Below are 45,576 nucleotides of genomic sequence, written 5' to 3'. Positions count from 1 at the left end.
AACATGCCTGGCGGCGATAGCGCGGTGGTCCCACCTGACCCCATGCCGAACTCAGAAGTGAAACGCCGTAGCGCCGATGGTAGTGTGGGGTCTCCCCATGCGAGAGTAGGACACTGCCAGGCACCTACAGAAGCGCCCCCGTGTACTGATGTACACGGGGGTTTTGCTTTTTGGCTGATTGTCAGCAGTGATTGGTAGGTCAGCACTTCTGTGCTGGATGTCATCTCATCGATGCCGAATTCAAGTGGTCTGAGTGTCGTGCTATTGTAAGTAAATGATTTAAAAAATAAAAAAACCGTCGCAAGCTGTGCGACGGTTTCATCTGGCTGGCTTTTACACTGCTACTCTCTACTGTTGGGTGAGGGGGTTATTGTTCACCTCTCATCCTTATCTTCCTGTGCGAGTCGCCGGTTATGCCACTTTATTGGTCAGCTTGATCGGCTGGTTCAACTTCGATCAACTCGATATCGAATACCAAAGTCGAATTGACTGGAATACCAGGAACATTCGCTTTACCGTAAGCCAGTTCAGGTGGAATAACCAACTGGATTTTTCCGCCCTTCTTGATGTACTTCAATCCTTCGGTCCAGCCAGGGATGACGCTATCCATACGGAATCTGAGTGGTTCACCACGCTCATAAGAGCTGTCAAATACGGTACCGTCGATAAGGCTGCCTTTGTAGTTAACAGTGATAGTATCGGCTTCTTGTGGTGCTACGCCACTACCCTCTTTCTCAACTTTGTACAACAGACCAGACTCCGTCTTTTTAACGCCCTTTTCTTTGGCGAAATTTTCTGCATACTTAGCACCCTTGGTCTCGTTCTCTTTTGCTTCGAGATCCATTTTCGCCTGAGCCGCAGTTCTTACGCGAGTTTCAAAAGACTGTAGTGCGCTTTCGATCTCTTCATTAGTCAGTTTGTTTTTGCCACCGAACACATCTTGCACACCAGCGAGTAACTGATTTTTACTCAGTTTGATGCCGAGCTTTTCCTGCTCTTTCAGCGAGTTTTCCATGTACAGACCAAGTGATGCACCGAGTGCGTAAGCAGCTTGTTCATCTTCACTTTTGAACTTGCTTGCCGCAGCAGGTTTGCTTGGTTTTGCTGCATCGGCTGCCATAACTTGGGCTGTATTCAGAGCCAAAGCCATAGTGCTTGTCAGAAGTGCGACTTTAAACAAAGATTTCATTTAGTTCTCCAGTATCTGAAGCAGTGCCTCAAACAGTCGTTATGTAGATAGGTTAGAATACTATAGCTGCCTTGAATAAAACAATCATCCAGCAAGTTAATTGGCTAGCATGTTACCTCGGTATAGGTGGTAGAGCGTGATATTTTTCCCGCTAGCCAGTGGGAAAATGCAATGCAAAGCAGCTGATGGCTGTTAACATACGGCGCTCATGTTTTGTTAATGGTGTGATGGAGTAACGTGATGTGTGATGCTAGCGAACAGGCGCTGCTACAGCGGTTAGAGGATTTAGAAAGCCGTTTGGCTTTTCAAGAAGTGGCGATTGAAGAGCTGAATCAGACGGTGGTCAAACAGCAGTTTGATCTGCTTAAGCTTCATGAGCAGTTACGCTTACTCACTGACAAGCTTCGTGCCACTCAACCAACACTGATAGCTGCACAATCAGAAGAGACCCCCCCGCCACATTATTGATATGCTGGCAAGGCAGTGAGTGACAACAGCGGCACAGCGTTGTAACGCTACCCCAGCAATGGGGCAGCATCTTTATGTACTGCGTGAAATGATCAGTGACAGCCACAACCGCCGTTGCCATTACAACCACTTTTCTTGGCTTGTCCATGACCACCACAGCAACCCCCGCTATGTTCATGATGATGATCATCTTCACCGTGTACATGGCCGTGAGCTAGCTCCTCTGGAGTGGCATCGCGGACCGCGACCACGTGGACACTGAAGTTCAGGTTCTGCCCTGCCAGCATGTGGTTGCCATCAACCACGACCTGGTCACCGTCGATTTCGGTGATTTCAACTGGCACTGGACCTTGATCCGTATCGGCCAGGAAGCGCATACCCACCTCTAGCTCGTCAACGCCCATAAATACATCTTTTGAGACGCGTTGAACCAGGTTCTCATCGTAGCTACCGTAAGCATCGTTTGCGCCAACATGAACATCAAACTCTTCCCCGACACTGCGGCCTTCCAGCGCATTTTCTAGGCCACTGATCAGTGAACCGTGACCATGTAGATAGTCCAACGGTGCACTCACCGGAGACTCATCAACTAAAACACCATCTTCTGTACGTACTTGGTAAGCCAAGCTGACGACCAAGTCTTTTGCTACTTTCATGATATCTCCTACCGTTGGGTACCCTTGCATAAGAAGTGACAAGGAGTATATGCCTTAAAATCTATCAGCTTAGGTTTTCTGTATGATCTGGCCTTTATACGCTTATACACCGCAAGTTGTTTTGGTGTTGGCTGGGCCAATTTCGCGTATCGAGATTGGCGGTTAGCCAGAACAGAGCACCTATGCACACGCTCTGTCGGCAAATCAGTGCAGATTGTAGCGGAAATCTGTGCTGCTGTACTCTATGGGATAAAAAAATCAGCACAATAACTATGACTTCAACGGGAACAGTGCAACCAGTTGTTCCTGCGGGCGAATATGTTGTTTGAGTTCCACTTCGGACTGTGACTGTTGATAGCCACATTTAATGCACTGGCATTGTTCAATCTGGTTCTCGATCCAGATCGCCAACGTATCAACCTGTTGACAGTGCGGACAAACTGCTGCTGCAATAAATCTTTTACGTATCGTGCTCATAGGCTCTCTCAAGTTACTCTTCTTCATCCCAGTCATAAAACTGACGTTTATCTTTTTGCATTTCGCGCTGGAACAACTCTTCTAGTTCGCGTCTTGCCTCTTTCACACGCGAAATCTCAGCGACATCACCTTGGTGAGAAGGCATCAATTCACGTAGCATACGCATATCTAGGCGGCGAAAATGTTGTTGTGCACGATAGGCTTGATGAGGATGCATCCCCAGCACGATTAACGCTTTTCTGCCCAACTCAAGCGCACTGGAAAAGGTTTCGCGAGTGAACAGTGTCACCCCTGCCTGTAGCAACTCATGCGCCTCAACACGGCCTCGGGCACGAGCCAAAATGGTGAGATTAGGGAAATATTGTTGGCACAAATGCACAATAGTCATCGCTCTCTCTGGCTCATTGCAGGTGATCACAATCGATTGTGCTTTATCTGCGCCGGCGGCACGCAGTAGCTCCAGCTCTGTACCATCGCCATAGTAAACGGTATAACCGTAGCGGCGCAGCATACTCAGCGCACTGACATCACGCTCAAAAATCGTGATGCGAATTTTGTTTGCCATCAGCAAGCGGCCAACAATTTGGCCAAAGCGACCAAAACCGACGATGATCACCTGTGGATCATCATCGGCGACCGCAGGTGCTTCCTCGTCATGTTCGCTTCTATCGTTATAGCGATGCGCCAAAATACGATCGATGATCTGCATTAATAGCGGAGTGGTCATCATTGAGAGCGTCACCACCACCAGCAGTAGTGCTAATTGTTCTGAATTTAACAACTGTTGTGCGGCAGCGGCGGAAAACAGCACAAAGGCAAACTCGCCACCTTGGCTGAGCACCCCGGCAAACTGCAAACGGACAAAACGACGTAAGCCGAATAGATACGCCAGCAGATAGAGCACCAGTGCCTTAATCACCACCAGCATCAACACGCCAATCAGCACTGCCAGCAAATGGGTATATAACACTCCCATATTGAGTGCCATACCGACCGAGATGAAGAACAGTCCAAGCAACAACCCTTTAAAAGGTTCGATAGAAATTTCCAGTTCATGGCGGTACTCACTTTCTGCCAGTAGCACTCCGGCAATAAAAGTACCTAATGCCATTGAGAGACCGAGTAGATCCATGAACAGTGCTGCACCCAGCACGAGCAGCAGTGCTGCGGCGGTGAAAATCTCACGAATACCTGAGGCGGCGATATAGCGAAATAGTGGGCGTAGCAACAGACGGCCACCGATCAACATACCAGCCAATGCCAGCACTTTGGTGGCGACTTTTAGCCAATCATCTTGGTTACCGCCAGAATCGGCCAGAATAGGGATTAGTGCTAATGCCGGGATCACCGCCATATCTTGGAACAGCAGCACCGCAAAACCGAGTTGCCCACCTTCGCTTTGATGCATTCGCTTTTCTCGCATCACCTGCAGGGCCATTGCGGTAGAGGACATTGCCAGACCAATACCACCGATAATGGCTGCCGGCCAAGCAAAGTGGCTAAGATACAGTAAACAGGCTAATAACGCGGTGGTTATCAGTAGCTGAGCGGCACCGACACCAAAAATGGAACGTCTTAATTCCCAAAGCTTGGCTGGTTTTAACTCTAATCCAATGATAAACATTAAAAAAACAACGCCAAGCTCGGAAAAGTGCAGGATCTGATCAACATCGCGGATCAACCCCAACCCCCAAGGGCCAATCGCGATACCGGCGATCAGATAACCCAACACGGTGCCGATGCCTAACCGGCCTGCGATGGGTACAGCAACCACTGCGGCGAACAGAAACAGTAACACAGCAGTCAACAGTGTTGAACTTTCCATCAATTATCCTCCTTTTCTGCCAATGGGTTAGAGAGCCAATCCATATAGCTGCTGGCGTGGTCAAGCAGTATTTCTGTGCGTTGGCGACGTGCCCAATAGACAATCAGTGGTGGTAGCCAGTGCATATGACACATTGCGGCGGTTAACTCAAAAGGACGCAACAGCTCTTCCAGTGGATAGCGATTGTAGCCGCCAATGCGATAACTCATTTCTGGCTCACCGGTAGTGATCACAGAACGCCAATATTTACCCGCCAGAGCACGGCCACCAAACGCACGGGCAAGGTCACGCGACAACACGCGATCGAGCCACTCCTTCAGCAGTGCCGGGCAACTATAGGTATACAGGGGGTGTTGAAACACAATGATCTGATGTTCACGCAACAATTGTTGTTCATACTGAATATCAATAAAAAAATCGGGATACTCAGCGTATAAATCACGCACCGTGACATGCTGCAACGGCTGTGCTGCCTGTAACAAAACTTGGTTAGCCACTGAATCTTGTGACTCCGGGTGAGCATATAACAGTAAAATTTTAGTGGGTTGTGACATTAATTCCCCCTGTAAAGCGTCGTCAGGCGCGCGGATTTCCGTTACCATGCAACGTAACAGCGACAGATCAGTCGGTATAGCTAACATTTTATCAACAAACGGCGTTTTATGATTGTCTTCTCTTCACTACAAATTCAGCGCGGCAGCCACGTACTGCTGGAACATGCCACCGCAACGGTGAATCCACGACAAAAAGTAGGCTTGGTCGGAAAAAACGGTTGTGGTAAATCAACGTTATTCGCGTTGCTAAAAGGAGAGATAACGCCAGATGGAGGCAGCTACACCTTTCCACAAAACTGGCAGTTAACCTGGGTCAATCAGGAAACGCCGGCACTAGCGACGGCTGCTATCGAGTATGTTATCGATGGTGATCGCGAATTTCGCCAACTGGAAGCACAACTACAGCAGGCCAACCAACATAATGATGGTCATGCGATTGCATTGCTGCACGGCAAACTGGATGCTATCGATGCTTGGGCTATTCGTTCCCGTGCAGCGGGTTTATTACATGGACTGGGGTTTTCCAGCCAACAGTTCACCACACCAGTACGCGAATTTTCCGGTGGTTGGCGTATGCGCCTTAATCTGGCACAGGCACTGCTTTGCCGTTCTGATCTGCTGCTACTGGATGAACCCACCAACCACCTTGATCTGGATGCGGTCATCTGGCTAGAGCGCTGGCTGAAAAGTTATCAGGGCACGCTGCTATTGATTTCACACGACCGCGATTTTCTTGACCCAATCGTTGATAAAATCCTGCACATTGAAAATCAGAGTCTCAACGAGTACAGCGGTAACTACTCCTCATTTGAACGCCAGCGCGCCACCAAACTGGCACAACAGCAGGCGCTGTATCAGAGCCAGCAGGAGAAAGTGGCACACCTGCAGAGCTACATTGATCGCTTTCGTGCCAAAGCGACAAAAGCGAAGCAGGCACAGAGCCGCATCAAGATGTTGGAGCGAATGGAACTCATCGCGCCAGCGCATATCGACAATCCATTCCGCTTTCAGTTCCGGCCGCCAGAGAGCCTGCCTAGCCCACTGCTAAGAATGGAGAAGGTGAGCGCCGGGTATGATGGCCAGCCAATTTTGGCCTCGATCAAGCTCAACCTCGTGCCGGGTTCACGCATTGGTTTATTGGGGCGTAATGGAGCGGGCAAATCGACTTTGATCAAGATGCTGGCGGGAACACTAGCACCGCTCACTGGCGAAATAGGATTAGCGAAAGGGGTCAAACTGGGTTACTTCGCTCAGCATCAGTTAGAGTTTTTACGTGCCGAGGAGTCGCCATTACAACACCTCAGCCGTATTGCTGCGCAGCTACCGGAACAGCAACTGCGTGACTATCTTGGCGGCTTTGGTTTTCAAGCGGACAAAGTGAACGAAGCGACCGCGCGTTTCTCCGGTGGTGAGAAAGCACGGCTGGTACTGGCACTGATTGTCTGGCAACGGCCGAATCTCCTGCTGCTTGATGAACCAACTAACCACCTTGATCTGGATATGCGCCAAGCATTAACCGAAGCATTGATTGATTTTGAAGGCGCGCTGGTCGTGGTATCACACGATCGTCATTTACTGCGCTCAACCACCGATGAACTCTACCTGGTGCATGATGGACAAGTAGAGCCATTTGCCGGTGATCTGGATGATTATCAGCTGTGGTTAAATGAACAGCAAAAACTGACCACGCCTGATCGGGAGTTAAAGCAGGAGAATGACAACAGCGCACAGGCACGCAAAGAGCAAAAACGGCGCGATGCGCAACTACGCACACAAACACAACCGCTGCGCCAGCAGATTGGCAAACTGGAACAGCAGTTGGAAAAGCAGGCAGCAAAATTGGCACTGATTGAGCAACAACTGGCTGATCCCGCAATCTATGATGGCAGTCGCAAGGCGCAGTTGAGTGAAGCGTTACAACAACAGAATCAGTTGCGTAGCGCACTGGAACAGACTGAGAGTGATTGGCTGGCGGCACAAGAGCAACTGGAACTGCTCATCAACGCTGCCAGCTCAATGCCTTGAATAAGTCGACAGGCTGCATCGGCGGTTCACTATCGCTCTGGCAGACTAACGGCTACCGTGTGCAACCCAATGTCGATGTACCCACAGCGAGGCAATCATCACCAGGCTACCGGCAAGGAAACTGAACCAGTGGATCTGTTGCTGCCAAATCAGCAGATTCACCAGCAGACCCGCCGGAACATGCATATTATTCATGATGCCGAGCGTACCAGCATCAACCTGAGTAGCGCCGTAGTTCCACATAAAATAGCCAAGGCCAGAAGCCACCACCCCCAACCAAATCAAGATCCCCCACTGTAACGAAGTGGTAGGGAGTTGTGCCGGATTACCCCATATCCCCCAAGCAAACAGCGCGACCAACAGAGCACCGAGATAGAACCAGGAAAACGCGGTATGTTGCGGCAATGGATGAAGCTCCATTAAACGTTTATAACCGACCATACCAATGGCAAAAATGATATTGGCAGCTTGCACCAGCATCAGCCCCCACCAGAAATGGTCACTCAATTGGTGATAGCGAATAATTGCCGCCCCGATCACCGCCAGCAGAGCACTCAAAGCATAAGACCAACGCAACCGACGTCGACTAAGCAAGTCATAAATCAAAGTGATGTACAGCGGCGTCAATACCGTGAACAACAGTAGCTCCGGCACACTGAGATAGAGATAGGCACGAAATATCAGCAGATACATAATCCCTAACTGACAGGCTCCCACCGCCATATAGAGCAAAATCACAGACCAACGGATGTGACGCCAACGTAGAAATGGCAGAAACATCACTGTAGCCAAAGCAATACGCACCAATACCGAGAACCAACTATCCACCTGGCCAGCCAGATATTCGCCAATTAAACTAAAAGAGAACGCCCACAAAATAGTAGTAACAATTAATAGAAACAAGATAACTTCACTCTAACAAACCGAAGGCCAAATGCGGATTGTAGCGAAAATCAGTGAACCATGCAGCAATCAAAAAGTTTACTAGTGGTGTTAAAATGTTCGCATTGGCGCAACGCAGCAGCAAAGCACATTTGATACAGTGACATCCCGCTTACCTGTATTGGAAAGGAGGTGAGTTGGTTGCAGAGACAGCATCGGCACTCTTTCACACTCAGTTTAGTTCACACTAAGTTTAGCCAATCTCACGCTCAGCTTAGCGAACGCTAAATTTGTACCCCCAGCATCGTCAGGATCAGCGGGGTGGTGAATGCAGACAGTGCGGTAGACATCACCATGCTGGTGGCAGTGGCAGCCGTCAGCGCATTAAACTGACGTGACATCAGATAGACATTCACCCCGACCGCCATCGAACCAAGCAACACAACCACTTGTGTCTCTAACGGTGGCAGATCAAGCAGCCGAGCCAGCAACCACACCACCAGAGGTTGAATAATCAACTTCAGCACACAGATGGCACTGCTCAACTGCCAGCCACGGCGTAACGAGTAAGTGGCTAACCCCATGCCAAGTACAATCAGTGACATAGGTGCAGCAATTTGGCCAAGCATACTGAGCGGTTGATCGACGAACTGTGGTAAAGGCACATTGCTTAACCCAAGCAGGGTACCGGATAAAATACCGATGATCAGTGGATTGGTGAATACTGCACGCACGGTTTTGATAAAGCCGTGTAGCGTTGGCGAACCATTACGTGCCCACTCAACCGAGACAGTAACTAACGTCCACAGTGTTAATCCATTGAACACCAACACCAGCGCCACAGCCGGGATCGCCTCTTCTCCAAGCATCAGCGTTGCCAGTGGTAAGCCAAGCATCACATTATTGGAAAAGATGCCACCGAGCGCGAACACTGAACCGGAGACACCGTCCAGCTTAAACAGATAGCGCGCCAGTAAGCGACCGATGATAAACACCAGCAGACAACTGCCGAAAAATGCAATCAGTAGCCTGGCATCAACAGTTGGGCGTTTGGCGAACTGCCACATCATGCGAAACAGCATTGCAGGCAACGCCAGTGAGAAGACAAAACGACTAAGGGCATCAGTGATGGTGGTTGGCCATTTTCCCCAGCGGATCAGGCCAAAGCCAAGCATAATTAACACAAAAAGCGGCAGAGAGAGCACAAGTTGGTGCCATAACGAAATGACAAAGGCAGGCATCACAATCCTTCCTAGCGAGTGGCGCTAACACCAAACAGCCTTGCGAAAGTCGCCGAATTAAAAATCTGCACCGATTAAATCTATCTGGTCGGTACAAATCGAGTCAACGCCCCAGTGCAACAACAAACGCGCACGTTCTGGCTGGTTAACGGTATAGGCCAGAATATATAGCCCAGCCTGTTTTAGCTCAGAGACCCGTTCGGCATTCAACGCTAGATGGTCAATATGCAGCGACAGGCACCCCAACTTGCTGGTAAGTGCTTGCCAACCGTTATCCCACTGTTCTAACAGTAAGCCACGCGGCAGTTCTGGGGCGTAATATTGTGCCGCTGCCAGAGCAGTGATTGAGAAGGAAGAGAGTAGCGGAGCGGTTTGCTGCTGCCACAAGCGACTTGCCGCGAGCGCGATCACTTGCCCACTTCTCTGTTCACAACCTGCTGTTGGTTTGATCTCAATATTGGCTAACATGCCATGCTGTCGACAGCGCTCAGCAACCTGTGCCAGTAGTGGCAAACGTTCGCCACGGAAACCGGCACCATACCAACTGCCCGCATCCAGAGTCGCCAACATCTGCCAAGGCAGCTCACCGGCGATACCATGGCCATTGCTGGTGCGTTCCAGTGTATCGTCGTGTAACAAAAACGGCTGATCATCACTGCTCAGTTTGACATCAAACTCGATCATCTTATGGCGGTAGGATGCAGCAACATCAATCCCTGCCAAGGTATTTTCTGGTGCCAGAGATCCGCCACCACGGTGGGCAACAATTCGTGGATAGGGCCAGAGAGACATTGTCATTGAGTCCACCTTTGCAGCCACACAGTGGTTGTTAAATCAAGAGAGTTACCGCGTTTGCGGATTTATCCGGACAACGATGTGCTGCCCGGAAACTGACGTTACAGTGCACGCCGCAACCGTGCTACGGCTTCTTGCATTTGTGCCTCGCTAGCCGTGGCGAACGACAACCGGAACGTTGAGCGATCAGGTTGTTCAGCAAAGAAGTACTCGCCAGGCACGAACACCACGCCCTGCTTGAGTGTCTCCTGTAACCATTCGGTAGCATTGAATGGTTGGCGAAAACGAACCCAGAGAAACATACCGCCTTTCGGCATATCAAAACTGATCACATCGCCAAGTTGCTGTTGCAACAAATCGGCAAGTATCTGACATTTTTGTCGATAGACAGCGCGGATTTTCTCGATCTGCGCTGGCAGGCGATCGAGACCCAAATAGCATTCGACGATACTTTGCGACAAAGCACTGGCATGGAGATCTGCGGCTTGCTTAATGATGGCGACTTTCTGCAACAAGAAAGGTGGCAGGATCGCCCAGCCCAATCGCAGACCCGGTGCCAGAATTTTGGAAAAACTGGAGGTATAGATAATATTTTCACAGTGACCGAATAGCTGCTGCGAAACTTGATACAGCGTAGTGTGGCGTTCATCGCTGAAGCGCAATTCGCCATAAGGATCATCTTCAATAATCAGGAAATTGTGCTCTACTGCTAGTTTCACCAACTGCTCGCGACGTTCGAGGCTCAGCGTCAGCCCACTCGGATTGCCAAAATTAGGCACCACATAGACGCCTTTAATCTTATGGGTTTTTAGCAGTTGTTCTAGCTCATCGACGCGCATTCCATCACTATCAGAACCCACCGAGAGAATGTTGGCTTCTGCCAACTCCAACGTCTGCAATGCTGCCAGATAGGTTGGGCGTTCCACCACAAACAGATCGCCTGGATTAACCAGCGCACGCATCACCAGATCAAGAGCTTGCTGCGATCCAGCAGTAATCAACACATCATCAGGCTGAGCAAAGACACCACGCTGCTGGCAGAGCGCACAGATGCGTTCACGTAGCAGTGGGCTACCCTCAGTCAGGCCATACTGGAATGCGCTCTTTGGTTGTTCGCTAATCGCCTGCTGTGTGGCAATGCTCAATCCTTCGAAATCAAACAGCGCATCAGAAGGGATACCACCGGCTAACGAAATGACCTGCTCCATTTTGCTGTGTTTGAGCAATTCGCGAATAGCTGAGCTTTTGATGTTGACGATGCGCTGAGCAAGTAATCCTTCGGTATTCATGACATATTCTCGTTAAAAAATGGGTAACAACCCTGATGACTTAAAAAATTCAACCACCGGGAGCGGCGGCGCAAACAGACGATCCTGACAGTGAGTGATCTCTGCCGCAAACGTGTTTCAACATCATGAAGGTGGCAAAGAGAAGAAACAAGAGATCGCTACTAATTATATACCTGTCGATATTAGTGCAAGTGATGAGGTCAGTGAGTTGCCAGCATATAGGGTGATCAGTAACCAGATGAAATGGTCAAGCAAAATTGGCCACGGTTTTAGCATCTTCCCAATCTAATCGTGCTGATCCCTTCGGCGAGAGGTTAAGCTAACCGGTAGTCTGGTTTACAGTGGAGTAGTTAGCGGTAGTAAGAAAAAAAATCACCGCTTGCTAAAAGGTTGCACGCAAGCGGTGGTTGGGGCAGTTTACCGAGCTGCCCCAAAGGGGATATTGGTTTATCTCTGCACGAGAAACACTGTCGCCTGAGCCGTGTACTCATCGGCAGTCAGGTTATTTGCGCTGAGCTTACAAAGGGTAAAGTGCATATAGCGTTTGAATGTTTTATTTGTGTCATAGACTGTTTTTTGGATCAGCTGATAGCCATTCCTCCCGGAGAAATCCATAATATTGTTCACCTGATTGGTATTGATTGCACACCCGATCTCCCCCGAGGGGGCAATGTTATCTCCCCATTGACCACGAATGACCATCTGCTCGGAGACTTTGCCATCTGTTCCTACCAGCGCTAAATCGCTGCTTGAACTGCTGCGTCCTGTTGAAATACCAGAGGCAGTCACATAGAGCCAAGGAGTGAACTCTGTGCTGGCTGCATTGCACTCAACGGTGATGTCAGAACTCCTGCGCAACAACACAACATAACTTGTCGGTGTTTCCTGATAATTAACTCCGGAGAATGTCACTGTTGACGGTGTATTGAGTGAGCAGGAGTTATTGGCAACAGTGATTTGGATCGGATCTAACTCTGCCCTTGTCGATTTGGCACCTGCATAGTCGAGATGGAACAGTTGCGGGGCAGTATAGACACCAGGTTGTAAGCCACCTTTTGGCGCGTCAATTAAAAAACGCACGTTTAGGGATGAGCTACTTGGTTCGCTGCTTTTCCAGCTATGTGGAGAATACTCGGTAGCATTGACGATAGAGCTGCAACTGATCCCTTTATAAGCGTCGCTGACTGTTGGCTGGCTATCTCCATCAGATTGACTCTCGGCACGGGTATAATTGAGAGTACTGGGTGAAAAAACGCTAGACCAACGCCCCATAGTGAAAGTGGTAGTCCCTTGCAGAGGCGTAACGACAAGTGGAGCTCCCCCTTGTATCACTTTTTTCCATGATGCATGTCCTTCGGTCAGTAGCACCGCGCCTGGGGTAGGTCCGGTTAACTTAAAACCGTACACCTTGCTTTTCCAACCGAGCGCAACATCGCTATCAGTGATTTTGGCACATCGAACACCGGCGGCGGCAGTGGTCACAGCCACTTCAACCGCCAAAGTGGGTAATCCTAAAGAACTGGTAGTAGAAATTGTTGAATTGGGTAAAAACGGTGTACTACCGATAATACCCTCTTGGCCGGCTGGAACGACCACAGTGGTGATTGCGTAACTCGGCATCGTTGCGATCAGAGCACTACTCAGTAACAGCGTCAGCAATCGATCACGACGAGCCATCAGGGTACCTAATGCATTAGTCTGCACTGAGGTAAGTACCGAAGTCGCGTGTTTGCTGATAACGTGATTTTCGTTCATTTAAATCTCCCTGTAAGACGGTAAGAAACATTAATTGTTTTTAAAATGTTTAAGATTGGTTGGTTATAATTGGACAAATGTTGCCAACTTTTTTGCTCTATGCTCGTCTTTTTTTCTGTCGAAAAAGGCGGGCTAGTCTGCTCCCCACTCCATCTAAACCTCTTAAAATGCTGATTTTATTGTCAAATTTAAATTTATTACTCAGCAGGCCACTAGTGTAAAAAAAAGTTAAACTAAGATCAATGAAAACGATCAGATTAATATTGTTAATAGTTTTTGGTTATTGATTGCACTTATTTGTTCGATCTTGATTTTCTTCGTTCTAAATCCGTAGCGAATTTCCGATTACATCAACAGATTTTTGCTGCGGCGAGATACTGCAAAGCCAGGTGATCGCTGTTTGGTGTCATGAAAGCTAATTCATCACGTTATTTTCATTCGTTCGTTGGCGATCGCTGGTGGCTAAATCGGTAGCTGTCAGGATTGTTGACTGCCGGTGGATGGAGTATGAAAGAGGCGGTGAATACCGTGATGAATGCGCGGCCATGCCGAGATAATAAAGCGGATTTGCTAATGATAATTTGGTGAGGGCTGAGACTATTTAACCATTTCAAATCATAAAATAAAAATAAACTTAGATCAGCAGGGGCGATCTAATATCTGAATTTGATAGAAATTAACAATCAAAATTTATTTATTGATCATTATTGGCTTTTATTGGTTGCTTTTTGCACTTTGGTGACTTATGAATCAGAAATTGAGTGGACAAGTTACAGACCGCATGACGGATTCATGGGATCGCTGGAGCGATTAAAGAGTAACAATTCTTTCCTAATAGGTAGTTGCTATCTCTGTAAGCTAACTCAGAAAGTTAGCGATAATGGCTAACAGAAAAATGGGTATCGATAGCAAGCTTACTGTTGTTGTTACAGTATAGTCTGGTCAAAATACGTGGATATCTGTTCAATCAGTAGGAAAAACGACCAAACCTCTCAAGTTTAACCGATTAAAAAACTTAGAATTTTAATCTTTATTGCGCCATGAAAATAATTTTTAATTTCGATTTTATTTATTTTTATAGTTTTTAGTTCTGCATCTCACAGGATAAACCCTCTTTTATTATGGCTAAATTTGTGGTGAAGCGGATCAGGTGAGGTTGACGATAACCAAAACAGTTGGCAACTTGTGAAGTTCTGGGTGTGCATGAGGAGGAGGAAAGCGGCTGTAGGCGGGATTTCCGTTTGCTGTCGTGATGGTCCTTTGACTTGTGCGCTGCAGTTTGGTGGTTATCTCTCTATTTATTACCACTAGCTAATTTTCTGCCTTCTGGTACTGCGTGCTCGCCTAGATAACTAAAAAATAGGGGTGGGCATTAATCTACACCACATTAATCACGGAGCCTAAATAATGAAAAGTTCCTTTGGTAAGTCAGGGATCGTAAAGTTCAGTGTCGGGCTCATGGCACTGGCAGTCGTTGCCAGTGTGCAGGCTAAAACGCTGGTTTATTGCTCTGAGGGTTCTCCGGAAGGGTTCAACCCGCAACTATTCACTTCGGGTATTACACTGGATGCCAGTGCAGTACCGATCTACAACCGGCTGTTGGAGTTTAAGCTAGGTACTACAGAACTGGGGCCAGGGCTGGCAGAGCGCTGGCAGATCAGCGACGATGGCAAAACTTACACCTTTTACCTGCGTAAAGGGGTGCAGTGGCAAAGCAGTAAGAATTTTAAACCGACACGCACGCTGAATGCGGATGATGTGCTGTTCTCTTTCCTGCGCCAATTGGATGTCAATCACCCTTACCATAAGGTCTCTGGCGGTACTTACGAGTATTTCCAAGGCATGGGGATGGATGCGTTGATTGAGCGAATCGAGAAACTGGATGATTACACCGTGCGTTTCCATCTGAATCGCCCTGAATCGCCGCTGCTCGCTAACTTGGCGATGGGTTTTTCCTCGATCCTGTCAGCTGAGTATGCCGACAAGATGATGCAGGCAGGCACGCCAGAGAAGGTTGATCTTAATCCAATTGGAACCGGGCCATTCCAGTTACAGCAATATCAGAAAGATGCGCGTATTCTTTACAAAGCGTTTGACGGCTATTGGGGTAATCAGCCGAAGATCGACCGCCTGGTGTTTACCATCACACCGGATGCGTCAGTTCGCTACGCTAAAATGCAGAAAAAAGAGTGCCATGTGATGGTTGCGCCCAATCCGGCGGATCTAGCACGTATTAGACAGGATAAGTCGATTACCCTGATGGAGCAGCCAGGTCTGAACATTGGCTACCTGGCATTTAATATGGAGAAAAAACCGTTAGATAACTTAAAAGTGCGTCAAGCGCTGATAATGGCGGTTAACAAATCGGCGATTATCGATGCGGTTTATCAAGCTTCTGGTGTGGCAGCAAAAAACCTGCTACCCCCCACCATATGGAGCTACAACGATCAAGTCAGCGATTACCCCTACGATCCTGTCAAAGCAAAAGCACTGCTTAATCAGGCTGGTTTAGCAGAGGGTTTCTCGATTGAACTGTGGGCGATGCCGGTACAACGTCCTTATAACCCGAATGCACGTCGCATGGCAGAGATGATCCAGGCGGATTGGGCAAAAATTGGTGTGAAAGCCAAGATTGTCAGCTACGAGTGGGGCGAATATCTGAAGCGCGCTAGGAATGGTGAACATCAGGCGATGATGACGGGCTGGATGGGAGACAACGGCGACCCGGACAATTTCTTTAATACCCTGTTTAGCTGTTCTGCAGCCAAAGATGCATCAAATTATTCGCGTTGGTGTTATCAGCCGTTTGAAGAGCTGATCCAGCTAGCGCGTTCAGAACCCGATCAACATAAGCGCAGCGAACTTTACCAACAGGCACAGGTGGTGATGCAACAACAGGCACCAGCCATGATGATTGCTCACTCAACGGTGTATGAGCCAGTGCGTAAAGAGGTAAAAAATTATGTTGTTGACCCATTGAGTTTGCATCATTTTGAGCAGGTGTCTCTCGATTAACTCGGCGATAACTGGCCTGCTGCGCGTTACTCGATAACTGCTGAATCAACAGACCAGGACAAGCGATTGCTCCTGGTCTTTGTTCGTTACTTGAGCAAGAGATCGCGGTTAACCCGCCTGGTAGCTACCTGAGCTAGTGGGCACTTCCTAATAGAGAGTTCGGCTATGTTGCAGTTTATACTCCGCCGCTTGGCGTTGGTGATCCCAACATTTATTGGTATCACTTTGCTCACTTTTGCCTTTGTTCACATGATCCCAGGTGATCCGGTAACCATCATGGCCGGTGAGCGAGGGATCTCGGCAGAACGCCATGCACAACTGATGGCAGAGATGGGATTGGACAAACCGCTTTATCAACAATATTTCATCTACATTGGCAACGTGTTACAGGGTGATCTCGGTCTATCACTGAAAAGCCGCATACCGGTTTGGCTGGAGTTTGTACCGCGTTTTCAAGCCACACTGGAGCTTGGCTTGTTTGCGATGCTGTTTGCGGTCATGGTTGGCATACCGATTGGTGTCTTGGCGGCGGTGAAGCGCGGATCACTGTTTGATCACACCGCAGTTGGCATCTCGCTCACGGGTTACTCAATGCCGATCTTCTGGTGGGGCATGATGCTGATCATGCTGGTTTCAGTACAGCTCAACTTAACCCCAGTATCAGGGCGAGTCAGCGATACGGTATTTCTGGATGAGAGTTTACCGCTGACTGGCTTTATGCTGATCGATACCCTGTTCTGGGGTGAAAGCGGTGATTTTGTTGATGCAGTCATGCACTTGATCTTGCCAGCGGTGGTCTTGGGGACAATTCCACTGGCGGTGATTGTGCGCATGACCCGTTCGTCAATGCTGGAAGTGCTGGCGGAAGATTACATCCGTACTGCACGCGCCAAGGGGCTGAGCCGGATGCGGGTGATTGTGGTACATGCATTGCGCAACGCTTTGCTGCCCGTAGTGACGGTGATTGGTCTACAGGTTGGTTCTCTGCTCTCTGGCGCGATCCTGACCGAAACCATCTTCTCTTGGCCAGGTATTGGTCGCTGGTTGATGGATGCCTTGCAGCGCCGCGACTATCCGGTAGTACAGGGCGGAGTGCTATTAGTTGCCTGTACGATCATTCTGGTTAACTTGCTGGTGGATCTGCTCTACGGTGTTGTTAATCCACGTATTCGTCATAAGAAATAGGGGGCGCATTTATGTCTCAAATTACTGAGTCGGCTATCACTCACCCACCCGCGCCGCTGACACCCAGGCAGGAGTTTTGGCACTACTTCAAACGCAATAAAGGGGCGGTGGTTGGCCTGGTTTATATTGTTGTAATGCTGGTGGTGGCGGTCGCGGCAGACTACTTGGCCCCACATCTGCCTGGTGAGCAGTTTCGTGACGCATTACTGAGGCCGCCAGCCTGGCTGGATGGTGGCAGTTGGCTGTTTCCTCTTGGTACTGATGATGTTGGGCGCGATATCCTTTCACGTCTGATGCATGGTGCTCGCCTATCGTTGCTGGTCGGCTGTCTGGTGGTGTTACTGTCGCTGATGCTGGGGGTGATTTTTGGTCTACTGGCCGGCTATTTCGGCGGTGTGGTTGATGCACTGCTCATGCGCCTGGTCGACATCATGCTGGCACTGCCAAGCCTGCTGTTGGCGCTTGTGCTGGTGGCGATCTTTGGCCCCTCGATTGTTAATGCGTCGTTGGCACTCACTTTTGTGGCATTGCCGCATTACATTCGCTTGACTCGCGCTGCGGTGCTGGTTGAGGTGAATCGTGATTATGTCACCGCTTCGCGTGTTGCAGGTGCCGGATCAATGCGTCAGATGTTCGTCAACATCTTGCCTAACTGCTTGGCACCGCTGATTGTGCAGGCTTCACTCGGTTTTTCCAACGCTATTCTTGACATGGCTGCACTCGGCTTTCTCGGTATGGGTGCTCAGCCACCAACGCCAGAGTGGGGCACTATGCTCTCGGATGTATTGCAGTTTGCACAAACTGCCTGGTGGGTTGTCACCTTTCCTGGCGTGGCGATCCTGCTCACCGTATTGGCATTCAACTTGATGGGTGATGGTTTGCGCGATGCCCTTGACCCCAAGCTTAAGCAGTAACGAGGAATAGAGCATGGCACTATTAGAAGTTGAACAACTGTCAGTACATTTCGGTGATGAAACCGCGCCGTTTCGCGCGGTAGATCGCATTAGCTACACCATCGAGCAGGGGCAGGTAGTCGGTATCGTTGGTGAGTCAGGTTCTGGTAAATCAGTCAGCTCACTGGCGATCATGGGCTTGATTGATTACCCAGGGCGGGTAATGGCTGAAAAGCTGCAATTTAACGGACATGATCTGCGTAGCATCTCGGAAAAGCAACGCAGCCAACTGGTTGGTGCTGAAGTGGCGATGATTTTCCAGGATCCAATGACTAGCCTGAACCCCTGCTACAGCGTCGGCTATCAGATTATGGAAGCGTTGAAAGTGCATCAGGGTGGTAGCCGCCGTAGCCGACGCCAGCGGGCGATTGAGCTGTTGACTCAAGTGGGCATTCCTGATCCGGCCTCTCGGCTCGATGTTTACCCGCACCAACTCTCTGGTGGCATGAGTCAGCGGGTGATGATCGCGATGGCGATCGCCTGCCAACCGAAACTGCTGATTGCCGATGAGCCGACCACGGCTCTCGATGTGACGATCCAAGCGCAAATTATTGAACTACTTCTAGAGTTACAGCAGCGTGAAAATATGGCGCTGCTGCTGATCACGCACGACTTGGCACTGGTCGCCGAGGCGGCACAACACATCATTGTGATGTATGCCGGGCAAGTGGTCGAAGCAGGCAGCGCGGCAGAAATATTTCAGGCTCCACGCCACCCTTACACTCAGGCTCTTTTGCGTGCGTTACCCGAGTTCGCCACAGATAAGAGTCGTCTTGCCTCATTACCCGGAGTGGTGCCAGGTAAGTATGATCGCCCACAGGGATGTCTGTTAAACCCGCGCTGTCCCTACGCTGGGCAACGTTGTCGTGTTGAAGAGCCTGCACTGATCAACCTTTCTGGTCGGCTAGTGAAGTGCCATACCCCATTGGATGATGCCGGGAGACCGAGTGAATGAACCAGATAGCCCCTCCGTTATTACAGGCGATCGACCTGAAAAAGCACTATTCAGTCAAGAAAGGCATGTTTGCCGGTATGCAGCAGGTCAAAGCGCTGGATGGTGTTTCGTTCACGCTAGAGCGAGGCAAAACGCTGGCAGTGGTCGGCGAATCAGGTTGTGGTAAGTCGACATTGGGTCGGCTGTTAACCATGATCGAACAACCGACATCAGGCCAGCTCTATTTCCAGGGGCAGGATCTGCTTACGCCAGATGTGACCGCAGAAAAATTGCGGCGGCAAAAAATTCAGATTGTGTTTCAAAACCCTTACGCTTCGCTCAATCCACGTAAGAAGGTAGGGCAAATCCTTGAAGAGCCGCTGTTGATCAACAGTAGACTCAGCAGTGCTGAGCGGCGCGAAAAAGCACTGGAGATGATGGCGAAGGTAGGGCTAAAAACGGAACATTACCTGCGTTATCCACATATGTTCTCTGGTGGTCAGCGCCAGCGCATCGCCATTGCCCGTGGTCTGATGCTTAACCCTGATGTAGTGATCGCGGATGAGCCTGTGTCGGCACTGGATGTCTCGGTGCGTGCGCAGGTGCTGAATCTGATGATGGATCTACAGCAGGAGCTTGGGCTCTCCTACGTGTTCATCTCGCATGATCTGTCGGTGGTGGAACATATCGCGGATGAAGTGATGGTGATGTACCTGGGGCGTTGCGTTGAGCAGGGCAGCAAACAGGCGGTCTTTAACCACCCGCGTCATCCTTATACCCAAGCGTTGTTATCGGCAACACCACGTTTGGATCACGCAATGCGCCGTGAACGCATCAGACTGACCGGTGAATTGCCAAGCCCGATCAATCCACCACCCGGTTGTGCCTTTAATGCCCGTTGCCGCTATGCGTTTAGCCGCTGCATGACGGCTCAGCCACAATTAACCCCTTACGGTGACCAGTTGATCGCCTGTTTTGCGGTCGAACAGGAGGATCTGGCTGTTAGCGAAAGCCTCGCTGTTGTTTGATCAGATCGTAGGCGGCCTGGATCGCTTGCGCTTTCTGTTTGGCGATCTCCATCATTTCTGGCGGTAACCCTTTGGCGACTAACTTATCCGGGTGATGTTCACTCATCAGTTTACGGTAGGCGCGTTTAATGGTGATGGCATCATCACTGGGGTTAACCGCCAACACGTTGCAGGCATCTTCCAGGGTTGGGCGGGTTGGCTGCTGAAAGCCACCAGAAGAGCGATAGCCTTGTTGCTGCTGGCCATATTCAAACTGCTGCCCGGCGGCCATCATGTTTAGATACCGCTCAAACTGTGCGCGGGAGATCGCCAACTCTTCGGCAATCACATACAGCACTTCACGTTCTTTCGGATGCAGCGAGCCATCAGCAAATGCGGCCTGTAGCTGAATTTCCAGAAACATCAGTTTGAGATCAATACGGCCAGTGCAGACTTGGTTCAACTCACGCAGGGTAGCGCGTAATGGAAACTGTGGCTGTTTGCCCTGGCGAAAGGCTTGTTGTGCCGCTAAGCGCCCACGCTCAGGCAATCGCAAGCGATCCATAAAATGGTTCGCCATCTCAATATCTGCCTCAGTCACCCGCCCTTTGGATTTACTGATCAGTCCCATCACCTGAAATGTGGTACGAAAAAACATCTCCTGCCGTACCTGTTGCTGTTGACCTGTGGCTGAATGGCGCTTGTTGACATTTGAGTCAATCAACTGACCAATAATCAGCGCGACCAGCACGCCCCAGAAACCAACGCCAGCTGAAATAGCGAATATGACACAGAGTAGTTTTCCCCAAAATTGCATATATCCTCCCACCATCGGTGGCTATCGTTGTCTTTTTCGAGTGTTGAAACCAAATTCCCATTCCGATTGCCGCACAACTGGGAACCACAGGCTAGCCGCCATGCACCAAACCACAGATGAAAAATATTGCTCAACTTGCCCTATACCTCAGCAGTAAGGCGATTTTTTGCCAGAATTGGATTATCATAGCGCCTATTTAGCCGAGCACCTAACAACTCGAGCGCTTCACAACTTGAGCGCCTCACCGCGACAGTGTGGTAACGAATCAAGCTGTAACACTGGCACAACGTGCGTGAGTAATATAGTCTCTGACAGTTGGCGGGATATAGCAGCCTTTGATGATGGAACACTAACAATCAACCTATGAAGAAAAGTTTCCCAACACTGCTGGCCACACTGGTTTGGGCAGCAATTTATAGTCAGCAACTGCAGGCCAGCCTGGCTGAGCAGTGCATGATCGGTGTGCCGGTTTACGATAAGCCGATCATCACCGATGATCCCGATACACTGCCGGTGACGGTCTACTCTGAGCAGTCACAGGCAGAGTACCCGAATAACGTGTTATTTACTGGCAATGTCCATGTTGAACAGGGTAACAGTACGCTGTTGGCCAAACAGGTTGAGTTGCGTCAGGTAAACAAACTGGATCAGCAACAACCCCTCCGCACGGTAACGGCAACGGGTGATGTGCATTATGCTGATCATCAGATACAGCTCAGTGGTGAAAGAGCCTGGAGTAATCTGGCCAGTAAAGATACCGATGTCTATCAGGGTGATTACCAACTGGTCGGGCGCCAGGGGCGCGGTGCAGCAGAGAAGATCAAATTACGTGATCAGAATCGTTACACCGTGCTCAAGGAGGGTTCCTTTACTACTTGCCTGGCGGGAGATAACAGTTGGCTGGTGGTCGGTTCTGAGGTGATCTACGATCGTGAAGAAGAGATTATCGAGATCTGGAATGCTCGCTTCAATATTGCCGGTATCCCGGTGTTCTATAGCCCCTATATGCAGTTGCCGGTTGGTAGCAACCGCCGCTCCGGGTTTCTGGTTCCTAATGCCAGATATGGTTCGATCAACGGTTTTGAGTTTATCCAACCCTATTACTGGAATATTGCACCAAATTTTGATGCGACCATCAGCGCGCGTTACATGAGTCGCCGTGGCCTACAGTGGCAAAACGAGTTCCGTTATCTGGCGGCTCCTGGAACAGGTACGCTCGCTTTTGACTGGTTGCCGAGTGATGATCTGTATGCCAAAGATCACGCTTCAGCGGGGGATAACAAACGCTGGTTACTCTACTGGGATCACAGCGGCGTGATGAACCAGGTCTGGCGTTTTAATGTTGATTACACCCGTGTGAGTGATACCTACTATTTTACCGATCTGAACTCGCAGTATGGTTCGACCACGGATGGCTATGCGACACAGAAGCTGAGTGTTGGCTATGCTGATCAATATTGGGATCTCGCCCTGTCATCAAAACAGTTCCAGGTATTCAGTGGTGCTGGTAACCAGAATGCCTACCGTTCACAGCCGCAGCTCGATATCAACTATTATCAGACCAATCTTGGTCCGTTTGATCTGCAGGCTTATGCTCAGATTGCCAGATTTACCAGCGTCAATTCGAACAACCCAGAGACGACACGCTTGCATATTGAACCGGCGATTAACCTGCCGTTGGCCAATGATTGGGGCACACTGAATACTGAAGTGAAAGTGATGGCGACCCATTTCCGCCAGAATGTGCCGCAGGGTTTTGCAGCAGACTATGCCTGGCGTAACCCTGGCCGCGAGGTGCCAGAGTTGGATAACTCAGTTAACCGGGTACTGCCGCAATTTAAAACCGACGGTAAAGTGGTGTTTGAGCGCAGCCTTGACGAGGCTGAGGGCTATATGCAAACCCTTGAGCCGCGTATGCAGTATCTGTTTGTGCCCTATCGTGATCAAAGTGATATCTACACCTACGACTCAACGCTGCTGCAGAGCGATTACTTTGGGCTGTTCCGTGATCGTGCCTATAGTGGCCTGGATCGTATCGCCTCACAGAATCGTTTGGCGTTTGGTGTCACATCACGCATTTATGATGATGCGTTGATTGAACGTTTTAATCTATCAGTGGGTCAAATCTACTATCTCAACAGCTCGCGTACTGGTGAACAGCGCAGCAACTTTGATAATGGTAATGAGACCGGCACCATTGTTTGGGCAGCGGATACTTTCTGGCAGATGAATCAGCGTTGGGGGTTACGTGCTGGAGCACAGTATGATCCACGTCTAGAGAGTGTGGCGTTGGGGGATGCTGCGGTGGAGTATCGTCAGGACGAAAACCGCATGGTGCAGCTCAACTATCGCTATGCCAGTCCAGAGTATATCTCTGCTACCTTGCCGACTATCAGCAATCAAGGGTATCAGGATGGCATCTCGCAGATTGGTACCATGGCCAGTTGGCCAGTGGCTGACCGTTGGGCGCTGGTAGGCGGCTATTATTATGATACCCGTGCGAAGCAGACTGCCAACCAACTGTTGGCGCTGCGTTACAACACTTGCTGTTGGGCCGTAAATATTGGCTATGAGCGTATTATTACGGGTTGGGATAGTCACCGGCAATTCAGCCAGTATGACAATAAGATTTCGCTCTCTGCTGAATTACGTGGTCTTAACAATGATCACAATTTAGGTAGCATGGGTATGCTGCGTTCTGGCATTCTGCCTTACCAGCGCACGTTCTAACATTTTCCGCAGACAGCGTTCTGCTGGTACCTGCACGGATGATGAGCAAAAGTTGCATACTTGAACTGGCATTGTCATCGTCAGTTAGCGGCATTAAGTGCCATAATTGGCTTTTTATCAGTTAGATGATGATGTCTAAGGCTTTTAATCAGGATAGCCAGAGTGATTGAGGTGCTGCGCTGGCAGCGGCACTGACTGGTTGTCAAACTGTTACCCGCGTTGGCGGATTTAGATAATGAGAGATGTATGAAGAACTGGAAAATGCTTCTTCTCGGTTTGGTAGTCGCTACCAATACCGCGTTCGCTGCACCGCAGTCGATTGATAAAGTAGCCGCCGTTGTTAACAACGGTGTGGTGCTGGAGAGTGATGTCGACAATCTGCTGCATTCGGTCAAGCTTAATGCACAGCAGGCGGGGCAACAGTTACCGGCAGATCGCCAATTACGTCATCAGATCCTGGAACGGTTGATTGTTGATAACATCCTGTTACAGATGGCAGAAAAAATCGGGCTATCTGTCTCGAATGCCGATCTTGATCGTGCGATTGCCAATATCGCTGCACAAAACAAAATGAGCGTTGAGCAACTACGTAGCCGCCTGGCTTACGAAGGCATTAACTACAACGCCTACCGGGCACAAATTCGCAAAGAGATGTTGACCTCTGAAGTGCGCAACAATGAAGTGCGCCGTCGGGTGACCATCCTGCCACAGGAAGTTGAAGCGTTAGCTGCGCAGATTAGCGCGCAGAAGACCTCGCAACTTGAGGTCAATCTCAGCCATATCCTTACCCCATTGCCAGAAAACCCATCACAGCAGCAGATTGATGATGCATTGGCAACCAGCCAAGATTTACTCAAGCAGATCAGACAAGGTGCCGATTTCGGCCAACTGGCGATGGCCTATTCTGCCGATGCGCAGGCACTGCGTGGCGGTTCGATGGGTTGGGGCAAATTACAAGAGTTGCCAAAGCTGTTTGCTGAGAAGTTGGTCGATAGCAAGAAGGGGCAGGTTGTCGGCCCGATCCGCTCGCCAGTGGGTTTCCACCTGTTGAAGGTGAATGATCTACGTGGCGGTTCACAGCCAGTTTCGGTGACTGAAGTTCATGCGCGCCACATTCTGCTTAAACCTTCGATCATCATGACCGATGAGCAGGCGCAAGCCAAACTGCGCCAAGTGGCCGCAGCGATCAAAAATGGCCAAGCAAAGTTTGAAGAGCAGGCAAAACAGTTATCACAGGATCCAGGTTCAGCATTGCGCGGTGGTGATTTGGGTTGGACGATACCGGATGTTTATGATCCAGCATTTCGTGATGCGTTGATGAAACTGCAAAAAGGGCAGGTGAGTGAACCCATTCGCTCCTCTTTTGGCTGGCATCTGGTGCAGTTGATTGACAGTCGCAAGGTGGATAAAACCGATGCGGCACAGAAAGATCAAGCTTACCAGATGATCTTTAACCGTAAGTTTGCCGAAGAGATGCAAACCTGGATCCAAGAGCAACGCGCCGCTGCCTACGTTAAGATCCTCGATAGCACCTATGCACAAGAATAAACGTATCGTCATCACGCCGGGAGAACCGGCGGGTGTTGGCCCCGATCTGCTGATCCAACTGGCGCAGCAGGATTGGCCAGTGCAACTGGTGGTTTGTGCTGATGCCGAGCTGATGCAGCAACGCGCCAAACAACTCAAGTTGCCATTAACACTCAACCACTATCAGCCGGAGTTACCACCCGAGCCACAACGGAGCGGTACTTTGACGTTGTTGCCGATCGCGCTCACGGCACAAGTGGTGCCTGGCAAGCTCAATGTTGCCAACAGCAGCTATGTGGTAGAGACGTTAGCTCGTGCTTGTGATGGCTGCTTACAAGGTGAATTTGATGCGTTGCTGACCGGGCCGGTGCATAAAGCGGTGATCAACGATGCGGGTATTGCCTTTAGTGGTCACACTGAGTTTTTTGCTGAACGCAGCCACTGTCAACGTGTGGTAATGATGTTAGCTTGTGCCGAGCTACGTGTGGCATTAGCGACCACTCACTTACCGCTGGCGGCTGTCGCGGGTGCTATTAGCCAACAGAGTTTGTGTGAAGTGATCACCATTCTCGATCATGACCTGAAAACCAAATTTGGTATTCCACAGCCGAAAATTTACGTTTGTGGTTTGAACCCTCATGCTGGAGAGGGCGGGCATTTAGGGCGTGAAGAACTGGATGTGATTATTCCTGCGTTGGAACAACTGCGTAGCAGCGGTGTTCAATTGGTTGGCCCACTGCCCGCAGATACACTGTTTCAGCCGAAATATCTGCAACACGCAGATGCCGTGCTGGCGATGTATCATGATCAGGGCTTGCCGGTACTTAAATATCAAGGGTTTGGTCGGGCGGTGAACATCACGCTAGGCTTGCCATTTATTCGCACCTCGGTTGATCACGGCACGGCGTTGGAACTGGCGGGCAGCGGCACTGCTGACGCGGGTAGTTTCAAGACGGCTTTAGATCTCGCCATAAAAATGACCAGCAATTGCCATGAATAACAGAGTCCATCAGGGGCATCTTGCCCGTAAACGTTTTGGCCAGAATTTTTTGACAGACCGCTTTATTATCGACAGCATTGTGTCAGCCATTCATCCACAACCCGGTGAAGCGATGGTCGAAATCGGCCCAGGTTTAGGGGCGTTAACGCTGCCGGTTGCCGAGCGGATTGATCATCTTACGGTGATTGAACTTGATCGTGATCTGGCGGCACGTTTGGCCGAACATCCACAATTAAAACAGAAATTGACTATCCATCAGCAGGATGCCATGACAGTCAACTTTTCTGAGCTGGCAACCGATCAACCACTGCGTGTGTTTGGCAATTTGCCTTACAACATTTCCACCCCATTGATGTTTCATCTGTTTGACTACAGTTCAGCGATCCGTGACATGCATTTTATGTTGCAAAAAGAGGTGGTGAATCGCTTGGTCGCTGGGCCGAACAGCAAGGCCTATGGGCGCCTTAGCGTGATGGCACAATATTACTGTAATGTGATCCCTGTGCTGGAAGTTCCTCCTACGGCATTTAGTCCGGCTCCTAAAGTTGATTCTGCGGTGGTGCGTTTGGTGCCTCATGCGGTGTTGCCACATCCGGTGAAAGATCTTTCGATGCTTAGCCGCATCACCACTCAAGCATTTAACCAGCGGCGCAAAACCATTCGTAACAGCTTGGGCGATCTGTTTTCAGTACAACAACTGTTGGAGTTAGGTATTGAGGCAACGCTTAGGGCGGAAAATATATCCGTCGAGCAGTATTGTCGATTGGCCAATTGTTTGTCAGAACAGCAGTGATCGATAGCCCAATAAATCCGCGATAACAGGTAATGCAAATAAAGGAGTCTTGATCATGATTGATTCGCCTCGTGTATGCATTCAGGTACAGAGCGTCTATGTGGAATCACAATCGATGCCAGACGAGCAGCGTTACGTTTTTGCCTATACCGTCACCATTCGTAATCTTGGGCGCTTCCAGGTGCAACTGCTCGGTCGTTTCTGGTTAATCACCAACGGCAATGGGCGTCAGACTGAGGTACAGGGTGAGGGGGTGATTGGTGAACAGCCGATTATCCATGCCGGTAGCGAATTTCAGTATACCAGCGGCACGATCTTGGAAACCCCGCTCGGTACCATGCAAGGACATTACGAAATGGTCGATCATCACGGGCAGCCATTTCGTAGCACAATTCCAGTATTCCGGTTGGCGATCCCAACGTTGATTCATTGATATGTCTACCTATCTTATTGGTGATGTTCACGGTTGTAATCGTGAATTGCGCGCACTACTGGCGCAAGTTAATTTTGATCCGCAGCGTGATCAGCTATGGCTAACCGGCGATCTGGTCTCGCGTGGCTTAGACTCGCTGGCGGTGTTGCGTTATGTACACTCGCTTGGCTCAGCAGTGCGTATGGTGCTAGGCAACCATGAACTGCATCTGCTAGCGATCTATGCGGGTATTAGCCGTGACAAACCAAAATATCGTATCAGTTCACTGTTAGCGGCAGAAGATTGTGATCTATTAATCAACTGGTTGCGCCGTCAGCCAATGTTGCAGGTCGATCCGCAGCGCGGACTGATCATGAGCCATGCCGGTATTACCCCACAGTGGGATTTGGCAACAGCAAAACAGTGTGCACGAGAAATTGAAGCCGTACTTAGCAGCGACAGTTATCCACTGTTTCTCAATTCGATGTATGGCGATATGCCGAACCACTGGAGTCAGGAACTGAGTGGCTTGGCACGGTTACGCTTTAGCACCAACGCATTAACACGAATGCGTTATGTGTTCCCCAACGGCCAATTGGATATGATCTGTAAAGATCCGCCAGCCAGTGCACCGGCACCGTTAAAGCCGTGGTTTGATTTACCGCGCCAGATACCTGACGATTACACCCTGATTTTTGGCCACTGGGCCTCATTGGCAGGTAAAGGGACACCGAACGGGGTGATAGGCTTGGACACGGGCTGCTGTTGGGGAGGGACACTGAGTATGTTACGTTGGGAAGATCGGCAATTCTTCAGCCAGCCCTTGTTGAGTGAGTTGTAGCAACAGCACGGGTGATACCACAATAAGCGAGGTGGTGGTTAACAGGGTTGGATGAAAAGGCTTGCTGGATAATGCATGTTCTCAGTTAGGCCGCTCAATCTGCGCTCGAAGGGAGATGTTTGCCTATCTATGCCTGGTGTGGTGGCATAGATAGGCAACGCAGTTAATTTAGCAGTTCGACACTCATCGAGGTGGTGAAGGACGTAAAATCACTGACACGTACAGAATTATCCGGCAGTATCGCTTCAACCTCAATCTGTGCATTCAGTGTTGTTCCGCTGGCTACCTGATTGTTCAGTGTAACGGCAAAGCGATCATTTGGCCGTATTGCCAAGTTATTGGCAGGTGAGCCAGTGGGTATATTATCGGCACCCAGCATAGCGAACTGGATATTTTTGCCATCCAGTTGTCCCTGCAGGATTTCAACTTTTACGTATCCCTTCTCATAACGTAAAAAATCATTTTGCGCTTTTTCACCATGTAACTGTAAACGCATCGGCTGCTCAGAAGGGCAAACAATACTCAAGGTCAGCTTACGTTTACCAAATGAGCGTGAGTTATCGCTGGTTAGCGGTAACTCACTACGATAGTTTTTACCATAGTCGACAACCGGCATATTGACAGAGATATTACACTCTGTCTGTTCGGTAACTTCAGCGCTGGCATAACCGGAGAGGGCCAAACCAGCAGCAACCAGTGTCAGTCGCCATAGATGAAGCAAAGCATGGAGATCGAACAGTTGCATACGATATCCTCCCGTTAACGACATACTGCTGTCGCGATTTCATAAAGTCCGCTCACGTCAGTTTTTTCTGGCAATGAGAGGGTAAAAGAGCAAATAGTACTGCCATCAGCTTGTACCGACATCTGGCGAATATTGCTGACGTCGTTGATAAATACACTGCTGTTAGCAGCAACTACAGTGACGAAGTTGTCTTGGTCATCAAAAACAGCGGCGCCATAAGGCAGCGGATTGCCCTGCTCATCGGTGACATCAATTAATACTCGCCGTGTCGTCACTAAATCAAAATTGATATGACTCACGGCACCACGAGCAGGTTCCACTTGTTGCCAGCCATTGATAATGTCCTTGTTTTTCGCCAAGGTGCGGGTGTCCATCTGTACTACAGAGCGTTTATAACCACTCAGTACCGGTAATAGGGCATAACCCAAATAGTTAGTCCAAGTGGGGCCTGCTGGAGTATCAATACGCACTCCTTTCTCTTGACCTACTTTAGCAATACCAAAGGTATCACCAATACGGTGTGGTGAGAAATTCAAGCCACCGCTGTGCAGTACCGCAGAGCCACTGGCAGTCAGTGACCAACTAGTAAAGTTGTTCGAATCCCGACTCAAACTGGCATTCAGACGACTAATAGGGGTGAGCGTGTTAACCGTGCCACTGGTAGAAGTATAGCGGCTACGGAAATTACGATCGCTAGAAAGGCTCCAGCCCCAATCTTTATTTCCACGATTATGATAGCTGAACCCTGCCCGAGTGCCAGATTTGTCATTATTTAGCGTACTGCTGATATTGCCGTGTGAAAGCGGAATATTGGCGCGCAGATAAGTCCGATTTTCTGCACTACTGGTTGCGGTAGCTGCGCTGTGTTCAACACTGGCCAGTAGGGTGAAATGGGCAAACTTTCTATTCCAACTACCACGCAAGTAATCATGATGTTCACCACCACGTTGGGCGCTACGCCCCCAGGAGAGCGACAGGGTGCCGATGGTCTCTTGTGTCCAGTTAACGCCACCACCTATCTGGTAACGATCAGCCCGGTTGGCATAAAGATCGGTGGGTTGCAGTGCATCACTCAGTTCGCGGTAACCGCCACTTTGCAGTGAACCATTGGCATAAACAGAGAACTGTTTACTGAGTTGATTATTCAGTGAGACGCTGCCCTGTATTCCGCTGTTATCGTGATGACTGTCTGCCGCGAATGTGGTTTGCATCGAAAATTGGGTGCCGGCAAATAGTCGGGTATCGAGGCCGATGGCCGCAGCACGATAGAGAACGGAGCCGAGCACACCGGCGTTAAGTGTGGTTGTCGGTGTCAGGTTCCACCCCTTGGCGATAGTGCCAACTACCGGGTTTTCATTGCTGTTTTCTTGGTTCAGGCGCCCCGCACCGAATGACAGGCCAGGTGCTAATGCTCGTCCACTGGCCAGTAAACCAGGAAGCAGAGCAGAGGCTGGTACGGTGAACTGCTGCTTATCCCCTCGGTTACTGGTCACCGTCACCTCGAGGTTGGAGTGAGTGTTAACCAGTTTAAACCCCTGCAGGCGGAATGGGCCAGTCGGCACGGTGGTGCGATAGAGCAGTGTGCCGGCTTGCCGCACGTCTACCACGGACTGACTGTTGGCAACCCCTTGAACCACAGCACCACCACGAGGACGAGGTTGCAGGGCAGACTCAGGGAAGAACTGGAAACCGATCACCTGGCCAGTACCAAACATAGAGTTGGATAGACTGATCTGACCAATTTGTAGCACTTTCTTGATGCTGGTAAATGAGCGTTGGGCGTAGACTGCGTGGTGGCGAACATTATTTTCATCATTCAAACGTGAAAAAGTTTGGCGGCTACGTACTACCCAGTCGTTTAAGTTAAAACCGGCTTCGCTACTGATCTGCATCATGCTAACACCACTGCCGGCTGAGTCCATATATTGCGCATTATAGTTGAACATGGCGGCAAAGCCGCCGTGCTGCCAATTATCCTGCTGTTCTGACTCCTCCGCCGCTATCGCCTGTTGTGGCACCACCAGTTCGATGCGCTCTTCGCCGGGCAGTAGTGTCAGTTCAGTCTGTGGCCAAGTTTGGCTTAAATCGAAGCAGGTAAGTGGATCGCTATTTTTTGTACTGGGTGGTAGTACCATGCCAGCCAGTTTCAGGAAGGCTCTGTCGGTACATAAATTACCTTCACTGTCGAAGCGGACTTTGCCCCTTCCACGCGATAGACCATTCACCAGCAGCTCAACGATGTTCTCTCCTGGTAAAAAGCGCGGTGCTTGTCGGAAGAAGTCTGCTAACTCGGGGGCAACACCTCGCGCTTGCAGTATTGTTGAATCAAAATCGACTTCTGCGACATCGATAACAGCCTCCACGGCTAAAGCGAGCGGTGACAGTGTCAGTCCAGTTAACAGAGCGAACGGTAGCGCACTGATGGCGCTAATACGATTTGTTGACGGCACTTGAATTCCCTATCAATTAATCAGGTTAGCATCATAGCTTGCTGTGCTGTGGCCCCAAGTAGTAACCGGATTGAGGCGGATCCTCTGTGCGGACTTCCATTTTTTGCTGTTGTTCACTGGACGCAGTGTCAAAGTCTGCCCAGGTAGCACATAGGTGGCAGGCAGTATCCACTCACTGTTATCGGGCAGTGTCTGTAGTGACTGATTAATTCGTACCACATAAGCGGAAGGATTATTGACAGTAATGGTGTCAGCGTGCCGTTGCCAGACCAGATGTCTCCATGGTTTATCCTCTCGCGCTAATCCGGCTGGGCGGATAATCACCGGTAAATTTTGCCGGATCGTGACTTGCAACTTATTCGTTTTATCTTTTTGCTGTGGTGGAATACCTTCAAAAATCACTCGCTTTAACCGCTCTGTTTTTAGCGCGGTTTTACTGGTGATGATAAAACGTACCCGCTGTGCCTTACCCGGTTCTAGGCGTGCGACAGGTGGTGTTACTGTTAGCAGTATTTCATTGTCTTCTTTGATGTTTTGAATTTTTGTTAATAACAGCACCGGAAAATTATCTGAATTTTGAAGCGTAATGGCGCCTTCACCATACTCTTCCTCCACGATCACCACGGAAGTTTCAGGTATCACACCGGTGCTATGGCCAATGGCGGGTATCAGCAATAGCATCATCGCCAGGGATTTAAAGATATTATTGTTTATCATTATGTTTATCTTATTTTTTATAAATCGAGGTGCAAGCAATTAATGGGGATAGCAAACGACATCAGTGATGACGGCATCAACAGTCAGCACCGCCATTCAGTGCGTTCATCCAACACGTTCATCCAAAAAACCTTCAACACAGCTCGGTACTGAGGTGGCCCCGTTATCAAACAGCCTGCTAGGGCAACAACGGCACCGAGTGTAATTGATTAAACGCGATCTCTGTTATGGATAGAACAGCTCAAGCGTAGTGCTGCCAGAGAAAGAAATCTCTTTATCTACGGTGAGATCTGAAGTTTTGTTGATAAAAGCGGCAACCTCAATCAGCGCCGTCAGTTTACTGAATGCTTGAGGAGTGCTGCCACTGCCCCAGGTGATGTAGGTAGTCGTAGGCTGGAATAGTTCACCTGTAGTTTCAGTTTGCCATGTAGTTTCCTGATACTCTGTCGATTTTAGCATCCCTACTGCACTGTTATCGGCCATAGATCTGGTTAAACGTAGCCCAAAGCCGCCAATCTTTTGCTCGCCGTGTAAGCCTAACCCCGCCGTGTAACTTGTTGAACCTTGACCAAACAGATCGACACCTTCAACGACGGTATAACCCGTTTTGCTTACGCCCTGTGCTGCGCCGCCGATGTTACCCTCATTGGTGTTATTCACCGCTTTGATTGCCACTGCGGTTGGCGCTGGGCAGTTGATGGTGAACAGAAACTGCGGTACTTCATCCAGCACAACGTATTGGTCGCTCTTTAATGAATCTGCTGAGATTTTACCAAAGTCGGCTGTTGTTTTATCTACGGTAGGTACACAGGCTGCGGGTGTGATGCTGCCTTTAACGGTGAGCTCGATCCCAGCTGAAAAAGCAGGCAGAGAGGTAGTAGCAATGACTGCCAATGCGAAAGCGGATTTTTTAACTTGTCGTAACATAACGTACATATCCTTATTTGTGTTGAATGGATTGGAGATTAACTGTCTAAGCAGGGGGGGAATCAGGATTGGTGCTGGGGGATACTTTTTCCTGCAGCTCTTTTTTCACTTTTCTGTTTGCTCTATTGTTGCTCTTCCGCCGCATTGGCAGTAAGCGTGATCAAATATTGAGGCTATTGACAGATCAAACAGTATGAAAATGGTAGTAACCAATCCTTTCTTCAAAATGCTCCATGACTTCTTCGTTCCAACTGACAACCGGTGTTGGAACACTCACCCGCTACAGTCAATGTTGCTATAGTTTCGGATGTGATAATCTATGTCAAATATTGTTTTTATGTTTCTTTTAATTTTGGTTTATTAGTTTGTATATTTGTTTTTTTAAGTGTTTTAACTCTGACTGGGTTGCTTTAAAAGATAAAAAAACTAGTTAAAATAGCTTATTAATGATTCAATTCAAGTCGCTAGTGCGGGCGGTGTAGCGTGAGTAGCATCGAAGCAGAGATGAGCGTGGATTAGATCGCTGTATCAGTGCAGTTGCTGGCGTGTTGCAGTGTTAGCCATTGAATAATAAAAGCGGCAATGGTAGCCGGTTGGTTGATATCTAGCCACGGATGAGAACCAGTCACAGGGTGATCACTGGCAATTGCGATAACGTGCTGATCGAGCATACCGCTGAGTGGCTGCGTAATGGCTGCACGATGTAGCACAATCTTGCTGATCGCTTCGTTTTTGAAACCCTCAACCAGGATCAGATCGATGTTGCTATGGTCAAAACGGCTGGCAAGATAGTGCAGATTGACCGGTTGTTCGGCATGGGTTTCAGTCATTAATGCCCAACGTTGATCACAAGCAACCAAAGTTTGTGCTGCGCCAGCTTGACGCAATTGATAGCTGTCCTTGCCAGGGGTGTCTATATCCATATCGTGGTGGCTGTGCTTAATCACCCCGACATTGATCTGATGTTGCTTTAACAGTGGAATAAGCTGCTTAAGCAGCGTGGTTTTCCCTGTGCCGCTATAAGCGGAAATCGCCAGCAGAGCGGGTGCTGAGCGTGTTAGCGTCGTATGTTTTTTTCCTGCCACCATTGTTGGCACTCCTGTAGGGTATTCAGGTTACGAAAGACATCGGTGTCAGCGTTAAAAACCACCGCCTGGGCAGCAATCGTTGCCATAAACAGCATCAGTTTACGTTCTCCTGCCGCGAGGTAATCAGCCAGTTTGCCCGCCAGACTGGTGTGCAACAGTGCAAAGGTTGGGTGGGCACGTTGCCGATCAGCAGCGTAGGCAGCTAAGGCATTGCCTTTTTGCTGCCAGAGCTGTGTTACCAGATCTGACGGGAAATCGGGCACATCGCAAGGCACACAACTGATCCACTCGTTTTGTGACGCTTTCATGGTTGCCAGCATCCCCGCCAACGGCCCACAGTAGTCAGTGGTGAGATCAGGTATTATCGGCCAGCCACTGTGCCGATAACTTTCCAGGTTGCGGTTGGCATTAATGAGGATTCGGCTGACTTGTGGCTTCAGACGTGCCAGCACATGTTGGTAGAGTGGCTGGTTGCCGACCATAAGCAGTCCTTTATCGATGCCACCCATGCGGCGAGCCGTGCCACCCGCCAGGATCACACCCGTGATTTCTGTTCGCATCTTCCGGCTCCACTGTTGTTCAGCGTTTGATTGTAACGCTAATGTCGGGCAAAGATTAGCATTGACTTTTGATTGTTGCATCGTACTGTTAGCGGGCAAACATCGTCTTCACTGAATGAGAGCTGTGTTATGAAAACCCATCGTGTAAATGAGTTAATTGAACTGCTGCATCCAGCCTGGCAACAGGATCCTGATCTCAGCTTGGTGCAATTTTTACAGAAGCTGGCTGTGGAAGCAGGTTTTCAGGGTGCGCTGACGGATCTGAGTGACGATATTCTGATCTACCATTTAAAAATGCGTGGCAGTGCCGCTACTGATCAGATCCCTGGGTTACAGAAAGATTATGAAGTTGATTTCAAAACCGCACTGCTGCGTGCGCGTGGTGTGATAAAAGAGTGAGCCAGCTTGTTGTTTTTCGATGCAGATGATTCGGTGGCGGGAGGCTAATGACGTGGATTGCAGTGATGACTGCAATCAGGTCCAGGTAGGCGCTTTTTGTCCACTGAGCATCGGTGTGATCGCTCATCAGGTCTTGTTGTGAGTAAATAATGATGAATTTAGCTGCATTTAATTTTGCCAGCCTCTCTCCTGATTTGATCATGGATGCACTGGAAACGGTTGGAGTGCGTGTTGACTCTGGACTAACGGCGCTCAACAGCTATGAAAACCGTGTTTATCAATTCAATGATGAGCAACGGCAGCGTTATGTGGTGAAGTTCTATCGGCCACAACGCTGGAGTAGAGAACAGATTATTGAAGAGCACCAATTTACCATTGCGTTGTCTAACCGCCATCTGCCAGTGATCTCTCCGCTGTTATTGCAGGGCAATAGCCTGCATAGCTATGGCGATTGGCAGTTTGCCCTGTTTGCCAGTGTCGGTGGTCGACAATATGAGGTAGACAACCTGCAGCAATTGGAGCAGATGGGAACAGTGCTGGGGCGGTTGCATCAATTGGGCGCGGAACAGCCATTTATCGTGCGGCCAACTATCGGTATTGAAGAGTATCTGACAGCACCACAGCAGGTACTCACCGCGTGTGAACTGGTACCGAAAGCCGAGCGTGACGCTTTTTTACTGGCAACCGAGCAATTGATTGCGGCAATTAGCAGGCGCTGGCGACTTGATTGGCGACCAATCCGTTTGCATGGTGATTGCCATCCAGGCAATATTCTCTGGCGTGACGGGCCGTTATTTGTCGATTTTGACGATGCGCGTAATGGGCCAGCAGTTCAGGATTTATGGATGTTGTTGCATGGTGAGCAACATGAACAGCGGATGCAACTCGACATTCTGCTGGAAGGATATAGTGAATTTGCCAGCTTCGACCCTGCCGAGTTGGCGCTGATTGAACCGCTACGGGCGATGCGAATGGTGCATTATCTGGCATGGGTGGCGCGTCGTTGGCAAGATCCAGCGTTTCCCCGTAGTTTCCCCTGGATGGTTGAATCTGATTTTTGGCTGTCGCAAACGGCGGCATTTACCGAGTCGGTGCTACGTCTGCAAGAACCACCTTTGCAACTGACACCAATGTATTGACGCATTAACATTTATTTATAGAGAGTTTTAAGCGATGAAGAAGATCTGGTTAGCATTGATCGGCATGGTAATGGCAGCGAGTGTTTCAGCGGCTCCATTTACCGATGGCAAACACTACACCACCTTGAACAAACCAGTGACTGGCGAACCGCAGGTGCTGGAATTTTTCTCTTTCTACTGCCCACACTGCTATCAGTTTGAGCAGGTGTATCATGTTTCTGATGCGGTAAAAAAAGCACTGCCAGCAGAGACTAAGATGAAGAAATATCATGTACAGTTTTTGGGGCCGTTAGGTAAGCAGTTAACCGAAGCCTGGGCGGTGGCAATGGCTTTAGGTGTGGAAGACAAAATTACTGCACCGATGTTTGAAGCGATTCAAAAGACCCGTTCAGTCAACAATGTCAATGATATCCGTAATCTGTTTATTAATGCCGGTGTTTCTGCACAAGATTATGATGCTGCATTGAACAGCTTCGTGGTTAAATCGCTGGTGGTGAAACAGGAGAAAGCGGCACAAGATTTACAACTGCGTGGTGTACCTGCGGTATTTGTTAATGGCAAATACATGGTGAAAAATGACGGTCTCGATACCAGTTCAATCGATGGTTATGTAGCACAGTTTGCTCAATTAGTGAAATTTTTAGCCGAGAAGAAGTAGGCGTTAAAAATGTGCGTTGTGCTTAGCTGTATTATTGTTGGCTGGCACAACGTGATCTAACCTATTGAAATTTATTGTAAGATTTTAAATAAAATTTGCCACAGCGATTGCCCCTGTTGAACGCAATCATCTCGATTCTGTTAACCCTGATGCGTGTTATCGCTAACACAGTTCCAGTTGTACCTTGTGCTGCTGAATAATTTTCATCACGTTGGCTGGTGGCTGTTGATCGGTAAACAGATAATCAATCAGATCCATCTTGCCAAGATTGACCATTGCATTACGCCCAAATTTTGAGTGATCGGCGACTAGCATGACGCAGCGTGAGTTTTCAATAATCGCCCGTTTGGTACGCGCTTCATGGTAATCAAACTCCAGCAATGAACCATCGAGATCGATGCCACTAATACCGAGTATCCCGTAATCGAGACGGAACTGAGAGATAAAGTCAAGAGTGGCTTCACCCATAATGCCACCGTCACGTGTGCGTACCTCACCTCCGGCCAAGATAAGACGAAAGTCTTCTTTAGCACTCAATAACGTGGCGACATTGAGGTTGTTGGTCACAATCCGCAGATTCTTATGTTGCATGAGTGCATAGGCAACGGCCTCTGGTGTGGTACCGATATCAATAAACAGCGTTGCACCCTCAGGAATATGACTGGCGACCTGTTGAGCAATACGCTGCTTCTGTTCTGAATACATCATCTTGCGGTCATGGTAAGCGGTATTCACCGAGCTAGAAGGTGGCGCAGCACCGCCATGATGGCGCTGTATTCTGTTCTGTTGTGCCAACTCATTAAGATCACGCCGGATAGTTTGCGGACTGACGGCAAAGTGTTCCACTAGAGTTTCCGTACTGACGTAGCCCTGCGACTGTACCAGTTCAACAATGGCATCATGACGTTGTGTCTGCTTCATGTGATCCTCTCATACCAACAGCGATCAGTTGCTGCGTTGGCGTGTATCCCAGAATGCCATTAACAAACCGAGCAGTAAGCCGGCAGAGTGTGCGGCATTCGCTAGTCGGAGGCCGAAAAGGTCAAAGTAACCCGCAACCAGCCAGAGCAGGGAAAACGCCATGATGCCACGTGGTAGAGATAGCCCCAACATAGGGCGACGCTCACCGGTTAACCAGACATAGCCGATCAGCGCGTAAACGACACCCGAGAGGCCACCAAACAGGATGCCACTGAACAGTGACTGCACCCAGCCGCTGAAAAAGGCAGATACAACGGCCAACACGAACAGTTTTGCGCTACCCAACTGCTTTTCCAGCGGCCCGCCCAGGTACCACCACCAGACCAGATTAAAACTGATATGGAGCAGCGAAAAGTGGAGTAATGCATGGCTGACCCAACGCCACGCTTGCAGATATTGTCCGTTGTGTTGTGGCCAGGCTAACCAGCGCATCACACTGTAGTCACCCACGAGCTGCATCAACATGTAGACCAGTACCGCGAGGATCATCACCAGCAGCGTTAATGGCCCAGCTTTACTGCGGATCACCTGTAGGTAGGAGAAGCGTTCATAATCGAGTTTGGCCGTGGTGTTACCACTCTGCCAACTGGCTGCCCGATACTGATGCTGCTGGGGATTTTGCAGAAAGCTATTCAGTTCATTCAAAACCTGATCCAAATGCGTTTCATCCTCTAACCAGATTTCAGTCGCGTCATCATTTGTTTTGACGGTAAGCAGCACGCCTTGTGTTGCCATGTAATCAACAAAGGTTTGTGCCAACGGATAGCTGGCGATAGCGATCACACGAACCATAAATATTCCATTTAGCCAGAGCAGAGTAAGAGCAGGATTATAACGTTGGAACCGGCGGTGAAGGCAAATTATCTGCATCGACCACGAGAAAATTTGCCAAATGCCGGATTGTTTTTGAGATCAATCGGCAGTAGTAACTTGTTGTGGAAAACGATCGATCCAGTGACTGAAACCGCCATCAATGCTGTAAACCTGCTCAATCCCTTGCTGCAATAGATACTGTGCGACGCCTTTGCTGCTATTGCCGTGGTAACACATCACCATGACCGGCCGTTCAAAGCCATTTAGTTGCATAAATTCAGCCAGGTTCTCACCGTTAAGGTGCTGTGCTCCGGGGACATGACCTGCGATAAAACTTTGTCGATCACGAATGTCTACCAGAGTGGTTTCACCCGCTTGTAATAGTTCTTCGGCCTGTTCAACGTTGATGTTGATAAAGGATTTCATAAAGTTTGCTCTATATTTGGTGGTTCAGTGGTGGCGCTATAACGCTACCGTGAGATACCTACGTGACACGATTTCACAATCACCATCAGTTTTGGGGTTAACTAACGCATTGTTAAAACTAACTTAACGTTATCACGGCGTGGGTTGAGGTTAACTTTTTAATAGTTTAAATTTATCAATGGCAAACAACCAATCAGTTTTTACAATCATTTTTATTGATCAAAGTCAATTTTACCGTTAGGGGCGCTGGAAAAGAAAGCAAAAAATAGCCGGTTGGTTTGGTTGTAACAGTAACTTTAGCAACGATTTGGTGATCCGCACTGCGCTGTCGTTTACGCTTGTCCGACATTTTCAAGCTTTACCGTGCTCTTTTTACCGTTATTGCAGTTTTCGAACATCATGCCGAGGTTATGCCGTGGTTGGTGTTTAACGAGGAGTCTCGGCTATTTTTTTGTTATACAACAATAAGCAGCACAGAGAGAGGTGGCACAAAAATGACCAGTGCCGAAGTGTAGGTGAACAGCTAACTTCAGTTGCGCGGATGATCAGAGCAGTGGGTGAGCTGAGCACGCACTGCTTTGATTTCTGCAACCTGCACAGTTCAAGGCGATCGCCGGAATGTGCAGGCATGAGTGCTGAAGATTAGGCTTCGATCGCCATCTTCAGTTTTTTCATCGCATTTTTTTCCAACTGACGTACACGCTCAGCAGAAACACCATAGTGATCAGCCAACTCTTGCAGTGTTGACTTGTTATCGTCGTCTAACCAGCGTGAGCGGATAATATGTTGGCTACGCTCATCGAGTGCTTCCAAAGCGGAAGCCAGTTTGTCCGCAGCACTGCTTTCCCAGTTATCCTCTTCGATCCCTTCGGCGAAGTCAGAACGTTTGTCCTGTAGGTAGAGCATCGGTGCAACGCTATGATCGCCATGCGGCTCATCTTCCGGTGTTGGATCAAAAGCCATATCCTGTGCGGCCATACGTGACTCCATTTCACGTACATCTTTGGCGGTGACGCCCAGTTCACGCGCGACCAATTCGACTTCATCTTGATTGAACCAGCCAAGACGTTGTTTGGTTTTGCGCAAATTGAAGAACAGTTTACGCTGTGCTTTGGTGGTTGCCACTTTCACAATGCGCCAGTTACGCAGTACATATTCATGGATCTCTGCTTTGATCCAATGCACGGCAAATGACACCAAGCGCACGCCCACTTCTGGATTGAAGCGGCGCACCGCTTTCATCAGGCCGATATTGCCTTCCTGGATCAGATCAGCTTGTGGCAGACCGTAGCCCGAATAGTTGCGAGCAATATGGGCAACGAAACGTAGATGGGACAAGATCAATAGCTTGGCAGCTTCCAGATCGCCGTGATAATGCAGCCGTCCAGCCAACTCCCGCTCCTCCTCTGCAGTTAGCATCGGGTAGGAGTTGGCCGCCCGCAGATAGGCTTCCAAGCTGCCTTGTGGAAATAAGGCTAAAGTTTGCATTTCTCTGGTCATTGAAACCCTCTTCTGATAACACCGGCGATACTGTGGTGGGTATTGTCACCGGCACTTTATAATCAACCCAGTGTAATTGCCCCAGCACCCAGATCTTGACCTTGGATTGTGCTGAAAGTTCACTGTTTTTTTATCTTCCCTAACCCACTGAAAATAAAATCAGTGGTGACTTTTTTACTTGCTCCCCGCCTGCGATGGCAACGGGGAACCATCGAACAGAACGATGGCGAACAGAGATAACACATCAGTACATTGTCAGTGGCATGTGGCTGATTGTTACTGCAACGACACAACGCAACAATGGCGTAGACTATACCGTTATTGACTGAGCCAGCAAGTGGTTAAGTCAGTTATTGTACAGAAAATCGACGCAAATGTTGTACTGTCGCCAACCAGGCAGCTGTCCAACCAATCACCGTGGAGATTAAGAATAGCAGCAATGCCTCATCCCATGTTAGACCATGCAGCACAAACGAGGAGCCGAACACGCTGGCGACATGGCTAACAACGTGTTCCATCTGCAAAACCAGCAAAGCCGAAAGCAACAATGACAGTAGGGCGCCAAGCGCTCCAAGCAGTGCACCACCTTTCAGAAACGGGCGCAAAATGAAGCCGTCAGTGGCACCAATCAGCTTCATCACTTTAATGGTGTCTCGGCGACCAAAGATAGTGAGCCGAACGCTGTTGCCAATCACTAGGAATACTGCCAAGACCATCAACAGACCGATAATCGCGGCAACTTGACCAACCAGCCCAGTTAACGCACTTAGGCGCGCAAACCAGCTATCATCTAGGCGCACCTCATTAACGCCTCGCAGCTCGGCGAGTTGGTGACGCAAGGTGTTGAGTCTATCTAACTGCTGAAAATGTGCGGTAGGGGTAATAATCGCTACCGCAGGCAGTGGATTCTCATCCAGTAGGTCGAGGGCGTTACCAAACCCTGACCAACGGCGAAACTCCTCTTGCGCCTGTTTGCGTGATAATGCGTTTATCCGCTCAACACCGGTGTGTGCTGCTAAACTGGCAAACAGTTGTGTGGTGGCGTCATCGCTGAGTGTTTTATCGAGGTAGACAGTCAGTTGTGGCAACGGATACCACTTGGCAGCGACCGAATTGACGTTCTTCCAGATAATGTAGCAACTGCTTGGCAGGGTCAGTGAGATGGCAATTACCATCAGGGTCAGCAGGGTAGCCAATGGCTGGCGTAACACATCGCTCAAGGCATCCTTCCAAGCGAAGCGCCACTGTTGATAACTGCTAATACGCAATGATTTATTGCGACCTTTTTCTTTACTCACCATGCTGCCCTCCCGTCAACATGCGCCCATGTTTAAGAGTGAACTGGCGGTAGTGCTGGCGGCGGGCAATCAGCCCGGTATCATGAGTGGCCATTAATACCGTGACACCCACCCGGTTGAACTCTTCGAACAGACGTAGAATGCCTTCTGATAATGCATCGTCCAAGTTACCGGTTGGTTCATCGGCCAACAATACCGTTGGCTTGTTCACTACTGCACGGGCAATACCGACTCGCTGTTGCTCTCCCCCTGATAACTGGATGGGAAAACTTTTTGCTTTATCCAGCAATCCCACTTTATCAAGTGCTGCTGAGACACGACGGCGAATATCTTCCATGCTGCTTCTGGCGATGATTAGCGGCATGGCAACATTGTCAAACACAGTGCGATCAAATAACAGGTGGTGATCTTGAAAAATCATCCCGATCTGGCGACGCAGAAATGGAATTTCACGGTTGGTTAACCGGCTAATATCATGACCATTAAACCAAATATGACCTGCACTTGGGCGCTCAAGGCCACAAATCAACTTCAACAGGGTACTTTTCCCTGCACCAGAGTGTCCGGTCAGAAAGGCCATCTCAGCTGGATGCAGATGGAAATCGATGCCTTGTAGTGCTTGCCGCCCTCCTAAATAGGCTTTACTGACATGTTCAAAGCGAATCATTGGTCTCAATCCTCGCGGGCAAAAAGTGCCTCAATAAAATCGTCAGCGTTAAACGGGCGCAAATCATCAATCCCTTCACCAACACCGATATAGCGGATCGGAATACCAAACTCATTGGCCAGCGCGAAGATCACCCCGCCTTTAGCTGTGCCATCAAGTTTAGTCAGTGTGATACCGGTTAAGCCAACCGCTTCATGGAACAGTTTCACCTGACTGACGCCATTTTGGCCAGTACCCGCATCGATGGTCAGCATGATCTCATGCGGTGCTTGTGGATCCAGTTTTTTCATCACACGCACAATTTTCTTCAGCTCTTCCATCAAGTGAGCTTTGTTTTGCAACCGTCCTGCGGTATCGGCAATCAGCACATCGATATTACGTGCCTTTGCTGCCTGGAGTGCATCGAAGATCACTGAAGCGGAGTCTGCACCAGTATGCTGCGCAATCACCGCAATCTGATTACGCTCGCCCCAAGTCTGCAACTGTTCCACTGCGGCGGCACGAAAGGTGTCGCCTGCCGCCAGCATGACGGACTTGCCCTGATGCTGGAATTGACGTGCCAGTTTGCCGATGGTGGTGGTTTTACCCACGCCATTCACTCCGACCATCAAGATCACAAATGGCTGCTTGCCCTCGATCTGCAACGGCTGATCAACATTAGCCAAGATCGTAGCCATCTCCTGTTTTAGTTTACTGTACAGTGCATCAGCATCTTTGAGCTGTTTACGGCTAACATGTTGTGTGAGTGAAGTGATAATTTTACTGGTTGTTTCGACACCAACATCGGCGATCAGCAACTGTTCTTCCAACTGCTCAAACAGCTCATCATCGATTTTTTTGTCACGAAACAGGCCGACAAAACCGGAACCAAGGTTTTGCTTGGTTTTTAGCAGGCTGCGTTTTAAGCGGGAAAATAACCCCTCTTTGGCTGGTAATGTTGGCTGTGCCAGGGGTAGCCTTTCTGGCTCTGGCTCTGGCTCTGGCTCTGGCTCTGGCTCTGGCTCTGGCTCTGGCTCTGGCTCTGGCTCTGGCTCTGGCTCTGGCTCTGTGACGTCAACCGACGGCACGGGTTGATCAGGTTCTGATTCTGGCGCTGACTCAGTTACAGGCGCCTCATCTGCTACCGGTTCAGCGACTGTTTCACTTGGCGGCTCTGGCTCCTTCTGTTCAAAACTAAACCAGGAGAAAAACCCACGTTTTTTATCTTTTGCCATGTTATGACCTTGATCCGTAGTAATGGCTTGCAAATGTGACCATGACGCCTACAGCGATAGACGGTGAATATCCTCATGCTGGAATGGCTTAGCCAAAGCAGGAGGTAGGATAAGTGCAGCATCTTATCATAAATTAGCCGGAAAATTGTGTCGGATCGCCACGCGGTGCAGGAGGGCAGTTTTACAAAGCAGTATAGAAAAATCAATTTGTCTACATGTGTATGCCAGCCTAGTGCGCTCATCGATGGGATGGGTGTTGTGCGAACCACGAACAGTGACTTAGGTTTTCTGTGATATCAATTGCAACTCGATATTTTCCAGTTCATTTTGATCTGATAACACTCTACGCTACGGATTGAAGGCGCGTTAAGATGAGTTGTGCTTTGTTACGAGGCTCAAGTTTTTATGTGTGGTTTACTTATAAGGTGAAACTAGATGGATCTTAACCAGTTAAAAACTTTTGTCACCGTGGCTGAAACTGCTAGTTTGACGCGTGCTGCTAATCTGCTATTCCTCAGTCAACCTGCCGTCAGTGCACATATAAAGTCGCTTGAAAGTGAGTTTAAGGCGCGCTTGTTTAATCGCACTCCCGAGGGCGGGATTCCACTTTTAAATTGATTAATTTTAAACCAAGAATGGCGTTACTACGTAAAAAAAACATCAATTTATTCCTGAAATTTCATCAGATTTTATGTACAGACGCCTAAAGTATAAATATTAATCAAAGTAGAATCCCGCCCTGTCGCACTCCCAGAGGGATGGAACTGACCAATGCAGGTGCTGCTATGCGTGATGAGGCATCGATTGCTTTGGCAGCCGTGAACAGGGTTGTACAAAAAGCCAGGTTGTTAAATGAGGTAGGTGCATGTGTGCTCGGGACTATTTCAGTTCTGGTGATCTTAAACTTACCCGGTGTATTAGCCGAGCTGCGACAACGTCACCACAATGTTAATTTGACCATCCGGCAGAATATCTCTGGGCATATCATCGATGCGGTGATCAATGGCGAGATGGATGCAGGGTTTGTGATTGGTGATGTCAGTAATAAACAGTTGGAGGTGATGCCTATTGCACCAGTCGTGCTCTGCATTGTTGGCCCTTGGGCATGGCGCAATAACATTCAGTCCGCAGACTGGAGTGACATTACAAAGTTCCCTTGGATATCGACACGAGATAAATGTTCTTTTTCAGCTATTGCTCAGCAATTTTTTGCACGCAACAATGTAACTCCCGTTCCTTCAATGATGGCTGATCAAGAACGAACGCTGACAGAATTGCTATGCTTGGAAATGGGGCTAACATTAATGCGAGAAGATCTCGCATTATCTGCACAAGATAGCCAGCAGGTATATATTTGGCCTAAAGAGAAAACAGTCAGCCAACTTTGCTTTATTTGGGCTAAAAATAGAGAGGTTTCACCGGTCGTAATGGCATTAATTGAATCGGTAAAAACTCTCTGGGATGTTCATAATTAAGTTCACTTGACGGTCATGGCACCAGGGCGGGATTCCACTTTGCATATAATTTAACCAAACATCAATTCGCTACGAAAATCAGCAGACCAGGCGGCCCGTCTACGCTTTGAGGCGATACTGTCTTTCAGTCCGGTATGTTGTTTGATAAC

At 49.2% G+C, this 45,576-nt stretch carries 42 protein-coding genes and 1 rRNA gene; 19 read left to right on the top strand and 24 right to left on the bottom strand.

Translation table 11 applies throughout. The features are described 5' to 3' along the window. Positions 1–6: 6 nt before the first annotated feature. Positions 7–122, top strand: a 5S ribosomal RNA gene (gene rrf, locus EOJ37_RS10540). Positions 123–421: 299 nt separating this feature from the next. Here the strand turns inward: rrf and fkpA are convergent. Beyond that, complete coding sequence (fkpA, locus tag EOJ37_RS10535) at positions 422–1,189, bottom strand: FKBP-type peptidyl-prolyl cis-trans isomerase (RefSeq protein ID WP_127959876.1); 768 nt, start codon at positions 1,187–1,189, stop codon at positions 422–424. Between the two features lie 240 nt (positions 1,190–1,429). On the opposite strand from fkpA, the gene EOJ37_RS10530 reads away from it, so the two are divergent. Then, the gene (locus tag EOJ37_RS10530) at positions 1,430–1,657 is read left to right on the top strand and encodes a SlyX family protein (RefSeq protein WP_127959879.1); all 228 of its coding nucleotides are present in this window, start codon (positions 1,430–1,432) and stop codon (positions 1,655–1,657) included. Between the two features lie 92 nt (positions 1,658–1,749). Here the strand turns inward: EOJ37_RS10530 and slyD are convergent, their stop codons facing one another. From slyD to kefG, 4 genes are all read right to left on the bottom strand, one after another. Continuing rightward, on the bottom strand, positions 1,750–2,313 hold the full coding sequence (slyD, locus tag EOJ37_RS10525) for a peptidylprolyl isomerase (RefSeq protein WP_127959875.1): 564 nt from the start codon (positions 2,311–2,313) through the stop codon (positions 1,750–1,752). A gap of 270 nt (positions 2,314–2,583) precedes the next feature. After that, a complete protein-coding gene (locus tag EOJ37_RS10520) occupies positions 2,584–2,790 on the bottom strand; it encodes a YheV family putative zinc ribbon protein (protein ID WP_127959874.1) in 207 nt (68 codons plus the stop codon). A gap of 13 nt (positions 2,791–2,803) precedes the next feature. Then, positions 2,804–4,615, bottom strand: a complete 1,812-nt coding sequence (gene kefB, locus EOJ37_RS10515) for a glutathione-regulated potassium-efflux system protein KefB (protein ID WP_127959873.1) — start codon at positions 4,613–4,615, stop codon at positions 2,804–2,806. Next, complete coding sequence (gene kefG, locus EOJ37_RS10510) at positions 4,615–5,169, bottom strand: glutathione-regulated potassium-efflux system ancillary protein KefG (RefSeq protein WP_127959872.1); 555 nt, start codon at positions 5,167–5,169, stop codon at positions 4,615–4,617. The genes kefB and kefG overlap by 1 nt, the downstream gene beginning before the upstream one ends. Positions 5,170–5,277: 108 nt before the next feature. On the opposite strand from kefG, the gene EOJ37_RS10505 reads away from it, so the two are divergent. Continuing rightward, entirely contained in the window at positions 5,278–7,194 is a 1,917-nt protein-coding gene (locus tag EOJ37_RS10505) for an ABC transporter ATP-binding protein (RefSeq protein ID WP_127959871.1), read from the top strand. Between the two features lie 45 nt (positions 7,195–7,239). Here the strand turns inward: EOJ37_RS10505 and EOJ37_RS10500 are convergent, their stop codons facing one another. From EOJ37_RS10500 to EOJ37_RS10480, 5 genes are all read right to left on the bottom strand, one after another. Then, a complete protein-coding gene (locus tag EOJ37_RS10500; RefSeq protein WP_127959870.1) occupies positions 7,240–8,097 on the bottom strand; it encodes a carboxylate/amino acid/amine transporter in 858 nt (285 codons plus the stop codon). Between the two features lie 263 nt (positions 8,098–8,360). Beyond that, entirely contained in the window at positions 8,361–9,317 is a 957-nt protein-coding gene (locus tag EOJ37_RS10495) for an AEC family transporter (RefSeq protein WP_127959869.1), read from the bottom strand. Positions 9,318–9,374: 57 nt separating this feature from the next. Continuing rightward, a complete protein-coding gene (gene ugpQ, locus EOJ37_RS10490; protein ID WP_127959878.1) occupies positions 9,375–10,109 on the bottom strand; it encodes a glycerophosphodiester phosphodiesterase in 735 nt (244 codons plus the stop codon). Positions 10,110–10,213: 104 nt separating this feature from the next. Next, entirely contained in the window at positions 10,214–11,401 is a 1,188-nt protein-coding gene (locus EOJ37_RS10485) for an aminotransferase-like domain-containing protein (RefSeq protein ID WP_127959868.1), read from the bottom strand. A 447-nt stretch (positions 11,402–11,848) separates the two neighbouring features. Then, complete coding sequence (locus EOJ37_RS10480) at positions 11,849–13,156, bottom strand: hypothetical protein (protein WP_127959867.1); 1,308 nt, start codon at positions 13,154–13,156, stop codon at positions 11,849–11,851. Positions 13,157–14,563: 1,407 nt separating this feature from the next. Here EOJ37_RS10480 and dppA point away from each other — a divergent pair. From dppA to dppF, 5 genes are all read left to right on the top strand, one after another. Further along, the gene (gene dppA / locus EOJ37_RS10475; RefSeq protein WP_127959866.1) at positions 14,564–16,171 is read left to right on the top strand and encodes a dipeptide ABC transporter periplasmic-binding protein DppA; all 1,608 of its coding nucleotides are present in this window, start codon (positions 14,564–14,566) and stop codon (positions 16,169–16,171) included. A 165-nt stretch (positions 16,172–16,336) separates the two neighbouring features. Continuing rightward, positions 16,337–17,356, top strand: a complete 1,020-nt coding sequence (dppB, locus tag EOJ37_RS10470) for a dipeptide ABC transporter permease DppB (RefSeq protein ID WP_127959865.1) — start codon at positions 16,337–16,339, stop codon at positions 17,354–17,356. An 11-nt stretch (positions 17,357–17,367) separates the two neighbouring features. Beyond that, positions 17,368–18,270 carry a dipeptide ABC transporter permease DppC gene (gene dppC, locus EOJ37_RS10465; protein ID WP_127959864.1) on the top strand — a complete coding sequence of 301 codons (903 nt, stop codon included), beginning with the start codon at positions 17,368–17,370 and terminating at the stop codon, positions 18,268–18,270. A 13-nt stretch (positions 18,271–18,283) separates the two neighbouring features. Next, positions 18,284–19,264: a dipeptide ABC transporter ATP-binding protein gene (dppD, locus tag EOJ37_RS10460; protein WP_127959863.1), complete on the top strand. Its 981-nt coding sequence runs from the start codon at positions 18,284–18,286 to the stop codon at positions 19,262–19,264. Next, positions 19,261–20,271 (top strand): dipeptide ABC transporter ATP-binding subunit DppF, encoded by a 1,011-nt coding sequence (gene dppF / locus EOJ37_RS10455; RefSeq protein WP_127959862.1) that lies wholly within the window; start codon positions 19,261–19,263, stop codon positions 20,269–20,271. Before dppD ends, dppF begins: the two co-directional genes overlap by 4 nt. Here the strand turns inward: dppF and djlA are convergent. After that, the gene (gene djlA / locus EOJ37_RS10450) at positions 20,246–21,067 is read right to left on the bottom strand and encodes a co-chaperone DjlA (RefSeq protein ID WP_127959861.1); all 822 of its coding nucleotides are present in this window, start codon (positions 21,065–21,067) and stop codon (positions 20,246–20,248) included. The two genes, dppF and djlA, sit on opposite strands and share 26 nt — an antisense overlap. A 363-nt stretch (positions 21,068–21,430) precedes the next feature. Here djlA and lptD point away from each other — a divergent pair, with 363 nt between their 5' ends. From lptD to apaH, 6 genes are all read left to right on the top strand, one after another. Next, positions 21,431–23,797, top strand: a complete 2,367-nt coding sequence (lptD, locus tag EOJ37_RS10445; protein WP_127959860.1) for an LPS assembly protein LptD — start codon at positions 21,431–21,433, stop codon at positions 23,795–23,797. Positions 23,798–24,043: 246 nt separating this feature from the next. Then, a complete protein-coding gene (gene surA / locus EOJ37_RS10440; protein ID WP_127959859.1) occupies positions 24,044–25,345 on the top strand; it encodes a peptidylprolyl isomerase SurA in 1,302 nt (433 codons plus the stop codon). Continuing rightward, entirely contained in the window at positions 25,332–26,324 is a 993-nt protein-coding gene (pdxA, locus tag EOJ37_RS10435) for a 4-hydroxythreonine-4-phosphate dehydrogenase PdxA (protein ID WP_127959858.1), read from the top strand. Before surA ends, pdxA begins: the two co-directional genes overlap by 14 nt. After that, positions 26,317–27,117, top strand: a complete 801-nt coding sequence (gene rsmA / locus EOJ37_RS10430; RefSeq protein ID WP_127959857.1) for a 16S rRNA (adenine(1518)-N(6)/adenine(1519)-N(6))-dimethyltransferase RsmA — start codon at positions 26,317–26,319, stop codon at positions 27,115–27,117. Before pdxA ends, rsmA begins: the two co-directional genes overlap by 8 nt. A gap of 55 nt (positions 27,118–27,172) precedes the next feature. After that, a complete protein-coding gene (apaG, locus tag EOJ37_RS10425) occupies positions 27,173–27,550 on the top strand; it encodes a Co2+/Mg2+ efflux protein ApaG (RefSeq protein WP_127959856.1) in 378 nt (125 codons plus the stop codon). Position 27,551: 1 nt separating this feature from the next. Further along, entirely contained in the window at positions 27,552–28,370 is an 819-nt protein-coding gene (apaH, locus tag EOJ37_RS10420) for a bis(5'-nucleosyl)-tetraphosphatase (symmetrical) ApaH (protein ID WP_127959855.1), read from the top strand. Positions 28,371–28,533: 163 nt separating this feature from the next. Here the strand turns inward: apaH and EOJ37_RS10415 are convergent, their stop codons facing one another. The 6 genes from EOJ37_RS10415 to mobA form a co-directional block, all read right to left on the bottom strand. Beyond that, positions 28,534–29,115, bottom strand: a complete 582-nt coding sequence (locus EOJ37_RS10415; RefSeq protein WP_127959854.1) for a DUF1120 domain-containing protein — start codon at positions 29,113–29,115, stop codon at positions 28,534–28,536. A 14-nt stretch (positions 29,116–29,129) separates the two neighbouring features. Next, positions 29,130–31,565 carry a fimbria/pilus outer membrane usher protein gene (locus EOJ37_RS10410; RefSeq protein ID WP_127959853.1) on the bottom strand — a complete coding sequence of 812 codons (2,436 nt, stop codon included), beginning with the start codon at positions 31,563–31,565 and terminating at the stop codon, positions 29,130–29,132. A gap of 12 nt (positions 31,566–31,577) precedes the next feature. After that, positions 31,578–32,282 (bottom strand): fimbria/pilus chaperone family protein, encoded by a 705-nt coding sequence (locus tag EOJ37_RS10405; protein WP_127959852.1) that lies wholly within the window; start codon positions 32,280–32,282, stop codon positions 31,578–31,580. A gap of 225 nt (positions 32,283–32,507) precedes the next feature. After that, positions 32,508–33,209, bottom strand: coding sequence for a DUF1120 domain-containing protein (locus tag EOJ37_RS10400; RefSeq protein WP_162473687.1), 702 nt, complete (start codon positions 33,207–33,209; stop codon positions 32,508–32,510). Between the two features lie 515 nt (positions 33,210–33,724). Then, positions 33,725–34,297, bottom strand: coding sequence for a molybdopterin-guanine dinucleotide biosynthesis protein MobB (gene mobB, locus EOJ37_RS10395; RefSeq protein ID WP_127959850.1), 573 nt, complete (start codon positions 34,295–34,297; stop codon positions 33,725–33,727). Beyond that, positions 34,267–34,857: a molybdenum cofactor guanylyltransferase MobA gene (mobA, locus tag EOJ37_RS10390; protein ID WP_127959849.1), complete on the bottom strand. Its 591-nt coding sequence runs from the start codon at positions 34,855–34,857 to the stop codon at positions 34,267–34,269. The genes mobB and mobA overlap by 31 nt, the downstream gene beginning before the upstream one ends. Positions 34,858–34,986: 129 nt before the next feature. On the opposite strand from mobA, the gene EOJ37_RS10385 reads away from it, so the two are divergent. From EOJ37_RS10385 to dsbA, 3 genes are all read left to right on the top strand, one after another. Beyond that, positions 34,987–35,256, top strand: a complete 270-nt coding sequence (locus EOJ37_RS10385) for a YihD family protein (protein WP_127959848.1) — start codon at positions 34,987–34,989, stop codon at positions 35,254–35,256. 152 nt (positions 35,257–35,408) lie between these two features. Then, positions 35,409–36,395, top strand: coding sequence for a serine/threonine protein kinase (locus EOJ37_RS10380; protein ID WP_127959877.1), 987 nt, complete (start codon positions 35,409–35,411; stop codon positions 36,393–36,395). Positions 36,396–36,429: 34 nt separating this feature from the next. Continuing rightward, the gene (gene dsbA, locus EOJ37_RS10375) at positions 36,430–37,053 is read left to right on the top strand and encodes a thiol:disulfide interchange protein DsbA (protein ID WP_127959847.1); all 624 of its coding nucleotides are present in this window, start codon (positions 36,430–36,432) and stop codon (positions 37,051–37,053) included. Positions 37,054–37,215: 162 nt separating this feature from the next. Here the strand turns inward: dsbA and EOJ37_RS10370 are convergent, their stop codons facing one another. From EOJ37_RS10370 to ftsY, 7 genes are all read right to left on the bottom strand, one after another. After that, the gene (locus tag EOJ37_RS10370; RefSeq protein ID WP_127959846.1) at positions 37,216–37,974 is read right to left on the bottom strand and encodes a DeoR/GlpR family transcriptional regulator; all 759 of its coding nucleotides are present in this window, start codon (positions 37,972–37,974) and stop codon (positions 37,216–37,218) included. A gap of 24 nt (positions 37,975–37,998) precedes the next feature. Beyond that, a complete protein-coding gene (gene glpG / locus EOJ37_RS10365) occupies positions 37,999–38,826 on the bottom strand; it encodes a rhomboid family intramembrane serine protease GlpG (RefSeq protein WP_127959845.1) in 828 nt (275 codons plus the stop codon). A 120-nt stretch (positions 38,827–38,946) separates the two neighbouring features. Continuing rightward, a complete protein-coding gene (glpE, locus tag EOJ37_RS10360) occupies positions 38,947–39,273 on the bottom strand; it encodes a thiosulfate sulfurtransferase GlpE (RefSeq protein ID WP_127959844.1) in 327 nt (108 codons plus the stop codon). 642 nt (positions 39,274–39,915) lie between these two features. Further along, positions 39,916–40,773 carry an RNA polymerase sigma factor RpoH gene (gene rpoH / locus EOJ37_RS10355; RefSeq protein WP_127959843.1) on the bottom strand — a complete coding sequence of 286 codons (858 nt, stop codon included), beginning with the start codon at positions 40,771–40,773 and terminating at the stop codon, positions 39,916–39,918. Positions 40,774–41,123: 350 nt separating this feature from the next. Next, complete coding sequence (ftsX, locus tag EOJ37_RS10350; protein WP_127959842.1) at positions 41,124–42,074, bottom strand: permease-like cell division protein FtsX; 951 nt, start codon at positions 42,072–42,074, stop codon at positions 41,124–41,126. Continuing rightward, on the bottom strand, positions 42,064–42,738 hold the full coding sequence (ftsE, locus tag EOJ37_RS10345; RefSeq protein ID WP_127959841.1) for a cell division ATP-binding protein FtsE: 675 nt from the start codon (positions 42,736–42,738) through the stop codon (positions 42,064–42,066). The genes ftsX and ftsE overlap by 11 nt, the downstream gene beginning before the upstream one ends. Before the next feature lie 5 nt (positions 42,739–42,743). Next, positions 42,744–43,952 carry a signal recognition particle-docking protein FtsY gene (gene ftsY / locus EOJ37_RS10340; RefSeq protein ID WP_127959840.1) on the bottom strand — a complete coding sequence of 403 codons (1,209 nt, stop codon included), beginning with the start codon at positions 43,950–43,952 and terminating at the stop codon, positions 42,744–42,746. A 435-nt stretch (positions 43,953–44,387) separates the two neighbouring features. Here ftsY and EOJ37_RS10335 point away from each other — a divergent pair, with 435 nt between their 5' ends. Both EOJ37_RS10335 and EOJ37_RS10330 read left to right on the top strand, forming a co-directional pair. After that, positions 44,388–44,570: a LysR family transcriptional regulator gene (locus EOJ37_RS10335; protein WP_240651700.1), complete on the top strand. Its 183-nt coding sequence runs from the start codon at positions 44,388–44,390 to the stop codon at positions 44,568–44,570. Between the two features lie 140 nt (positions 44,571–44,710). After that, on the top strand, positions 44,711–45,427 hold the full coding sequence (locus tag EOJ37_RS10330; RefSeq protein ID WP_127959839.1) for a LysR family transcriptional regulator substrate-binding protein: 717 nt from the start codon (positions 44,711–44,713) through the stop codon (positions 45,425–45,427). Positions 45,428–45,576 lie beyond the last annotated feature (149 nt).

It is taken from the genome of Serratia microhaemolytica (assembly GCF_004011885.1).
GTDB classification, from domain to species: Bacteria; Pseudomonadota; Gammaproteobacteria; order Enterobacterales; family Enterobacteriaceae; genus Serratia_G; species Serratia_G microhaemolytica.
The sequence above is the reverse complement of the archived record's forward strand: the minus strand, read 5'-3'. Positions and strand labels throughout refer to the sequence as shown.

What these genes read in the sequence shown, in the direction of transcription:
- EOJ37_RS10380 (WP_127959877.1), top strand. Translation starts at nt 35,409, where the DNA reads ATGAATTTAGCTGCATTTAATTTTGCCAGCCTCTCTCCTGATTTGATC.
- ugpQ (WP_127959878.1), bottom strand. Translation starts at nt 10,109, where the DNA reads ATGTCTCTCTGGCCCTATCCACGAATTGTTGCCCACCGTGGTGGCGGA.
- dppF (WP_127959862.1), top strand. Translation starts at nt 19,261, where the DNA reads ATGAACCAGATAGCCCCTCCGTTATTACAGGCGATCGACCTGAAAAAG.
- EOJ37_RS10480 (WP_127959867.1), bottom strand. Translation starts at nt 13,156, where the DNA reads ATGAACGAAAATCACGTTATCAGCAAACACGCGACTTCGGTACTTACC.
- dppA (WP_127959866.1), top strand. Translation starts at nt 14,564, where the DNA reads ATGAAAAGTTCCTTTGGTAAGTCAGGGATCGTAAAGTTCAGTGTCGGG.
- glpG (WP_127959845.1), bottom strand. Translation starts at nt 38,826, where the DNA reads ATGGTTCGTGTGATCGCTATCGCCAGCTATCCGTTGGCACAAACCTTT.
- slyD (WP_127959875.1), bottom strand. Translation starts at nt 2,313, where the DNA reads ATGAAAGTAGCAAAAGACTTGGTCGTCAGCTTGGCTTACCAAGTACGT.
- kefB (WP_127959873.1), bottom strand. Translation starts at nt 4,615, where the DNA reads ATGGAAAGTTCAACACTGTTGACTGCTGTGTTACTGTTTCTGTTCGCC.
- EOJ37_RS10415 (WP_127959854.1), bottom strand. Translation starts at nt 29,115, where the DNA reads ATGCAACTGTTCGATCTCCATGCTTTGCTTCATCTATGGCGACTGACA.
- apaH (WP_127959855.1), top strand. Translation starts at nt 27,552, where the DNA reads ATGTCTACCTATCTTATTGGTGATGTTCACGGTTGTAATCGTGAATTG.
- EOJ37_RS10385 (WP_127959848.1), top strand. Translation starts at nt 34,987, where the DNA reads ATGAAAACCCATCGTGTAAATGAGTTAATTGAACTGCTGCATCCAGCC.
- kefG (WP_127959872.1), bottom strand. Translation starts at nt 5,169, where the DNA reads ATGTCACAACCCACTAAAATTTTACTGTTATATGCTCACCCGGAGTCA.
- EOJ37_RS10485 (WP_127959868.1), bottom strand. Translation starts at nt 11,401, where the DNA reads ATGAATACCGAAGGATTACTTGCTCAGCGCATCGTCAACATCAAAAGC.
- rsmA (WP_127959857.1), top strand. Translation starts at nt 26,317, where the DNA reads ATGAATAACAGAGTCCATCAGGGGCATCTTGCCCGTAAACGTTTTGGC.
- EOJ37_RS10405 (WP_127959852.1), bottom strand. Translation starts at nt 32,282, where the DNA reads ATGATAAACAATAATATCTTTAAATCCCTGGCGATGATGCTATTGCTG.
- fkpA (WP_127959876.1), bottom strand. Translation starts at nt 1,189, where the DNA reads ATGAAATCTTTGTTTAAAGTCGCACTTCTGACAAGCACTATGGCTTTG.
- glpE (WP_127959844.1), bottom strand. Translation starts at nt 39,273, where the DNA reads ATGAAATCCTTTATCAACATCAACGTTGAACAGGCCGAAGAACTATTA.
- EOJ37_RS10370 (WP_127959846.1), bottom strand. Translation starts at nt 37,974, where the DNA reads ATGAAGCAGACACAACGTCATGATGCCATTGTTGAACTGGTACAGTCG.
- mobB (WP_127959850.1), bottom strand. Translation starts at nt 34,297, where the DNA reads ATGGTGGCAGGAAAAAAACATACGACGCTAACACGCTCAGCACCCGCT.
- mobA (WP_127959849.1), bottom strand. Translation starts at nt 34,857, where the DNA reads ATGCGAACAGAAATCACGGGTGTGATCCTGGCGGGTGGCACGGCTCGC.
- dsbA (WP_127959847.1), top strand. Translation starts at nt 36,430, where the DNA reads ATGAAGAAGATCTGGTTAGCATTGATCGGCATGGTAATGGCAGCGAGT.
- EOJ37_RS10505 (WP_127959871.1), top strand. Translation starts at nt 5,278, where the DNA reads ATGATTGTCTTCTCTTCACTACAAATTCAGCGCGGCAGCCACGTACTG.
- dppD (WP_127959863.1), top strand. Translation starts at nt 18,284, where the DNA reads ATGGCACTATTAGAAGTTGAACAACTGTCAGTACATTTCGGTGATGAA.
- EOJ37_RS10400 (WP_162473687.1), bottom strand. Translation starts at nt 33,209, where the DNA reads ATGTTACGACAAGTTAAAAAATCCGCTTTCGCATTGGCAGTCATTGCT.
- EOJ37_RS10330 (WP_127959839.1), top strand. Translation starts at nt 44,711, where the DNA reads ATGGAACTGACCAATGCAGGTGCTGCTATGCGTGATGAGGCATCGATT.
- djlA (WP_127959861.1), bottom strand. Translation starts at nt 21,067, where the DNA reads ATGCAATTTTGGGGAAAACTACTCTGTGTCATATTCGCTATTTCAGCT.
- ftsX (WP_127959842.1), bottom strand. Translation starts at nt 42,074, where the DNA reads ATGGTGAGTAAAGAAAAAGGTCGCAATAAATCATTGCGTATTAGCAGT.
- EOJ37_RS10495 (WP_127959869.1), bottom strand. Translation starts at nt 9,317, where the DNA reads ATGCCTGCCTTTGTCATTTCGTTATGGCACCAACTTGTGCTCTCTCTG.
- pdxA (WP_127959858.1), top strand. Translation starts at nt 25,332, where the DNA reads ATGCACAAGAATAAACGTATCGTCATCACGCCGGGAGAACCGGCGGGT.
- ftsY (WP_127959840.1), bottom strand. Translation starts at nt 43,952, where the DNA reads ATGGCAAAAGATAAAAAACGTGGGTTTTTCTCCTGGTTTAGTTTTGAA.
- EOJ37_RS10520 (WP_127959874.1), bottom strand. Translation starts at nt 2,790, where the DNA reads ATGAGCACGATACGTAAAAGATTTATTGCAGCAGCAGTTTGTCCGCAC.
- dppB (WP_127959865.1), top strand. Translation starts at nt 16,337, where the DNA reads ATGTTGCAGTTTATACTCCGCCGCTTGGCGTTGGTGATCCCAACATTT.
- dppC (WP_127959864.1), top strand. Translation starts at nt 17,368, where the DNA reads ATGTCTCAAATTACTGAGTCGGCTATCACTCACCCACCCGCGCCGCTG.
- ftsE (WP_127959841.1), bottom strand. Translation starts at nt 42,738, where the DNA reads ATGATTCGCTTTGAACATGTCAGTAAAGCCTATTTAGGAGGGCGGCAA.
- EOJ37_RS10335 (WP_240651700.1), top strand. Translation starts at nt 44,388, where the DNA reads ATGGATCTTAACCAGTTAAAAACTTTTGTCACCGTGGCTGAAACTGCT.
- surA (WP_127959859.1), top strand. Translation starts at nt 24,044, where the DNA reads ATGAAGAACTGGAAAATGCTTCTTCTCGGTTTGGTAGTCGCTACCAAT.
- lptD (WP_127959860.1), top strand. Translation starts at nt 21,431, where the DNA reads ATGAAGAAAAGTTTCCCAACACTGCTGGCCACACTGGTTTGGGCAGCA.
- EOJ37_RS10530 (WP_127959879.1), top strand. Translation starts at nt 1,430, where the DNA reads ATGTGTGATGCTAGCGAACAGGCGCTGCTACAGCGGTTAGAGGATTTA.
- rpoH (WP_127959843.1), bottom strand. Translation starts at nt 40,773, where the DNA reads ATGACCAGAGAAATGCAAACTTTAGCCTTATTTCCACAAGGCAGCTTG.
- apaG (WP_127959856.1), top strand. Translation starts at nt 27,173, where the DNA reads ATGATTGATTCGCCTCGTGTATGCATTCAGGTACAGAGCGTCTATGTG.